This window comes from Nocardiopsis synnemataformans (assembly GCF_965343085.1).
Lineage (GTDB): Bacteria > Actinomycetota > Actinomycetes > Streptosporangiales > Streptosporangiaceae > Nocardiopsis > Nocardiopsis alborubida.
Map to the genome: position 1 here is coordinate 54,007 of NZ_CBDRFA010000024.1, position 45,019 is coordinate 99,025.

35 protein-coding genes and 1 pseudogene (1 of these 36 cut by a window edge) are annotated in these 45,019 nt (G+C 71.8%); 13 read left to right on the forward strand and 23 right to left on the reverse strand.

What is annotated here, in order from left to right:
• Positions 1-460, forward strand: the end of a protein-coding gene (locus ACSIH6_RS15950) for a dihydrolipoamide acetyltransferase family protein (protein ID WP_435109083.1). It extends 971 nt beyond the left edge of the window; only the last 460 of its 1,431 coding nucleotides appear in the window; the start codon falls outside the window, past its left edge; the stop codon is at positions 458-460.
• Between the two features lie 136 nt (positions 461-596).
• On the opposite strand, the gene ACSIH6_RS15955 is transcribed toward ACSIH6_RS15950, so the two are convergent.
• From ACSIH6_RS15955 to ACSIH6_RS15970, 4 genes are all read right to left on the reverse strand, one after another.
• Positions 597-1,109: a hypothetical protein gene (locus tag ACSIH6_RS15955; RefSeq protein WP_435109084.1), complete on the reverse strand. Its 513-nt coding sequence runs from the start codon at positions 1,107-1,109 to the stop codon at positions 597-599.
• A 55-nt stretch (positions 1,110-1,164) separates the two neighbouring features.
• Positions 1,165-3,825 (reverse strand): TPR repeat domain-containing protein, encoded by a 2,661-nt coding sequence (locus tag ACSIH6_RS15960; protein WP_435109085.1) that lies wholly within the window; start codon positions 3,823-3,825, stop codon positions 1,165-1,167.
• Between the two features lie 63 nt (positions 3,826-3,888).
• On the reverse strand, positions 3,889-4,221 hold the full coding sequence (locus ACSIH6_RS15965; RefSeq protein WP_435109086.1) for a hypothetical protein: 333 nt from the start codon (positions 4,219-4,221) through the stop codon (positions 3,889-3,891).
• A gap of 287 nt (positions 4,222-4,508) precedes the next feature.
• Positions 4,509-6,419 carry a serine hydrolase domain-containing protein gene (locus ACSIH6_RS15970; RefSeq protein WP_435109087.1) on the reverse strand — a complete coding sequence of 637 codons (1,911 nt, stop codon included), beginning with the start codon at positions 6,417-6,419 and terminating at the stop codon, positions 4,509-4,511.
• Positions 6,420-6,701: 282 nt separating this feature from the next.
• Between ACSIH6_RS15970 and ACSIH6_RS15975 the strand changes: the two genes are divergently transcribed.
• Positions 6,702-8,369, forward strand: coding sequence for an OmpA family protein (locus ACSIH6_RS15975; protein WP_435109088.1), 1,668 nt, complete (start codon positions 6,702-6,704; stop codon positions 8,367-8,369).
• Positions 8,370-8,528: 159 nt separating this feature from the next.
• Here the strand turns inward: ACSIH6_RS15975 and ACSIH6_RS15980 are convergent, their stop codons facing one another.
• The 7 genes from ACSIH6_RS15980 to eccCa all read right to left on the reverse strand — a co-directional run bounded on the left by ACSIH6_RS15980 (position 8,529) and on the right by eccCa (position 18,954).
• Positions 8,529-9,458 (reverse strand): AEC family transporter, encoded by a 930-nt coding sequence (locus ACSIH6_RS15980; protein WP_435109089.1) that lies wholly within the window; start codon positions 9,456-9,458, stop codon positions 8,529-8,531.
• A 192-nt stretch (positions 9,459-9,650) separates the two neighbouring features.
• Entirely contained in the window at positions 9,651-12,011 is a 2,361-nt protein-coding gene (locus tag ACSIH6_RS15985) for a serine/threonine protein kinase (RefSeq protein ID WP_435109090.1), read from the reverse strand.
• 75 nt (positions 12,012-12,086) lie between these two features.
• The gene (locus ACSIH6_RS15990) at positions 12,087-12,431 is read right to left on the reverse strand and encodes a hypothetical protein (RefSeq protein WP_061079668.1); all 345 of its coding nucleotides are present in this window, start codon (positions 12,429-12,431) and stop codon (positions 12,087-12,089) included.
• Between the two features lie 14 nt (positions 12,432-12,445).
• A complete protein-coding gene (locus tag ACSIH6_RS15995) occupies positions 12,446-12,736 on the reverse strand; it encodes a WXG100 family type VII secretion target (protein WP_017563398.1) in 291 nt (96 codons plus the stop codon).
• Between the two features lie 41 nt (positions 12,737-12,777).
• Positions 12,778-13,113: a hypothetical protein gene (locus ACSIH6_RS16000; RefSeq protein ID WP_150248680.1), complete on the reverse strand. Its 336-nt coding sequence runs from the start codon at positions 13,111-13,113 to the stop codon at positions 12,778-12,780.
• 340 nt (positions 13,114-13,453) lie between these two features.
• Positions 13,454-14,578: a hypothetical protein gene (locus ACSIH6_RS16005; RefSeq protein WP_435109091.1), complete on the reverse strand. Its 1,125-nt coding sequence runs from the start codon at positions 14,576-14,578 to the stop codon at positions 13,454-13,456.
• A 410-nt stretch (positions 14,579-14,988) separates the two neighbouring features.
• Positions 14,989-18,954 carry a type VII secretion protein EccCa gene (eccCa, locus tag ACSIH6_RS16010; protein ID WP_435109115.1) on the reverse strand — a complete coding sequence of 1,322 codons (3,966 nt, stop codon included), beginning with the start codon at positions 18,952-18,954 and terminating at the stop codon, positions 14,989-14,991.
• A gap of 219 nt (positions 18,955-19,173) precedes the next feature.
• Here eccCa and eccD point away from each other — a divergent pair, with 219 nt between their 5' ends.
• On the forward strand, positions 19,174-20,508 hold the full coding sequence (gene eccD, locus ACSIH6_RS16015) for a type VII secretion integral membrane protein EccD (protein WP_435109092.1): 1,335 nt from the start codon (positions 19,174-19,176) through the stop codon (positions 20,506-20,508).
• A 116-nt stretch (positions 20,509-20,624) separates the two neighbouring features.
• Here eccD and ACSIH6_RS16020 read toward each other — a convergent pair whose 3' ends face one another.
• On the reverse strand, positions 20,625-21,098 hold the full coding sequence (locus tag ACSIH6_RS16020; RefSeq protein WP_435109093.1) for a GerW family sporulation protein: 474 nt from the start codon (positions 21,096-21,098) through the stop codon (positions 20,625-20,627).
• A 199-nt stretch (positions 21,099-21,297) separates the two neighbouring features.
• Here ACSIH6_RS16020 and ACSIH6_RS16025 point away from each other — a divergent pair, with 199 nt between their 5' ends.
• On the forward strand, positions 21,298-21,972 hold the full coding sequence (locus ACSIH6_RS16025) for a hypothetical protein (RefSeq protein ID WP_435109094.1): 675 nt from the start codon (positions 21,298-21,300) through the stop codon (positions 21,970-21,972).
• Between the two features lie 12 nt (positions 21,973-21,984).
• On the opposite strand, the gene ACSIH6_RS16030 is transcribed toward ACSIH6_RS16025, so the two are convergent.
• From ACSIH6_RS16030 to ACSIH6_RS16050, 5 genes are all read right to left on the reverse strand, one after another.
• Positions 21,985-24,219 (reverse strand): acyl-ACP thioesterase, encoded by a 2,235-nt coding sequence (locus ACSIH6_RS16030; protein ID WP_435109095.1) that lies wholly within the window; start codon positions 24,217-24,219, stop codon positions 21,985-21,987.
• Positions 24,220-24,345: 126 nt separating this feature from the next.
• On the reverse strand, positions 24,346-26,457 hold the full coding sequence (locus tag ACSIH6_RS16035) for a protein kinase domain-containing protein (RefSeq protein WP_435109096.1): 2,112 nt from the start codon (positions 26,455-26,457) through the stop codon (positions 24,346-24,348).
• A gap of 13 nt (positions 26,458-26,470) precedes the next feature.
• On the reverse strand, positions 26,471-28,627 hold the full coding sequence (locus tag ACSIH6_RS16040) for a protein kinase domain-containing protein (protein ID WP_435109116.1): 2,157 nt from the start codon (positions 28,625-28,627) through the stop codon (positions 26,471-26,473).
• Positions 28,628-28,773: 146 nt separating this feature from the next.
• Positions 28,774-29,913, reverse strand: a complete 1,140-nt coding sequence (locus tag ACSIH6_RS16045; protein ID WP_435109097.1) for a WD40 repeat domain-containing protein — start codon at positions 29,911-29,913, stop codon at positions 28,774-28,776.
• Positions 29,914-30,530: 617 nt separating this feature from the next.
• Positions 30,531-30,908, reverse strand: coding sequence for a hypothetical protein (locus tag ACSIH6_RS16050; protein ID WP_435109098.1), 378 nt, complete (start codon positions 30,906-30,908; stop codon positions 30,531-30,533).
• A gap of 569 nt (positions 30,909-31,477) precedes the next feature.
• Between ACSIH6_RS16050 and ACSIH6_RS16055 the strand changes: the two genes are divergently transcribed.
• The gene (locus ACSIH6_RS16055; protein WP_435109099.1) at positions 31,478-32,764 is read left to right on the forward strand and encodes an MFS transporter; all 1,287 of its coding nucleotides are present in this window, start codon (positions 31,478-31,480) and stop codon (positions 32,762-32,764) included.
• 280 nt (positions 32,765-33,044) lie between these two features.
• The gene (locus ACSIH6_RS16060; protein WP_435109100.1) at positions 33,045-33,509 is read left to right on the forward strand and encodes a TIGR03668 family PPOX class F420-dependent oxidoreductase; all 465 of its coding nucleotides are present in this window, start codon (positions 33,045-33,047) and stop codon (positions 33,507-33,509) included.
• A gap of 219 nt (positions 33,510-33,728) precedes the next feature.
• On the opposite strand, the gene ACSIH6_RS16065 is transcribed toward ACSIH6_RS16060, so the two are convergent.
• Positions 33,729-34,562 (reverse strand): SDR family oxidoreductase, encoded by an 834-nt coding sequence (locus ACSIH6_RS16065; RefSeq protein ID WP_435109101.1) that lies wholly within the window; start codon positions 34,560-34,562, stop codon positions 33,729-33,731.
• 262 nt (positions 34,563-34,824) lie between these two features.
• On the opposite strand from ACSIH6_RS16065, the gene ACSIH6_RS16070 reads away from it, so the two are divergent.
• Positions 34,825-35,619, forward strand: coding sequence for a GNAT family N-acetyltransferase (locus ACSIH6_RS16070; protein WP_435109102.1), 795 nt, complete (start codon positions 34,825-34,827; stop codon positions 35,617-35,619).
• A gap of 71 nt (positions 35,620-35,690) precedes the next feature.
• Here the strand turns inward: ACSIH6_RS16070 and ACSIH6_RS16075 are convergent, their stop codons facing one another.
• The 3 genes from ACSIH6_RS16075 to ACSIH6_RS16085 all read right to left on the reverse strand — a co-directional run bounded on the left by ACSIH6_RS16075 (position 35,691) and on the right by ACSIH6_RS16085 (position 38,959).
• Positions 35,691-37,508: an acyl-CoA dehydrogenase gene (locus ACSIH6_RS16075; protein WP_435109103.1), complete on the reverse strand. Its 1,818-nt coding sequence runs from the start codon at positions 37,506-37,508 to the stop codon at positions 35,691-35,693.
• A gap of 315 nt (positions 37,509-37,823) precedes the next feature.
• Entirely contained in the window at positions 37,824-38,327 is a 504-nt protein-coding gene (locus ACSIH6_RS16080) for an ATP-binding protein (RefSeq protein ID WP_435109104.1), read from the reverse strand.
• The gene (locus ACSIH6_RS16085; protein ID WP_435109105.1) at positions 38,324-38,959 is read right to left on the reverse strand and encodes a hypothetical protein; all 636 of its coding nucleotides are present in this window, start codon (positions 38,957-38,959) and stop codon (positions 38,324-38,326) included. The genes ACSIH6_RS16080 and ACSIH6_RS16085 overlap by 4 nt, the downstream gene beginning before the upstream one ends.
• 372 nt (positions 38,960-39,331) lie before the next feature.
• Here ACSIH6_RS16085 and ACSIH6_RS16090 point away from each other — a divergent pair, with 372 nt between their 5' ends.
• Positions 39,332-40,237: a 1-aminocyclopropane-1-carboxylate deaminase/D-cysteine desulfhydrase gene (locus tag ACSIH6_RS16090; protein ID WP_435109106.1), complete on the forward strand. Its 906-nt coding sequence runs from the start codon at positions 39,332-39,334 to the stop codon at positions 40,235-40,237.
• Between the two features lie 73 nt (positions 40,238-40,310).
• Here ACSIH6_RS16090 and ACSIH6_RS16095 read toward each other — a convergent pair whose 3' ends face one another.
• Both ACSIH6_RS16095 and ACSIH6_RS16100 read right to left on the reverse strand, forming a co-directional pair.
• Entirely contained in the window at positions 40,311-40,556 is a 246-nt protein-coding gene (locus tag ACSIH6_RS16095; protein ID WP_435109107.1) for a DUF397 domain-containing protein, read from the reverse strand.
• Positions 40,553-41,365 carry a helix-turn-helix domain-containing protein gene (locus ACSIH6_RS16100; protein ID WP_435109108.1) on the reverse strand — a complete coding sequence of 271 codons (813 nt, stop codon included), beginning with the start codon at positions 41,363-41,365 and terminating at the stop codon, positions 40,553-40,555. The genes ACSIH6_RS16095 and ACSIH6_RS16100 overlap by 4 nt, the downstream gene beginning before the upstream one ends.
• A gap of 194 nt (positions 41,366-41,559) precedes the next feature.
• Here ACSIH6_RS16100 and ACSIH6_RS16105 point away from each other — a divergent pair, with 194 nt between their 5' ends.
• From ACSIH6_RS16105 to ACSIH6_RS16125, 5 genes and pseudogenes are all read left to right on the forward strand, one after another.
• Complete coding sequence (locus ACSIH6_RS16105; RefSeq protein ID WP_435109109.1) at positions 41,560-42,102, forward strand: ATP-binding protein; 543 nt, start codon at positions 41,560-41,562, stop codon at positions 42,100-42,102.
• A 110-nt stretch (positions 42,103-42,212) separates the two neighbouring features.
• Positions 42,213-42,341, forward strand: coding sequence for a hypothetical protein (locus ACSIH6_RS16110; protein ID WP_435109110.1), 129 nt, complete (start codon positions 42,213-42,215; stop codon positions 42,339-42,341).
• 8 nt (positions 42,342-42,349) lie between these two features.
• Complete coding sequence (locus ACSIH6_RS16115) at positions 42,350-43,531, forward strand: cupin domain-containing protein (RefSeq protein ID WP_435109111.1); 1,182 nt, start codon at positions 42,350-42,352, stop codon at positions 43,529-43,531.
• Positions 43,528-44,442, forward strand: coding sequence for an aldo/keto reductase (locus ACSIH6_RS16120; RefSeq protein ID WP_435109112.1), 915 nt, complete (start codon positions 43,528-43,530; stop codon positions 44,440-44,442). Before ACSIH6_RS16115 ends, ACSIH6_RS16120 begins: the two co-directional genes overlap by 4 nt.
• A 358-nt stretch (positions 44,443-44,800) precedes the next feature.
• Positions 44,801-45,019: pseudogene (locus ACSIH6_RS16125) on the forward strand (phosphotransferase); the annotation flags it as partial.

The window sequence follows — 45,019 nt, forward strand, 5'->3', positions numbered from 1 at the left end:
GGACGAGGAGAACCAGGAGATCGTGGTCAAGAACTACGTGAACCTGGGGATCGCGGCGGCCACCGAGCGCGGCCTGGTGGTGCCCAACGTCAAGGACGCCGACGCCATGACCCTGCCGGAGCTCGCGGCGGGGCTGAAGCGGCTGACCGAGACCGCCCGTGCGGGCAAGACCAGTCCGGCGGACATGTCCGGCGGCACCATCACCATCACCAACGTCGGCGTGTTCGGCGTGGACGCGGGCACCCCGATCCTCAACCCGGGAGAGGCGGCCATCCTCGCCTTCGGGCAGATCCGGGACATGCCCTGGGTACACAAGGGCAAGCTCAGGATCCGCAAGGTGACGACCCTGTCGCTGTCCTTCGACCACCGGCTGGTCGACGGGGAGCTGGGGTCCAGGGTGCTGCGCGACATCGGCACGGCGCTGGAGGACCCGGAGCTGACCGCCCTGGCCTGGGGCTAGGGGCTTTCGGAGGACGAGAGCGGGAGTCGGTCAGGGGCCGGTGCGCGTGTGTCGCACCGGCCCCTTTCCCGTGGGAGGAGCCCGCCTCGGGGCGCGCGGTTTCGGGCTCAGCGCGGTCCCGGAGGGACCGGGGCGGTCACGGGCGGCCGTCCCCGCAGTCGACGTAGTCGGCGATGCTGGCCGTGTACTCCTCGTGGGAGTCGAGGGTGTCCCAGAACTCCTCCATGTAGGCGTCCCTGATCTCCTTGCCACCGACGGGTTCACCGCACCAGGTGACCTCCTCGAAGTTGGTGGCGTCGAACAGGGAGCTGTCCACCGCTGTGAGGCCGCTGACCTCTTCGGTCCGCCATTCGTCCTTGTCGAACTCGACGGAGTACCCGTCCTCGGTCTCCTGGAGGATTCGGGACTCGAAGAGCGCGTTCTGGCTGCCGGTGATGCTCGCGACGTCGTCTGCCGGTTCGTTCTCGGTGATCATGCGGTCGAGGATGTGCAACATGACCTCCCGCTGGACCCAGGATCGGGAGACGTAGCCCGGCGGCAACCCTCCCCCTTCGGGCTCGGGCTCGGGCGTGGAGCACGCGGTCAGGGCCACGCACACGGACAGGGCGGCCGCCAGCAGTGCGGGTGCACGCTCCTCACGATGGGTCAACGTTTCCTCCCGGGAGGGTTCTGATGCGGGACCGGTGCGGTGGCTCACCGGTTCGTCACTCCCCGGACGGTTCGTCCGGGGCCCGGAAACCTTCGACCTCACCGTTGAAGTACTGCCTCGTCTCGTTATACGCACTCGTGTACTCGCCGGTGAAGCCGGACACCCACGAGTCGCCGGAGCCGTCGCGTTCGACGGTCTCTCCGAACTTGTCCACGTACTCGGCGTGGATGTGCGTCGTCTCCATGATGCCGGAGAGGGCGTCGTCGACGGCGTTCTCGTCATCGCCTACGAACTGTGACCAGTCGGTGTCCTTCGCGACGCTGAGAGTGACGTCCTGGTCGAAGGTGAAGTCGTTGGTGATGTCGGAGGCGTCGAGCACCCGGCCGTCGCGTTCGACGGTCACCACGCCGCTGTCGACCAGGACCCTGAAGTCGCCGCGCTGGGTGTCGTCCTGGAACGCCTCGGGGTTGCTCTGTGCCAGGTAGTCGAGGGTCTCCATCTGGAAGTTCCGCTGGATGGAGTCCTCGCTGGTGTAGAGGGGGAACCGGGGCGAGACCTCGTAGTCGCCGTCGACGATCGCGGTCACGATGCTGTCCTGGCCGAGTTCCAGCCCCTTGGACACAGCGGCGCCGATGACCGGGATCTTCTCGGACAGACCCGTCGCCTCGCCCACCACGAACTCGGTGATCTGCGTCTTGCGCTCGACCTGTACGCCGAGATCGTCGCTGCGGTCCTCCGACTCCAGCCACAGGGCCCGCTCCAGCAGGGCCTGGAGCTGTCCGGCTCCGTCCGCGGCGGTCGCCTCGTTCCCGGTCTCCAGGAAGGCGATCGACTCGATCTGCTGGTAGGCGTCCACGGAGTTGACCACGCGCCCGGCGGTCTCGTCGTTGCCCATGAGGAGCTGCATGTACATGGCCCGCTCGTCGGGTCCCATGTTCACGAAGCTCCGATCCGATTCGAACTCCCCGATACCCGAGTTCGGCACGTCGTTGCCGTCCAGCACCTCGCCGTTGGCGAAGCTGTAGATGTGCGCGTCGAAGACGTCGGCGAGGCTGTCGGCCAGCTCCCCGTTGAACTGGGTGAACGAGGCGTCGGAGTACTCGTTGTCCCCCTCGGTGACGTCCACGCCGGTGTTGACGAGGGCCGCGTGCATGTCCGCGTCGGTGATGGTCTCCATGAACCCGGCGAAACCGTCCCCGGCCCGCTGGCGCACGTCGGGGTCCTCGCTGTGGATGTCCTCGGCGAGCCAGTCGGTGAGCTGGCGCGCGGTGTGGCCGTCGTCGTGCCACTCGTGGGTGAGTGTGCCCTCCAGCGCCCGCGTGCGCAGGTCCTCGTCGCCGTGGTCGACGCCCTCCTCCCCGTTGAGGTGCTCGCCGGTGAGCATGTAGTAGTTGGCGTCGGTGTTGCGGCTGGCCACGTCGATGATGTGGGAGACCTGCTCGGAGTCCGGCATCACCCCTTCGGGGTCGGGGTCGTCGCCCCAGGCGTCGAGGAACGCGCCGGTGGTCAGGTGCAGGTTCGTCGACAGCCCGTAGCCGCCCTCCAGGTCCTCGTCCGTGTGCTCCATGAAGGCGGAGAGCGCCTTCATGTCCATCCCGATGCTCACGGGCGTGCCGGGGAGCTTGTTCTCGGCGTCGGGGTTGATCCAGGACCCCTCGACGGCGTACCGGAAGCTCTCGGGCAGGCTGTCGTACCCTCCGCCGAGCGCCGGGTCCGAGAGCGCGAGCAGCCCGTTGCCGAGGACGCCCAGGGCGTCCTCCCGCTCCTCGTCGCTCATGTCGGACTCGGCCATGAGCTCGGGGTAGACCATGATGCCCGCTCCGGCCCCGTCCCTGCGGTAGGGCTCCTCCAGCTGCTCGTAGAACTCCTCCAGGAACGCGATCTCCTCGGGGCTGAGCTCCGTGCCGTTCTGCTGGTTCTGCCGGGCGCCGGTCCCCAGCATCGAGAGCACGAGCATCATCTCGTGGTAGCGGTCGTCCAGCGGCTTGTCACCGGACCAGTAGGCGGCGAGCTCGTCGGCGTACTCCTCGGCGTTCTCGGGCGTGAGCTCGCTGTCCTCGATGAGCGAGGAGTAGCGGGAGGGGTCGATGTTGAGGAACGCCCAGTTGGCGTTGCCCGCGTCCATGAGCTTGCGGACGTTCTCCGGGGTCGGCCCCTGTTCGAGCATCGTCCGGATCTCCTCGGCGCTGTCCTGGAGGCCCTGCCAGTTGGTCTGCTCGCGGGAGATGAGGCCCTCCTGCACGGTGACGAGCTCGTCGTAGAGGGCCCGGCAGCGCGCTTCGTCCCCCGCGCCCCAGTCCGTCCAGAGGAAGCCGTCGGCCTGGGGGTGGGAGGAGGTGATGTGGTCGTCCTGGTACTTGGAGGGGACGGCGTTCTCCTTCTCCGTCCTGCTGCCCTCCCAGCTGGTGATCTGCGCGTCGCGCTCGTCGTGGAACGCCTTGACGGCGTCCGCCCACATCTCGGCGACCGAGGCGGCGTAGGTGATGGAGACGGCGGCGTCCCGCCAGTTCTGGAGGTCCTCCTCGGAGACGCTCCGGACGTCCCAGGCGATGACGTCGGTGAACTCGCCGGCGGCGGAGTCGAAGCTCCCGTTGAGGTCGTCGGCCCGGCCGAGGACGCGTGCGTTGAGGATCTCCAGGTCCGCCGCGCAGTCGTAGACGGGCTTGGAGTCGTAGTAGAAGTCGCGGGGGACGAAGATGACGGAGAAGGTTGCCACGGTCTTCCTCGGAGGGGCGGCGGACGGACGGGGGAGACGGGGAAGGGTCGGCGGGAGGCGCCGTCAGCCCTCGAAGTTGATGTCGCGGTGGGACTCCCAGGGATGGTTGAAGTCCTCCGAGCTGTCCAGGTCGTTCTGCGCGATCTCCGCCGCGCCCGCCTGGACGTTGTCGGCCAGTGTCAGCCCGAGCGCCTGGACGTCGATGAGGGCCTGGGCGGTGTTCTCCTTGAACGTGCCGAACCCGGCTCTGACGTCGTCGTGGCCCGAGGCGCTCTCGGCGTCCTCCATGAGGAGGTCGAACGCGTCGGCGAGCCCGGCCATGGCGGCCGCGAGCGTTTCGGCGTACTCGCCGCCACGCATCCCCTCGATCGGGTTGCCGCCCGCTTCGGTGGTCATGTGGGGGTCTCCTCTCCTCGAACGCGGATCCCGCGGGGAGGGGACACGGCGCCCTCCACGCACGGAAGGCCCGCCCGTGGCCGTCGAAGCCACTGGAGCGGGTCCGGATGACGGGTGGGACGCGCGGACGGGGGCAGGAGTTCCGCCGTTCCCCTGAACTGTGGGGATGGTATCGGGAGAGACGCCGCGTGTGTACCTTTCGCTCCGGGATGTTAGCTCCTTGTTCAGCCCACGCCGGAGTCCGCGGCGGGTCCGGAACCAGGACGGGGCTCCGGACCCGGGTCCGCTCAGGACACCAGCAACACGAAGCCGTACTGGGCCCCCGTCACGATGACGGCCGTCGCGGCCAGGACGACCAGGGAGAGGTGGACCCGCCCGGCCGTGCGCAGCCACCCTTTGGCCCAGGCGGTCACGGCCACGGCCGCGGTGGCCAGGGTGAGCGGGACGGCGACGGCGAGCGGCAGGGTGAGTGCGAGGGACTCGCTGAAGATCCACTGCTCCAGCGTGTGGCTGTCGAGCAGCCCGTACACGATGAACCCGACGGCGACGAAGCAGCTCAGCGCGGTCAGCGAGGCCAGCACGCGGGCGAGGACGGTGAACCGGTCCGGTGCGCGGCGGAACTGCACGAACGTGGTGAACAGGACGAGCAGTCCGGCGGCGGCGACCACGCCGTGCGTGATCGGGCTGGTCAGCGGAGTGGTCCGCTCGTAGACCTGGGTGGCGTTGGTGTCCGTGGCCAGGGCGACGACCTCGCCGTCCTCCTCCAGGAAGGTCAGCCGGTCCTCACCGTTCTCCGCGGCCACCCGTCCCCCGCCGAGGGGGAGCCAGCGGTCGTCCGTCGCCATCGCGCCGTTGACGGAGAGGGAGCCGTCCCCGGCGTCGCGCACGGTCATGTTGTCGAAGAGGGCGACGATCTGGCCGGGCCCGCTGGCGGCGCGGCGGCTGCTGACGTAGGTGCCCGTGTAGGCGCCGAGGTCGGCGCCGGTGTCGGCCTCCCCGGTCGGCGGGACCTGCGGGTCGAACGTGTCCGAGAACTCCTGGGTCACCGTCATCCGCAGGTCCTCAAGGGGGTTTCCCGCGACGGAGTCGTCGCCGTTGACCGCGACGAACATCCCGGCGTCGATCCCGGGGATCAGGGTGTAGGCGGTGTGCATGCCCGTCAGGTCGCCGGCGTGGCCGATGACCGGGGAGTCCCCGCCCCGCCACTGGTAGGTGCCGTAGCCCACGGCGGGGGCCTCCGGGTGGGACTCGTGCTGGCTGGCCAGCATCTGTTCGGCGACGCGGGCGGGCAGTACGCGCTCGCCGTCGACCTCGCCCCCGTCCAGCAGGGCCAGCATGAACCGGGCCATGTCGTCGGTCGAGGCGAGGGAGGCGCCCGCGGGCGCCTGGGAGACGTGCAGGTCCCCGGCCGCGCTGCCGTCGGGCAGGTGGAACGTCGGGACCTCGTAGACCTCGCGGGCGTCGTAGATCTGGAGGAACGCGCTCCTGTCCATGCCCAGCGGCTCGAACAGGTTCTGGGCGACGTACTCCTCGAAGGGCTGGCCGCTCACCTCCTGGACGACGTACCCGGCCAGGCCGTTCCCGTGGTTGGAGTAGGCGGTGAACCGGCCGGGCTCGTAGAGCGCCTCGGGCTTGAGCGTGCTGTACACCTCCTCAAGGGTCAGGTGCCGTTCGGTGTCCTCGGCCGAGGGGAAGTCGAGCACGTCCGCGAATCCGGCGGTGTGCGTGAGCAGGTGGTGCATCGTGACGCCGTCCATGGGCAGCCGGGCGGCTTCGGGCAGGTAGGTGTTGACGTCCTCGTGCAGGTCGATCTCCCCGTCCTCGGCCAGGAGGAGGGCGGCGGCCGCGGTGAAGGACTTGGACACCGAGCCGGTGGGAAGCGTGTGGACCGTGTGGTCCATGGGGGTTTCGGTGGCGAGGTCGGCGTACCCGTGGGAGGCGGAGGCGATCTGCTCGCCCCCGGCCACGACGGTCACGGCGACGCCGGGCGCCCCGTGCTCCTCCAGCAGTTCGGCGACGCGGGTGTCCACGAACTCACGCGCGGTCTCGGAGTTGAGCGGTACGGCCTCGGCCGGGGCGCCCGGCAGGGCCGCGGCGACGCCGGGCGCGGCGGCGGCCGAGGCCGCTCCGGGCGCCAGGACGGCGGCGATCATCAGGGGCGCGGCCAGCATCGGCAGGACGCGGAGGACTCGTGGCATCAGGGGCTCCCAGGGTGTTTTCGCTACCCCTCGAACCTAGGATTCGGCGCTGTTCGGAGCACTGGTACGGACGGGCGTTCCGGTACTACAGCCAGCTCCACCACCGGGAGGGTTCCGGACCCGGAGCGGAGGGGGGAACGGGCACGGTCGCGGTCGCGGGGGCGTGCGTGCGGACGCTTTGCCACACCTGTCCGTCCATCTCGTTTCAGTTATCCCAAAACCAACAACGTGTTGTCGGAGTCTCATGGGATGTTGGTAACGAGAGAGCAGGGAGTATCCCCCATGACCGCACGACAGCACGCCGCCGCGTCGCGGACGCTCGCCGCGTCCGCGGCCGTGATCGCCTCCGTGTTCGCGTTGTCGGGCTGCGGCGTCGTCCGCGACCTCACGGGCGGGCGCGAGGAGCCCTCGCAGGCCGAGGAGAGCCAGGGCGGTGAGGAGCCCGAGGACGCGGGGAGCCCGGAGGCGGCCGACCCCCGGCAGGAGCCCGCGGAGACCGACTTCCCCTACACGCGCGAGGGCCAGATCTTCCAGGACACCGGCCAGGACGCCACGCTGCGCTTCGCCGTCACGGGGCTGGAGCGCACGGACGAGTACACCGTCCTGTACCTCGACAACACCTACGTCGACCACTTCCGGGGCCTGAACCGGAACCTGTCCATGCCCAACACCCTCGTCGACCCGGTGAGCGGCCGGGCCTACAGGGAGCTCACCGACGAGGAGGGCATGCCCTACGGGTCGGCCAGCCCCGACGGCGACGGCATCTACCCCGTCGCGGTGGGCGCCACCAACCAGTACCGGCGCTACTTCCCGCGCCTGCCCGACGAGGTCAGCCAGATCACGTTCGTCGGCAGCGGGCTCGGCGCCATGACCGGCATCCCGGTCGTGGACGTGGAGGAGGAGCGGCCGGATCCCGAGGACCCCAACGGGGACGACCCGAACCCCGACTTCGCGGCGGGCGACACCGTCGAGTTCGAGAACCGCCGACCGGAGCCCGGCGCGCAGGAGCGGGTCGGTGAGATGGAGAGCTTCGTCGACTCCGAGGTGGCCTCCACCACCCGCGACGGCGACACCGAGACCGTCGCGCTCAAGGCGGACGTGATGTTCGGCTTCGACTCCGCGGAGCTCACCGGGGAGGCCGAGGAGATCGTGCGGCAGGCGGCGCGCTCCCTGGAGAACAACATCGACCCGGACGACCCCGAGGTCAACGTGATCGGCCACACCGACGGCCGGGGCACGGACGACTACAACGAGGAGCTGTCGGTGGAGCGCGCCGAGACCGTGCGCGACGTCCTGGAGGACGAGCTGGGCGAGGGCTACGACTTCAGCGTCGAGGGGCGCGGCGCCTCCGAGCCGATCGCCGAGGAGGGCGGCTCCGACGACGAGGAGGCCCGCGCGCGCAACCGGCGCGTGGAGTTCGCCTACCAGGTGGACCGGACCGAGGACGGTTCGGGCAGCGAACGCGAGGAGGGCGTGCTCGGCTCCAGCGAGCGGCACGTGTTCCCGCCCGCGGAGTTCGTCGCGGACGACACGGCGGAGGTCGTGGGGACCGCGACCGACGGGGACGTGCGCCTGGACGTGCACCCGCTGCGCCGCGACGGCGCGTACGTGATCAGCACGGTCACGCTGACCAACACCGGCGACGAGCCCGTGCTGCCCGACATGGGGGGCGAGGACGCGGTCAACCCCGGCGGCCCGACCGGGTTCAGCGAGGGCGCGCTGGGCGGCTTCCAGCTGCTGGAGCCGGACACCGACCTGGTCCGCTACGTGACGCTGATGAACTTCGGCGGCCGGACCTACTCCGGCTTCGCCGACGAGGTGCACGAGATGCAGCCGGGCAACACCTACCAGCTGGTCGCGGTGTTCGCCGCGCCGCCCGCCGAGGTGGAGGAGATGACGCTGCGCGCGGGCCCCTTCGGCGAGGTCGAGGGCGTGACCTTCGCCGGGTAGGCGTTCCGGACCGTACGCGAGCGGGGCCCCTTCCCGGAGACCGGTCCGGGAAGGGGCCCCGCTCCGCGCCGGGTGTTCGGAGACATCCCGGACGTGCCGCTCAGCTGTCCCGGGGCGGGCCGGGAGGGCCCGGCGGCCCGGGGCGGGCTCAGCTCCGGCTCACCCCAGCAGGAAGGTGACGGTGAGCAGCGCGGGGATGGTGAGGAAGGTGGTCACGAGCACCACCTCGCGGACCATCACCTCGCCGGTGCGGTACTGGGTGGCGTAGTTGAAGACGTTCTGGGCCGTGGGCAGGGCCGCCAGCACGACGACGGAGAACAGGCTGGAGGCGTCCAGGTCGAAGACCAGGGCGCCCAGGGCCCACGCCGCCAGCGGCTGGACCACGGACTTGAGCGCCACGGCGACCAGCATCGGCACCCGTTCCGGACCCCGGCCGGGGAACGGGCTGCCGTGCAGGGAGATCCCGAAGGCCAGCAGCATGGCGGGGACGGCCATGCCGCCGATCAGGTGGAAGGGCTCCATCAGGGGTTCGGGCGGAACCCAGCCCGAGGCGGAGACGGCCACGCCCGCCAGGGACGCGATCACCACGGGGTTGCGGATCGGCGTGCCCAGCGCCCGCCGGAAGACGGGGCCCACCCCGCGCACGTCGCCGTCGGCCAGGTCCATGAGGGTGAGCCCGACGGGGGCCAGGACCAGGAGCTGCGTGAGCAGGATGGGTGCGACCAGGGACGCGTCGCCGAGCACGTAGACGGAGATGGGGATGCCCAGGTTGCCCGCGTTGACGTACGAGGACGCGAGCGCGCCGACCGTGGTCAGCCCGACGCCCTGGCGCCGGACGAGCCCGAACACGACGAAGGCGAGCGCCACGACGGCCACGCTGAGGACGCTGACCAGGACCGGCCCGGACACCAGGACGGAGAGGTCGACGTCGGCCAGGATCGTGAACAGCAGCGCGGGGCTGGCCACGTAGAAGGCGAGCTTGGTGAGCACCTCCTTGGCCCCCTGGCCGAGGAGGGGGATGCGCCCGAGCATGTAGCCGATGACGACGATGCTGGTGATGACACCGAAACCGATCAAGACCCCGGACAAGAGGCGCCCCCACTGCGCACGCGCGACACAACCCGAAGACGCTATCCAAGGTCGCGTTCCGGCGATACGTCGCAGATCACACCGGTGTGGGTGCTGTGGCGGTCTACGGCGCGGTTCGTGGTGCGCGGTAGGGGTTTCGGCTTGCCGTGGGTGCGGTGAGTGTCAGGGCGTTACGGGTTCCGGAGCGACGGCTCACTCCGCGGGCTCCTCCGGCTCGGGGGACGGCGAGGGCTCCTCCTCGGCGGCCTCCTCCTCCGCCTCCCGGGCGGCCTCCTCCTCCGCGGCTTCCTCCTCGGCCAGGCGCTCGGCCTCGGCGCGGTCGGCGGCGCGGGTCGTGCAGACCTCCTCGGCGGCGGACGCGGAGCCGTCCACGGCGATCACCGTGAAGCAGTACTCCATGCCGGTGTAGCCGGTGGCGACCTGCGCGGACACCACGCCGGGACCGGTCCGGGCCAGGGTGGCGGCCTCGTGGCCGAAGGGGCCGCCCAACACGAAGAACGAGGCGGTGCCGCCGCTGTTGTCGGTCCAGTTGAGTTCGACGGCGTTGAGGCTGTCCGCCAGGACGACGTTCGTCGGCGCGGAGACCTCGGGCGGAGCCGAGGGATCGACGACCGGCTCGACGGCCTCCTCCTCGGCCGCGGGCTCCGGTTCGGCTTCCTGCTCGGCGGCCGCGACCACCGGGGCCGGTGACTCCAGCGCGGCGAACACCCCGGAGACGCTGGTGACCATGAGGATGCCGCACACGGTCACGGCGATGTGGAGGTGGCGGCGCCACCGCGGCTGGTCCTGCTCGGTCTCGGGTGCCGGGCCCCAGGAGGGGGCGTCGTCCTCGGCCAGCGCGGACCCGTCCACGGGCAGGGAGGAGGACTCGGCGGTGCCGGTCCAGCCCTCCAGGCGCGACCAGGCGCGCAGCGCGGAGATCTCCTCACCGCGCAGCTTCGCCATCATGATCTCGGCGGTGCCGCCCGCGTCGACGGCCGGGAGCCTGCTCCCCTCCAGCCCGGTGTGCCGGGGCCTGAGTTCACGTGGCTGTGGCGGCTGCGGCTGTTGAGGCTGTTGCGGCCCTGTCGCCGGGTGCGGGGCCGCGTCCCCGGGGAAGGGCGGCGTGTGCTGCGGGGCGGCCGGAGCGAGGTGCGGGGCGGCGGGCGCGTGCGAGGCCTGGGGGCCCGAGGGCCGGAACCACGCCGTGCCGGGCGGGGTCTGCGGACCCGGGGGAGGGAGGGCCGGGGAGGGTGGGGCGTCCGTGCCGGGCGGGGTCTGTGGTCGGGAAGGTGCCGGGGGAGGGGCCTGCGGGCCCGTCCAGGGGGTGTAGGCGTCCTGCTGAGGACCGGTGGCGTACGGCGGAGGCGGAAGCTGGGGTCCCGACATGGGCGTCTGCGGCGGCGCCATCGGGTTCTGCGGCCCGGAGTGCGGGGCCTGTGCGTCCGCGGCCGGGGCCTGGAAGCCCGTCACGGGCGCCTGCGGCCCCGACATCGGCGTCTGGGTCCCGCTCATCGGCGCCTGCGCACCCGATACCGGGGCCTGCGGGTTCGGCGTGTGGGGACGCTGCTCCCACACGGGAGCTTCGGTGTCCGGTACCGGCTGCTGCGGCCCGGAGTGCGGGGCCTGCGCGTCCGCGGCCGGGCTCTGGAAGCCCGTCACGGGCGCCTGCGGCCCCGACATCGGTGCTTGGGGCCCGCTCATCGGAGCCTGCGCACCGCTCAGGGGTTCCTGGCCGCCGGTCGCGCCCGGCGCCGTGGCGGACCGGGACACGCGCGCCTGCTCGAAGGCCGAGGCGAACGCCGCCGGGGTCGCGAAGCGCTCCTCGGGCAGCTTGGCCAGCGCCCGGGTGAGCACTCCCCGCAGCTTGCGGGAGATGTCGGAGCGGGGAACCGGCTTGGGGTCCTGCGTCAGGACGCGCTCGGCGTAGCCGCGGGGATCGAACGGCGTTCCGTCCGTCGACGAGAACGGCGTGTGCCCCACCAGCATCGTCCAGACGGTGGACGCCAGCTGGTAGACGTCGGAGGCGGGCGTGCGCGGCTCACCCCGCAGCGCCTCGGGCGCCGCGTGCAGGAACGACTCCGTCGCCGGGTCGGGCGGGGGCAGGGCCTCCCCGGACCGGTGGACGGAACCGAAGCCGGTCAGCACCGGGGTCCGGCCGGCCCGCAGGATGTTGCCGGGGCACACGTCCCCGTGCAGCAGCCCGCGCCCGTGCATCGATCCCAGCGCCGCCGCCACGCTCCGCGAGACGGCCGCCGCCTCCTGGATCGGAGCGGGCCCCCTCCGGGCGAGCATGTCGCCGAAGGAGCCGTCCTCGTAGAACGGCAGCACCACGAACAGGTCACCCTCGGCGGTGGTCCCCGCGTCCAGCAGGGGGACCACACCGGGAACCCCGCTGAGGTCGCGCAGCTGGTTCAGCTCGGCGCGTCCCAGGTGCTCGGGCAGGACCTTGAGCACGACGTCGGCACCGCTCGTGGAGCGCGTGGCCCGCACGATCCGGGCGCGGCGCCCCTGGCGGAGCAGGGCCGGGTTGCCGTAACCGGGCGCCCAAGCGGCGTGCTCGGAGCCGGACATGGGAGAGCGACCCCCTGGTGGTGTTCGTGGTGTGGAGGATCCCCGTCAGGCGACGGGGGAGGCGGCACCGGGTGCCTACGGAGACGAGGGCGCCTCGGTGGCCGGGCTCTGGAACATCTGCTGGCGGGCGCCCCAACCGCGCTCCTCGTTGACCTCCTGCTGCCTGCCGAAGGCCCCGATGAGGGCGATGACCCCGCAGATCAGCGCGACCAGGATGAGCCCGCCGATCACCGCGGGCCACACCTGCTGCCGCCGCCGCCAGTACCGGCTCGAACCGTACATGAGGGCCGACCGCAGCTGCCGGTGCCGCAGGGCGTCCGCCTGGAGGACGTACTTCTCCTCGTTGGGCGTGTAGTGGAACGCCTCGGGAAGCTGCGGATCCGGGTCCGCCGGGGCGGACGCGGGGGATGGGGACGACATCGCCGCTCAGCCTACTAGAACAGTCCGTCGAGGTAGCGGGTCAGCCTCCCGTAGTTGTCCGCGGTGTTGCCGGTCGCGGCGATCACCTTGGCGAAGGCGGCGTTGACCTCGGAGAACTGGGTGTCGAACTCCGTGGCCTTGGACTGGAACTGGGAGCTGCCCGAGCCCTCCCACTGGCTGACGGTGCTCTGGGACTGCTCGTTGATCTGGCTCATGATGGCGGAGAAGCGGCCGAGGTGGGCCTGCTGGTCCTCGGCCAGACCCTGGAGGCCCGCGACGTCGCCGTACACGTCGAACTGACTCATGGGAAACCTTTCTGTGGAGAACGAGGGGGAGGGGGAACGCCTCAGGCGTTGACCGGGCGGGAGAGGCCGCCGAGGTCGCTTCCGGCCTGGGAGAAGTCGGAGCTGGAGTCGGAGTCGGTGATGTTGAACTGCCCCTGGCCCTCGTTCAGCTTGATGCCGTTCTGGTTGCACCAGGACATCAGCTCGTCGAAGCGCTCGGTGAGCTGCTCGCGGGCCTCACGGAAACGGGCGAGGGCCTCGCCCTGGAGGGCGTCGGCGTCGTTGCTCATGTCCTGGATGAGCTGGTTCATCTGGGTGCGGATGCCCTCGGACTCCTGCCCGAGCTGCTCACCGCCGACCGCGAGGCTGTTGACGTTTTCAAGACCGACGTGGGACATCTGGGCCTTTCCCGGGAGTTGGGGGTGGAAGGGGCCGCCTCTTCGCCGTCTCGGGCCGCGTGCGAGTGGGGATTCGTGTGGCCACGGTAAAGAGGGGAGGATACGGACGATAGTAAGGATCGCACCTCTCGGTCAACGGAGGTGCGCTTCTTGTGACATGGGTCGGTGGGCGGTGATCGGCCCGATCGCAGGCAGCGTCCCGCGCGCGGCGGTTGACCGCTTCCGGCCACGGGTCCGGTCGGACGTCGCCGTACACGGACCCGGCCGGGTCCGGGGAGGACCGGTCCGGTTGTCCACCGGGCCCGGTCGGGCGTTCGGCCGACGCGGACCGTCGCCGCTCTCACTGGCCGCCGTCCGCACCGGGGCTCGCGCTCGGGTCCGCGGTCACCGGTTCCGTCACCCAGCGCACCGCCAGCGGCCAGCCGTCCATGGACGAGTCGTGGAAGCGGGGGAAGAGCTCCGCGGCCTCTCCCGCCTCTCCCTCGGCCAGGTCCACCCGGTGCCAGGACCCGCTGGTCTGGAGCAGGACCGCGTCGCGCTCGGGCGAGGGCGCGTACTGCACCACCGGCCCGTCGCTCTCCTCCAGCAGCCGTGTGGCCGCGTGGCCCTGTCCCTCCACCGTCACCAGGTACGCGCCCGCCGGGGGCTCCCCGCCGTCGGCGGGGGCGTCGGGACGCAGCAGGGCGGTGCCCCCGCCCCACACCAGGGAGTTGTCGAAGGTCTGCCACTGGCCGCCGTCGACGTTGAGGGTCGCGTTGACGACGCTGTCCGCCGTCTCCCGCACCACGAGGCTGCCGCCGTCGACGGCGTTGCTCTGCCGGGTCTGCACGCTGTTGCGGATGTGCAGCGACCCGTCCGGGGTCAGCGCCCAGTCGCTGGGCTGCTGGTTCTCGCCGATCAGGAGGCTGCCCTCCTGGTTGGGGGTGCCCGTCGGGGCCTCCAGCGGCACCGACAGCACCTGCGGGGGCACGCCGTCCTGCGGGGTGTCGGCGACGAACCACAGCCGGTCGCCGTTGATGACCGGATGGGACAGGACCTCCCCCTCCGAGGCGGGGACGGACTCGACCGGCTGGTAGGAGACCTCCTCGGCGCCGGACTCCTGCGGGTCGGTGAGCGCGGCCACCTGCACGGCGTTGGGCTCCTCGGTGACGTAGGCGAAGTACGTCCAGTCAGCGGAGAACTGCGCGTGCACGGACAGGTCCCGGGCCATCGGGTCGACCGCGCCGTCGGGCAGCGCGATCCGCTGGAGCGGCTGCCCGGTCCCGGGGTCGTGGAAGACCAGGACCTGGTCGGTCTCCGGATCGCCGCCCTCGAAGCCCCGGTGCAGCAGGGCCAGGCCGGACAGCCCCTCCTCGGCCAGTTCCTCCGCGGTCCCGGGTTCGCCGCCGGAGTCGCCGGACGTGCCGGTGCACGCGGTCAGGGCGAGCAGGCACACTGCCGAGGTCAGGGCGAGGGGGCGCCGCATGGAGCTGCCTTTCGGGGGACGACGGGGTCGGTCGGGAAGTCACGGGGGGTACGGGGGGCACGGGGTGGGACTACCCCGGGGACGCCGAGGTTCGGTCCGGGACGCGGTACCCATTATCCGGTCCGGGACGACACGACGTCCCTGCCGGAGTGTCACCGAGCCGCCGTGCCCCGCCCTGCGGCGGTCCCGGGCGCCGCCGGGGAGGCCCGTCACGCGGGCCTCCCCGGACCGCGAAGGCGGCGAACACTGACCCGGGGCACGCGGACCACACGGGTTCGCGTGGCCACATCCGGCCACGGTGGCGGGCCCGCGCCATGTGCGGGGCTCCTCGCGCCGCGCGAAGACCCGCGCCGCGCGAAGACCCGCACCGCCTGGAGGCCCGCGCCGCGCGCCACGGCGCGGGCCCCAGGTCACGCGGGCGGCTCGCTCCACCCCACCTGGACCAGGTCCGGACGCTGACCGCGGCGGGCCAGCTGGGCGCGGCCGACCGGCAGCTGCTTGGACGCCGTGCCGTTGGCCAGGCGCCCCTCCATCCGGTCGCCGGAGAAGAGCACGCCCGGCGTGGCCATGTCGCTGAGCGCCTGGAGCACCGGCTCGAACATGGCCCGCGCCGAACCGCCCGTGCGGCGCGCCGCGATGATGTGCAGCCCCAGGTCGGAGCCCTGCGCGATGAAGGGCACCAGCGGCGCGAGCGGGTTCGCCCTCGCCCCCAGCATGTCCATGTCGTCCACGACGACGAACAGGTCCAGGCCCTTCCACCAGCTGCGCTCCCGCAGCTGTTTGGGGGTCACGTCCGGTCCCGGCAGGCGCTGCTTCAGCGACCCCGCGAGGTTCGCCGCGACCGCCTGGGTCTGCTCCGCGCTCGTGCAGTAGGCCAGCAGGTGGTCCTCCGGGACCAGCTCCAGGTGGCTGCGGCGGAAGTCCACCATGACCACGCCGATCTCCGTGGGCGGGCGCTGCACGACCTGCTTGACCAGTCCGCGCAGGAGGGCGGTCTTGCCGGTCTGCGGGTCGCCGTACACCACCAGGTGCGGGTCCCGGGACAGGTTCGTGGTGACCGGTGCCAGCGTGCTCTCGGCCAGGCCCACCACCAGCTCGGTGCCGCGGCCCTTCGGCGCCAGGCGGCCCTTGAGCAGGTCGGCCAGGTCCACCTTGGAGGGCAGCGTCTTGACGCCCTGGACGGCCTTCTGCGGCCAGCGCTCCCCGACCCGCTTGACCAGGTCCCGGATCCCGTCGGTGACGTCCTCGTCGCTGGCCACCGCGTCCACCCGCGGCAGGGCCACGTGCGTGTGGTGCTCCTCCGCGGTCAGGCCGCGCCCCGGGGTGTCCTTGGGCAGGGCCTCGGCGACCTTGCGTCCGATCCCCGAGTCCATCGGGTCGCTCAGCCGCAGCTCGAACCGGCCGCCGAACAGCGCCTGCAACCGGGACCGGATCTGCGAGGACGCGGCGCCGGTCAGGATCGTGTGCACGCCCAGGGACGGGCCCCGGGTGGCGATGTCCATCAGGACCTCGTCGGCCTCGTCGAAGGTGTCGCGCACCGAGGACCAGCCGTCGACCAGCAGGAACAGGTCGCCCACCACGTTCGCGGGCACCGTCCCGTCCGCGCGGGCCTGGCGCAGCGCGGCGGGGGAGTCGAGCCGGTACTTGCGGAACACGCGCTGGCGCCGGTCCAGCTGGGCGCGCACGTCCACCAGCACCCGCTGCACCTTCTCCGGGTCGGCCCGCCCTGCCACGCCCGCCACGTGCGGCAGCTCCTCCATCGCCTGGAGCGCGCCGCCGCCGAAGTCGATCGCGTACACGCCCACGCGGCCCGGCGGGTACCGCCACGCCAGGCTCGCGACCACCGTGCGCAGCAGCGTCGACTTGCCGGACTGGGGGCCGCCCAGGACGATGACGTTGCCCTCGGCGCCGGTGAAGTCCATCTCGGCCGGAACGACGCGCTGCTCCCGGGGGATGTCGGTCAGGCCGATGACGGCGCGCACGTCCGACGGGCGCGGTTCGGTTCCGGTGCCCTCCAGGTCCTCGCCCTCGCCCAGGTCCTCCAGCACCCTGTCGAGGGTGAGCAGCTCCGGCAGCGGCTCCAGCCAGATCGGCCGGACCTTCTCCGCGCCGGAGGCCACCAGCCGGTCCACCGTGACCTGGAGCGTGGTGCGCTTGTCCGCCTTGGGCCCGGACTCCTCGCCCCTGCCGCGGACCGACTCCATCAGCGACTCGACCAGCGAGCCCGCCCCGGTCACCTTGTTCAGTCCGTTGAAGGACAGCAGGGGCAGCACCGGTTCGTGCTCCTCCTGCTTCTCCTGGACCGGCGGTTCGTAGGGCTGCGACACCATCGCCGCCTTGAACCGCTCGAAGACCGACGTGTCCACCTTCAGGTAGCCGGAGCCCGGTTCGGGCGGCAGGTGGTAGGCGTCGCCCACGCCGATGGCCTCGCGGCTCTCCGCCTCGGAGAACGTGCGCAGGCCCACCCGGTAGGACAGGTGCGACTCCAGGCCCTTGAGCTTGCCCGACTCCAGGCGCTGGGTGGCCAGCAGCAGGTGCACGCCGATCGACCGGCCGATGCGCCCGATGGCCACGAACAGCTCGGCGAAGTCGGGGTGCGCCGTGAGCAGCTCGGAGAACTCGTCGATGATGATCAGCAGGTGCGGCAGCGGCTCCATCCCGGGGTCGTTCTCCCGGGCCGCCTCGTAGGCGTGCAGGTTGGGCAGGTTGCCCGCGTTCTTGAGGATCTGCTGGCGGCGCACCAGCTCGCCGTAGGTGGCCTCGCGGAACCGCAGGACCAGCGAGTCGTCGTCGGCCAGGTTGGTGATCAGGCCGGTGCTGTGCGGGAGCCGATCGGTGTCGGCGAAGGTCGCGCCGCCCTTGAAGTCCACCAGCAGCAGCGCGAGCGACTCCGGCGAGTGGTTGATGACCAGCGACGCCACCATGGTCCGCAGCATCTCCGACTTGCCCGAACCGGTCGCGCCGACCACCAGGCCGTGCGGGCCCATGCCGCCGAACGCCGACTCCTTCAGGTCCAGCAGGACCGTGTTGCCGCTCGGACCGACGCCGATCGGCACCCGCAGGTAGTCGCCGGTGCTGCGCCTGCGCCAGGTCTGCCGTGTGTCCAGCTGGGCGACGTCGGCCACGCCCAGGATCTCCGGGAGCCCCACGGTGGCGTGCATGGCGTCGTCGCTGTCGGTGACGGCGATGCCGTACGGGGCCAGGACGCGGGCCAGGGAGGTCAGGTGCGCGACGCCGGAGCGGTCCGCGCGGCCCTCCAGCGGGACGCGCGGGGAGTCCCCGGAGGCGTCGGCGTGCTCGGTGACCTCGGTCAGCGTGCCGTCGGCGTCGACGCGCAGCCGCAGGTCCACCCCCTCCGGCTCCTCGCGCCGGTCCGCCACCAGGGCGATCACGTGGATGCCCAGGTCGGCCAGGGAGGACACCGGCGGTTCGGCGTGCAGGCCGGACAGGGTCGACTGGTACTCGCCGTCCAGGACGACCACCAGGCGCTGGGTGCCCGGACCGGGCGGGGCGCCGCGGCGCCGCTGGAGGTCGACGGTGCGCCGTTCGATCTCGTCGGAGAGCAGTTCGGCGATCTGCACGGTGTTGACCGCGACGAACCGGGCGGGCATCGGCCCGTCCTTGGCCTCGTCGAAGGTGTTGTGCGGCAGCCACTTCAGCCATTCCCAGTGGGAGCGCAGCTTGTTGTCGCGCACCACGCCGATCCGCAGGTCGTGCGGGGAGTGGAAGGTGGCCATCTGCGCGACGAGCGAGCGGGCCAGCCCCCGCGCGGCCTCGCGGTCGCCCACGACCGACACCACGCCGTGCTCGCGCAGCGGCAGCACCAGTGGCATCTCGGAAACGTCCGCGTACAGCTCGATGAGCTGGTCGGCCGCCCCCTGGCAGACGGGGTCGTAGACGATCAGCGGCGAGGAGGTGTCGACCTTGAGCCTGAGCCGCCGGGCCAGGGGGCGCGTCCCGGTGCCCGCGCGCAGGTCCAGGAAGTCCGGGTCGGAGGCCCGCCGCTCCCACCGGCGCGCCCGCGACCGCGCCGGATCGATGAGCAGTTGCGGGTCGGGGTGGCGGAACGCGCTGTCGGCGCGCTGGAGGGAGGCCACGTCCCGGACGATCTCGCGGAGCTGGTCGAGGTAGTCGACGTAGCGTTCACGCTGTTCGCGGATCCGCTGGCGCGGGCCGCTGTGCTGGGCCACGAACATGATGATGCCGACGACCACGCTGGCGATCATGATCATCACGCCCGCGACGGCCATCAGCGGCCGGTGGCCCATGGTGATGGACATCAGCAGGGAGCCCGAACCGGTGATGATCGGCATGATGATCATCGCACCGGAACTCGACGAGGGCGGGTTCTCCGGCATCTGCGGAGGGGTCGCGATGACGAGCGGAGTGTTCCCGGGGGCAGTCGGGACGCTGCGAGCTGGGCGGGGTACGGGTCTCGTCGCCACAGGGATCTCTTTCGGTCCGCCTACGGGGGCTGGTGTCTGGGTGGCTACGCTAGGAATGATCTCGCGATCCCCGCGAATCGCCTAATTCGCGTCCGTCCCTCCCCCCGAGGGCGACAACCGCCCACGACGAACGACAAAGGAATTCTTGGTGTGAGTGGATACTGCCGGGTCACGGTGACCGGACCGGAACGCTGGGCCGATCTGGCACTTCCCGGAACGGTTCCCGTGGCCACGCTGATGCCCCGGATCCTCGAGGTCTGCGCACCCGAAGAGGAGGGCACCGAACCCGCCGGGTGGACGCTCACGACCGTGGAGGGCGACCCCGTCCACCCGGACCAGCCGCTGGAGAGCGCTGGCGTCTACGACGGCGACGTGCTGATGCTGGGCCGCCGCACCGCGCAGGGCAGGCCCGCGCACGTGGACGACGTCCGCGGCGCGGTCGAGGACCGCGTCGACGCGACCGCGCACATCTGGAACCCGGCGACGACGCTGGCCTTCGGCCTCCTCGTCGCGGCCATCGGCCCCCTGCTGCTGTTGGGGCTGATGATGCGGCTGAGTCCGTCCGCCTGGCACATGGGGATCGCCTCGGCGGGAACCCTGTTCACGGTCGCGGTGATGCTGCTCGCCGCGCGCAGGCCGCTGCCCGCCGTCGCCCACGTGCTCTTCGCGACGGCCTGCGCGTGGGGCGCGGTCACCGTCGTGCTCGCCGCCAACCTGCTGACCGACGCGAACCCCCTGGTGCTGGCGGCCTTCGCGCTGTCCGGCGCCCTGCTGGTGGCGGTGATCGGCTGGACGATGCACGAGACGGGGCTGGCCTACATCTGCGCGCTCGGCGTGGTCGCGGTGACGGCCGGAGTGCTCGTGGTGGTGGGCGTCTTCGTGGAGCCGGCGCAGGGCGCCCGGTCCATGGGGCTGGTCCTGGCGCTGTGCGTGGGCGCGCTGCCGCGCGTGGCGATGGTGATGGGCGGGCTGTCCGGGCTCGACTACGAGGTGGGGCGCTCGGGGCAGGTCACCACGGACCGGTTCGAGGACACCTTCGGCAACACCGACCGCATCCTGCTGGGCATCGTGCTGGGCGCGGCGGTGAGCGGCGGCGCGACGACCGTGCTGCTGGCCTACCTGGCCACGGGCCTGCCCGACCTGCTGCTGTGCGCACTGCTCTCGCTGCTGCTGGTGCTGCGCTCGCGGCTGTTCGACCGGATCCGGCACGTGCTGCCGCTGCGCCTGGCGGGGGTGCTGGGCCTGGGCGCGGCTGGTGTCGCGACGGTCGGCGAGTACGCGTTCCTGGCGCCGTGGCTGCCGCTGGTCGTGCTCGTGGCGGGGATCGCGCTGGGCGTGCTGAGCTGGGTGCGGCTGACCGACGTGCCGCGGGCCTCGCTGCGCCGCCTCCTCAACTGGACGGAGATCCTGGTGATCATCGCGATGTGCGCGGTGTTCGCCTGGGGGATGGGCCTGTTCGCGCTCGTGGAGCGGATGACCGCGTAGCGCTGACGGTCGGTCCTCCCGGGGAATCCGCGTCCGGCGCGACGCGGTTCCCGGTGAGGGGCCGGGGCCTTGGGGCGGTCCGGCGCCGTCCAGGGGGTGACTTCCGGGGCGGCCGGTCAGGCGGTGTGTTCGGCCCCGCAGGAGGTCCGCGCGGCCTCGCAGGACTTCTGCATCGCGGTCAGGGCGCGGCGGCGGCGCGCCTCGCGCAGCGACACGCCCACGATGCGGGTGGCCGCGGCGGCCGTCACCACGGCCAGCGGGATGACGAGGAGCGAGGCGGGCTGCCGGATGGGGCGGTACCGCGCCCCCTCCCGGTCGATCAGCAGGAAGCCCGCGGGCCGGACCCGGACGAAGCCGGTGCCCCCGGCGCCGTCCCCGCCCGCGGTGAACAGGCGGCTGGAACCCCCACCCATCATGGTCAGCGCGGTGACCCGGGCCACCGGGACGACCGCGGACCCCTCCGCGACCACCGGGTCGCCGAACACCGACGAGGACCGCGCCGAAGCGCCGGTGTTCTCGATCAGCCTGGCCAGCGCGGACAGGGCGGGACTGGTGCGGCGGGCGCGGCGGCCCAGGACGTTGTCCGGCATGGCGGCGGGTCCCTTCGTGGCGGTTGCGTACCCGCCCCATTGTGTAACGCGGCCGCAGTGCCCGGGACGTTCCTGGCCTGTTCCGGACACCGGGTCGCAGCCGGTGGGAGGACGCGTTCTCCGGGACGCTGTGTGACGGAATGTGAGGGGAGGGCGATATGGTGTCCGCCGTCCGCGTTCCCCAGGAAGGAAACCCCCGGTGTCCCCTGCGCCCCACACGACGAAGACCGCGACCGCGCTGGTCCTGGCCCTCCTGCTGACCGCCTGCGGCGGCGGCGAGCCCGAGCAGGCCGCGGACGCTCCCGACGCCGCCGCGGCCGACGCCCAGGACTCCCCGCCCCAGGGGACCCCCGAGGCGGCGGTCGAGCTGGTCGACCCGATGGAGCTCGCCCCCGACGACCTGTGCCAGGTGCTCTCCGAGGAGACCAGCACCGAACTGCTCGGTCCGCCCGAGGACAGGGCCGGCAGCCAGGAGTCCGATGCCGGTATCCCCGACCCCGAGGACGTGGAGAACCTCGGCGGCCTCTCCATGACGTGCATCACCGTGGCCACGAGCATCGGTCCGCCGCCGCGCAGCCACAGCATCACCTACCGCCTGGAGATCCACGAGGGCCTCTACAAGGAAGACACCTCGGCACCCGCGGAGGAGGACGCCGACCCCTCGATCGGGATCGGTGACTACGCGGTCGTGGAGATCGACCCGGAGGGCACCGACGTCGACCTCCAGGTGGTCCAGGGCCAGGTCGGTGTGAGCATCGACTACTCGGCGACGGAGGTCGTCGACTACGAGGGCGTCTCCTACGTCGACGAGGAGGAGATGGTCGCGCGCGCCCTCAGGGCGGCGGAGGAGATCCTCGCCGCCACCGGTGTGTAGCGTCTCCGGAGGTCACCACAGAGGCGGCCCCAGCGCCTCCAGGGTCTCGGGGTCCACCAGGACGACCCGCTCCTCGGGGGTGGTCACCGCCAGCACCTCGCCCTCCGGGTGGACGGACACGCGCCAGAAGGGGACGGCGTCCGGGCTGCCCGCGGCGAGGTCCTCGCCGGTCGCCGCGTCCCACACGTGGCTGGCGTGGTGGACCTCCCCGTCCACGAGGTCACCCTCGACGTGGAACCAGCTGGCGTAGACCCTGGACCGGTCGGGGGAGAGCACGAGGTCCAGGAAGTAGGGCTCCTCCGCCTCGGCGAACCCCGGGATCGGGAAGGACGCCACCTCGGTGCGCTCGGCGTAGTCCCACCACACGACCCGGTCGCCGTCGAGGTGGAGCACCTCGTCGCCGCCCGGCACGACCGCGAACTCGGTGTCGGAGGTCCCGCGCACGGTGTGCAGCTCCTCGCCGGTGCCCGCGTCCCAGACGGTGATCGTGCCGCCGTTGTCGGTGACCACGCGCCCGGGGTCCGCGAACGCCGTCCCGTAGGCGAGGTCGGGGGCGAGGGAACCGCTCCGCTCCCCGGTCCGCGTGTCCACCAGGCCCACGCTGTCCGCGTCCACGTCCGCGTTCCGCTCCAGGGTCACGCCCAGCAGCGAGCCGTCGGGGCTGAACGACACCCGCTGGGCGTCGCGCGGTGTGGCGGGCCAGTTCCCGCCCACCGGTTCCCGCTGCGGCCCCAGGTGCTCGGTGGTGGTTCCCGACGGCAGGTCGAAGGCGGTGGCCACCGCCACCGGGTACTCCTGGTCCTCGTACGCGGTGGGCACGACCGCGGCGACCATGCAGCCGACCGGGGCGAACACCGGGCCCGTTCCGAGGGCCGCCGCGTCCGAGAGCCGCGCGACCTCCTCGCGTGCGCGCCAGTCCCACACCATGAGTCCGGGGCCGGAGGCGGTGACGGCCAGCAGGCTCCCGTCGGGGCTGAACGCCGTCTCCCACGCGTTGACGGCCTCCCCGTCCAGCTCCTCCTCGGGGGGCGGGTACGCCGTGCCGTCCCGGCACGAGGCGTCGGTGATCATGCCGGTCCCCCGCTCGGAGCCCGCGGCCTCCTCCCCGGTGGGCTCGCGGTACCTCCACACGGCGATCCCGGCCGCCACGGCCAGGGCCAGTCCGGCGGCGGACAGCGCCAGGAAGCGCCTGCGCCACTTCTGTCCCGTGGCTGCGTCGGTGTCCCCGGGCGCGTCGGTGTTCCCGGGCGCTCCGGGGTCCTCGGGGTCCTCGGGATCCTCGGGGTCCTCGGGAGCCTCGGGGTCGGTCCCGCTCACGTCGCTGGTCGCGGGCCCGCTTGCGGTCCCCCTCCGGTCCGCGGGCGCACCGGTGATCGGCTGGGTCGCGTCCGCGTCACCGGCCTCGTCCACCGCGCCGTCCAGGGCGCCGTCCACCGTGCCGTCCAGGGCGCCTCGTTGGCGCTCCGCGACCCCCCGCACGGACGCGAGCACCTCCGGCGGCCACGGCACCGCTCCGGCGGACCCCTCGCCGCCGAGCATGCGCACCAGGTCCGCCGAACTCGGCCGCAGCTCCGGCCCCCGCCGCAGGCAGGCCTCGACCAGCCCGCGCAGCTGGAGCGGGACCCGGGGCAGCCCGGACGCGCCCTCCACCCCGCTCGCCGCGAACGACACCGTGCCCGCCCACGCGAACACGTCCGCGGCCGGAGAGGCCCCGCCCTCGGGAGCGGCGAACGACGGGTGGGGCGCGCGCTGCCGGAGTCCGGCCACGGCCCACTCCAGCCCGGGGTCGGCGAGCAGCGCCGACCCGGGGGAGAGCACCACGCCCTCCGGCCACAGCGATCCGTGGACGCGGCCCGCCGCGTGCAGGTCGGCGATGCCCGACGCCAGTGTCAGCGCGAGGCCGTGCAGCGCGCCCGCGGGCAGCGGCCCGCGCTCGCGCACCAGGTCGGCCAGAGCGGGGCCGAGCGGCCGGTCGACCGCGGCCCACGGGACCGCGCCCTCGGTGTCGGCGGCGCGCACCCGGCACACGAACCGGGCCTCCAGGTCGTACGCGTCCTCCACCAGCCGGGCGAACGCCGCGCGGAAGTCCGGGTCGACCGCGTACTTTGAGCGCACGACCCGCACCGCGACGGGGTCCTCCCCGGGCGCCGAAGCCAGGTACACGCGTGCGTACGCGTCCTCCCCGAGGCGTGCGCGCAGGCGGAAGGGGCCGACGGAGGGCGGGTCATGGGGGTGCAGAGGGAGCATGGTGTCTCACGGGCTCGGAGCGGCGGGCGACGGGGTCGGTGAGGCTGAGGACGGCGGGACTGGTGGGGAGCCCGGGGCAAACGGGACATAGGGGGAAGCCCAGGGCCACCACCGCTCCCATGGGGATCACCCGATGCTGTCGCGCAGGCTCAGGTCCTCCGGCTCCATGATCCACAGCGGCGCGTGGTCCAGGGGCAGCCCCGTGACCACCTCGCCCTCCGGGTGCACGGTGATCCAGCTGACGTACTCCGCGTCCTCCCGCGCGGTCAGCTCCCGTCCGGTGGAGAACTCCCACACCTTCGTCCCGTAGTGCTCCTCGCTCTCCTCCGTGATGATCACCTCCCCGGAGGTGTAGTTGGCGTACAGGCGGTCGGCCGCGGGGTTCAGGGCGATCTCGCTCAGCCCGTTCTCCGGTACTTCGGCGGGTTCGAGGACGCGCGGCTCCCCGTCGTCGAGGAAGTTCTCGTGGACGACGCCGGTCCCGGTCATGTACACGACGTCGCCCTCGTCGTTGGGCAGCTCCAGGTTGTCGCCGAAGCCCGCCTTGGCCCCCTCGGCGGCCATGACCCGCTCCCCGCCGTCCGCCTTCCACACCTTCACCCCGCCCGCGTAGTCGACGGCGGCCACGTACGTCCCGCCCGGCGAGACCGTGAGGCTGAGGGCGTCGCCGCCCCCCTCGTAGGTGTCGGTGACCTCGTCGGTTCCCAGGTCCACCCGGAGCAGGTCGGAGTCGGCACCGGCCCCGCCGTCGGTCAGCAGCAGCGAACCCCCGTCCCGGGAGAAGGCCATCGCGCCGATGTCCGTGTCCTGCTGGAAGACCGTGTGCTCGCCCGTCTCCAGGGTGTACACGTGCGCGCCGTCCTGGGCGGCGTACCCGATCCGGCACCCGTCCGGGCTGAGGACGGGCGTGCCGCCCAGCGGGTCGATCTCCGCCTCGATCCGGGCGATCTCGGTCCCCTCGCGCCAGTCCCACAGGGCCAGCCCCTCGGTGCCGCCCGCCGCCACGATCCGGCCGTCGGCGGAGAACGCGGTGCTGACCATCGAGGTCGACGGCAGGCTCGGGGGGTCCTGGGCGGCCCGCGCGTACTCCGGCGCGATGTGCTCGGTGATCTCGCACCGCTCCCGCTCGCCCGGCCGCTCCGGCGCGGGCGGCTCCTCCGCGCCCAGGGTGGCCGCCGCCCACGTGCCCACACCGGCGGTGAGCACCAGCGCGACACCGGCGGCCCCGGCCACCAGCGGGCGCCGCCCGGGACGTCGGCGGCCGTCCCCCGCGGACCCCCCGTCCCCCGCGAACCTTCCGCCTTCCGCGGACCTCCCGTTCCCCGCGGTCTCCGCCTCCGCCTTCCGCAGGGCCGCCCCGACGGCGGACCGGTACTCCCGGCCGATCCCCTCCAACACCTCGACCGCTGACGGCGGCAGCCAGGTGTCGGCGGAAGCGGGTTCGACCGGCCCGCCCAGGGCGCTCAGCACCCGGGCGGCGGAGGGCCGCCGGCCCGGGTCCTTGTCCAGGCACGCCGAGACGATGTCGCGCAGCGGCCCGGGCACCCCCGTGAGCACCGGGTCCTGGTTGGTGATGCGGTACATGACCGCCGAGGGGTGCCCCTCGCCGAACGGCCCGGTCCCGGTCAGCGCGTACACGACCAGCCCGCCGAGCGCGAAGACGTCGGAGGGCGGACCGCCGGGTTGCCTCCGGACGTTCTCGGGCGCCATGTAGCCGGGCGTGCCGATGATCCGGCCGTCCTCCCCCGCCTCGCCCAGCACACGGGCGACCCCGAAGTCGATCACCTGCGGACCGGCCGCGGAGACCATCACGTTGCCGGGCTTGAGGTCGCGGTGCACCAGCCCGCCCGCGTGCACGCGCTCCAGGGCCTGGGCGACGCCCCGGGCGGCGAACCGCACCGTGTGCTCGGGCAGCGGACCGGTGGCCTGCACGAGGTCGTGCAGGGAGGGCCCCGCCACGTACTCCGTGGCCATCCAGGGCGTCTGCCCGGCGGGGTCGGCGTCCAGGACCCGCGGGGTGTAGGGGCCGTGCACCCGGCGCAGGAGTTCGAGCTCGCGGGCGAAGCGCTCCCGGAAGTCGGGGTCGTAGGCGTACTCGGCGCGCACCTCCTTGACCGCGGCGGAGGCGCCCTCCCCGTCCAGTCCGAGGTAGACGCGGCCCATGCCGCCGACGCCCAGCAGGGCTGCGGTCCGGTACGGGCCGACCCGGCGCGGGTCCCGGGGGGAGAGGTCTCGCATGGGGCTCCTCCGGTCAGGTCAGCTCGTTGACGACGGTGTAGTCGGAGTCGAGGACGAGCACGCGCCCGCCGCCGTCGGCCACAGTGGCCAGGTACTCGTCCTCGGGATGGGCGCCCATGGGGGAGTACACCGTCACGTCGGCGTCGCGGAGGAGTTCGCCGCTCCGCGCGTCCCACACGCTGCCCCGGTCGTCGGCCCAGCCGTACTCCCCCGCGTACACCCGGCTGCCGTCGGCGGAGTACCCGATGCCGCTGACGCTCTCCTGGTCGGCGGAGGGCTCGGCGAGGGGCACGAGCACCTCACCGGTGGCGAGGTCGACGACGTCGACCCGGCGCGCCCCGCTCTGGAGCGCCATGGTGCGGCTGTCGGGGGACAGCGCGACCGCGTAGTGGTCCCCGCCCTCGAACAGGCGGAGCCGCTCGCCGGTCGCGGGGTCCCACACGGCGACGCCGACGTACTCCTCGTATCCGTGCTCCATGACGACCCCGACCAGCAGGGAGTCGTCCGGGGTGTAGTGCAGGTCGGTGAGGACCCCGTCCACCGGGAACTCCACGTCGGCGGTGCCCGACTCCACGTCCCAGACCTGGATCACCCGCTCCTCGCGGGGGTCGCCGCCCTCGGCGGCGAGCACGGCGACCCGGGACCCGTCGGAGGTCAGCGCGGGCATGTCGTAGAAGCCGCGGCCGCCGTTGTCCTCGCCGAAGGTGTTGACCTCGTCGTCGCTGCCGCCGTCCCAGACGCGGATCACGTCGTCGTAGGTGGCGGCCACGTGGTCGTCCGCGCCGATCTGGGCGCCCCCCGGAGTGGGCTCGAACACGTCGACGGGCTCGCCCGTGCGCCAGTCCCACGCGGACAGGGACATGCCGAACACGTAGAGGGTCTCGCCGTCGGCGGAGAAGTCCACGTCGTAGATCCACCCCTCCAGGTCGACCTCGGGGGCGTCGTCGGCGGAGGGCGCGGCTGACGGAGCCCCCGGGGCACCGGCCGCCGCGTCGGCCCCGGGCGCGTCCCCGGTGCCCCCGAGGGGCCAGGAGGTGAGGGCGAGGGTGCCGCCGACCCCGATGACCAGCGCGGCCGCCGCGGCGGCGGAGACGGCGGCGGCGCGGCGCCGCCACCACGGCCGGTCGGTCCGTTCGGAGGCGCCGCCCGGCGCGTCGGCGGAACTCCCACTGTTCGGAGCGCCCACGGGGCTCTCCCCGTCCGGAGCGCCCGCGGAACTCCCGCCGCCCGCGTCCGGGCGCGGCCCGCGTCCGGCCATCGGCACGGTCGTGCGCTCGGCCTCCTCCGCCCTGCGGGTCTCGTTCTCCCGCACGTCGATCTGCCGGGTGACCGGTGAGGGCAGCCAGCCGTGCTCGGCCGGGGGCAGTGGCAGCTCGGACAGCCCGCGGTGCACCTCCTCGGCGTCGGGCCGCCACCCGGGGTCCTTGGCGAAGCAGCGGGCGAGCAGGTCGCGCACCGGGCCCTCGGGGACCGCGTCCAGGTGCGGGTGCCCGGTCATGACCCGGCGCAGGGTCTCGACGGAGTCCCCCGAGCCGAAGGGCGGGTCGCCTCCGGCGGCGAAGACCACCACTCCGGCGAGCGAGAACACGTCGCTGCGCGGTGTGACGTCCTCGCCGACGACCTGCTCGGGCGAGGTGTAGGCCGGTGTGCCGAAGGTCTGGCCCGTGCGGGTGAGGACGGTCCCCTCCACGGCGCGGGCGATGCCGAAGTCGATCACCTGCGGCCCGCGGGGCGACAGCAGCACGTTGCTCGGCTTGAGGTCGCGGTGCATGAGACCGGCCGCGTGCACGGTGACCAGGGCACGGGACAGTCCCAGGGCCAGGACCAGCAGCGACGGCGCCGGGAACGGGCCCCCGTCGTTCACGGCCTCCTTGAGGGTGGGGCCGGGCACGTACTCGGTGGCCATCCACGGGGGGTCCCCGTCGGGGTCCGCGTCCACGACGGCGGGGGTGAAGGGGCCGGCGACGCGCTGGGCGGAGCGGATCTCCCGGGCGAACCGCGCCCGGAACTGGGTGTCGTGGGCGAGGTCCTCCTTCACCACCTTGAGGGCGCACAGGTGGCCGCCGGGGGTGCGGGCCAGGTACACCCTGCCCATGCCGCCCTCGCCCAGACGGGCCAGGAGGCGGTGCGGGCCGATGCGCTGCGGTTCGTCGGAGGCGAGGGGGGCCAGCACGGCGGTACGTGTTCCTCACTGCGTCGAGGCACGGGGGAGGGTGCCTGTTCCAGCTGGGCCGGGGGCGGGGGAGCGCCCTCCAAGATAGCGGTTCGGTCCCGGGGCGTCCGGAGGACGGGTTCACGGTGCGCCCGCGGCCCAGCTCAGGGCGTGAGCACGTTGAGCAGGCTCAGTTCGGTGTCGTAGACGGCGATGTCGCCGGTCCCCGTGCGCAGGCCCGCCACCCGGGAACCGTCCGGGGACAGCGCCATGGGGAACACGCGGGGCAGGTCCGGGCCCAGCGCGACCTCGGTCGCCGAGGCGTGCTGCCACGCCACCATGTCGCCGCGGCCGGTGGCGGGGTCCAGCCGGGCGGCGAACACGCGGCCGCTCGCGGCGCTGTACGCGACGTCCACCAGGATGCCCTCGTCCGATTCGGAAACGAACTCGCGGATGATCGCCCCGGTCCCGGGCGCGACGAGGAACACGGAGCCGGAGCGGATGAGCAGCACGGCCGAGCCGTCCGGGAGGAGGTCGAACGAGGCCGCGCCGACACCGGCGCGCTCGCGGATCAGGCCCTGCGGCGAGAGGCTCTCGGTGTCCCACACGGCGATCCCGCCGCCGTCCTCGCCGCCCGCCACCACGCTGCCGTCGAGCGAGTACCTGATCGAGCCCAGCACGCCCGAGCCGGCCAGCCGTGCCTCCAGCTCCCAGGTGCGGGTGTCGTGCAGGTGCAGGAGCCGTCCGTCGGGGTCGCTGCGCACGCCCAGCGCGAGTGAGGAGCCGTCGGGGCTGAAGGCGATCGACCGCACGACCCTCTCCTCACCGACGACCCGCCTCCTGCCGGTCTCCAGGTCGACGACGGAGGCGCCGTCGAGGGTTCCGTAGGCCAGCAGGCACCCGTCGGGGCTGAACGCCGCCGGGGTCGGCGGAACGGCGGAGGAGTCGTGGTCGATGCGGGCGATGGCGCGCGACTCCCGCCAGTCCCACAGGGTCACCGTGTCGATCTGGGAGACGGCCAGGACGGAGCCGTCGGGGGAGAAGGACAGCGCGAGCGGCACGTCCCGGGGAAAGGCGGTCATCGGGTCCCCGGTCGGCGCGAGGCGGTCGGAGACGGCCGATCCGGTCGCGGAGCAGCCGTCGGCGTCGACGGCCGCCTCGGGGTCCCAGGAGGGAGCGGTGAAGGCGTACAGGCCCACGCTCACCAGGAGCACCACCACACCGGCCAGCGCGGCCGCGCGCAGCAGGGAGCGGCGGCGTCGTTCCCCGAGGCGTGAGGGTTCTTCGGGGTGGAGGGGGCGCATGGGTCCTCTGGGGGTGTTACAGGGGTGATCGAGGACGGCCCGCCGGTTCCGGGCCGGTGCGTGTGTGGTTGTCAGCAGCCACCGTAACCCCAGAAGACCGCTGGTGGGGAATGGTTCTGGAAGGTTCGGACAGGTTATGTGCCCGTCTGTCAGTTTTTGGTGCCTTGGGTCCGAAGATCTCTCGGCTGGAGGGGCTGGAGGGGCACGTGGCGGGCGAAAGGTCCGCCGGGGCCCGCGGAACCGGGACGCGGGACGTCCCGCGTGCCAGGGGATCCCGGGCTCCTGCCGGATCGGGGCGTGTCGAGCCCTTCTGCGCGGGTAGGGCGAGGAAGGAAGGAAAATCGTCCGCACGCGCGCCGGACAGGTGGCCGAGGGGCGTGTGCGGGGAGAGAGAGGGCCGTTCCCACGGGACGACGGTGCCGCGCGGGGCGACGGGTCCGCGCGCGGGACCTGGAGCCGCTGACAGGCGTCCAGGGCGCGTCCGGCGCTCGTACGAGGGCCGTACACCGGACAGGGGAGTGCGCTGGCGGGTTCGCGTGCGGGGAGAGGGTCGCGTGCGGGAGCCGGTCCCTCAGCGGCTCCGCTGGCCGCGGGGTCTCAGGGCTGGACGCGGAGCCTCAGGCGGCGACCGTGTGGTTGATGACGCTGCCGTGGCCGTAGACCGGCTCGGGCCCCTGCGCGAAGGGGTTGAGGAGTTCGGCGGCGCCGACGGGGTCGCTCGCGGGATGCGAGACGGGGCCGCCGTGGAACAGGTCGTTCCAGAAGAAGCGGCCGTCGCGACACCAGACGTTGACGTCGCGCTGGACCGAGACGACGGCCAGCTCGGAGCTGCCCGACCAGTAGAACTGGCGGGAGGTCACGGAGGCGAGCTCACCCAGGAGTGCCGTGATCGCGCGCTGGGCGCAGAAGGCGTGGCGGGGCCTGTGCTTGATTCGCCTGGCGAGGGCCGATTTCGCCCGGGAGGCCCGGGGGTTGTTCAGGCGCCAGTGACTCAAGGTCGTCTCCAGTGGTCTAGGTTGCCGCGGTGCCGTGTTCGCTTGTGCGGCCACGTCGCCGCGGTTCGAGGTGCTCCGCCTCAGGTGGCCTTGGCGGGTTCCCTCCACAAAGTTGGTGAGGCGTGAACGATGTCGTTACCTCGTAGTTATTCTTTGCGCTCCGGATGCTAGCAGCAACTGACCCCCGGTAGTCGAGGCTTCTACAAGTGACCAATATCACATTTAACGAATGGGTCTCGACTTCACCAAACCAAGAACCCGCAGTTCAGGGCATGTATTCCGAACGAGCGATCGCTTTTTTGGCGCCGCGAGAAGCTCGTCCGATTGCGGGGGAGATGTCGCCAGTGTCACCCGTTGTGGCGACTCTTGGCGTGTTTGTCGTGACTCTCCGCGACTTCGTGCAGGTTACGGGCCCTTGACCCGGTCAAACCCCGGCTTTGCCGTCTGCGGGCCCTTCCGGCATGCCGGTGTTCCTGTCGGTTTTGCCCACGCTTTCACCCCGGTGTAAGGGCTGGTCCCGTATGTGGAGGACACTGGAACGGTCGTACGAAACGGAGAGAAGTCGCCCAGTGACACAGACCGAGACATCCGGTGACCGGACTACTGCACGGGAGGGCGTCGTGGCCTCCGAACCCGCGGGCGGTGCCAGGGCCTGGCTCGTGTGGGGCGTCGCCGTGGGCGGGTACTTCCTGGCGATGCTCCAGCGCAACGGCCTCGGCGTGGCCGCCCTGGAGGCCCAGGCCCGCTTCGACGTCGGACCGGCTCTGCTTTCCCTGCTGCCGATGCTGCAACTCCTGGTGTACGTGGTCCTCCAGGTTCCCGCCGGGCTGCTGGCCGACCGGCTCGGGCCCCGCTACACGCTCGTGATGGGCATGGCGGCGATGGCGGTCGGGTCGTGCCTGTTCGCGCTCGCCCCCGGCATCGAGGTGGCGGTGGCCGGACGGTTCCTCATCGGCCTCGGCGACGCCCTGGTCTTCCTCAACGTCATCCGGCTGGCGGCCCTGTGGTTCCCGCGTGCGCGCTACGCCCTCGTCAGCGGGCTCACCGGCGTGGTCGGCGGCACGGGGCAGGTGGCCAGCGCCGCGCCGCTGGCGTGGGCCCTGGAGGGGTTCGGCTGGGTGGCGGCCTTCCTGTCCACCACGGCCCTGACCGCGCTGATGGCCCTGCTGATGCTGGTGGTCGTGCGCGACCGCCCGGCCGGGGCGGCGGGTCGCTCCACGGTCGCCGACCCGATCCCGGTGTGGGCCGCGCTCAAGGAGGCGCTGCGCTCGCGCGGACCGCAGATCGGCATGGCCCACCACGCGGCCGTCATGGCCCCGTTCACGATGATGATGGTGCTGTGGGGCTACCCGTTCCTCGTGAGCGGCCTGGGGCTGCCCGAGGACACCGCCGCCCTCACCCTCACCGCCCTGGCCGCGGGCGGGCTGTGGATAGCGCCGCTCGCGGGCGTCGTGATCGGACGCAACCCCGGCGTGCGCCGGTGGCTGGGGCTCACTCTGAGCACGGCGCTGAGCCTGGGCTGGCTGCTGCTGGTGGCGTGGCCCGGGGGAGTTCCGGTGGCCGTGGGACTGACAGTGCTGGCGGTGAGCGCGGTGGGGCAGACCCTGGCGCCGACGGTCTCCTTCGACTTCGCGCGCGACGGGATCCCCGCGAGCCGGACCGGCGTCGCCTCCGGCCTGGTGAACATGAGCGGGTTCACGACCGCCGTGGTGTGCACGGTGGCGGCGGGCGCGCTGCTCCAGGCGCTGCCGGAGGGGCCCGAGGCCTACCAGCTGGCGTTCGTGCCGATGGCCGTCGCCACGGTGTGCGCGACCGCGGCGCTGTACTTCTTCGTCCTCCGCCGCTCCCGGGGTTAGGTCTCGCGGCCGCGCGCGTGCGCGTGGGTGAGAAGGAGAGCGTGCGTCCCTGTCCTCGGAGACGGAGACGGAGACGGCCGCACGCGTGGAGGCCGGTCCCGCGGGACCGGCCTTCGTCGTGGGGGGGAGCCCGCGCGCGTGCGCGTGTGAGACCTGAGTGAACAGAGTCAGCGTGTCGGGGGACGGGGAGCCCGCGCGCGTGCGCGCGTGAGGACAAGGGGAGAAAAAGGGGCGTGTGTGCCCCTTGTGCCGCTCCGAGCCGCGTGGGACTTTCTCTGTCATGAGGTGGAGTCCGGAGCGGTCCAGGGAGATGTTCGCGCGGAGCCGTGTCGCCAGGCTGGCCACGGTGGGCGACCACGGGCAGCCCCATCTGGTGCCCGTGGTGTTCGCGGCCTACGGCGACACGATCGCGATCCCCGTGGACCACAAGCCCAAGACCACGTACCGGCTCAGGCGGATGCGCAACATCGAGGGCGACCCCCGGGTGTCGCTGCTCACGGACGAGTACTCCGACGACTGGGACCGGCTGTGGTGGGTCCGCGCGGACGGGGAGGCGCTGGTCCAGCACGACGGCCCGGCCTGGACCGAGGCACGCGAGCGGCTGGTGGAGCGCTATCCCCGGTACCGCGAGACGCCGCCCGAGGAGGCGATCATCCTGGTGGAGGTCCACCACTGGTCCGGGTGGTCGGCCGCGGAGGAGGCCGGTGCGGAACCCGCCGTGGAGCCCGACGCGCCGAAACACTGACGGTGCGGTGCGCTGACGGCGCGGTGCGCGTGCGTTCGACGGCGATCCCGCCTCCAGCGCCACCCTCGGCCGCCGACGGTGACGATGGAGGCGGGGTCTCATCCCGAACAGGTCGGGGGGTGGGGGCGGGGCCCGCCGCGCACGGCCCGCGAGGTGGCGCCGGGGCGGGCCGGAGCCACCTCGCCGTCCGCGGCGGCGGATCCCGGGTGCGGCCGAAGGTCAGCCCGCGCGCCAGGTGGCGTCCTGGAGCGCGCCTCCGGCCTGCGGGCCCATCAGGGAGAGCCCGCCGTCCACGAACAGCGAGGCGCCGGTGACGTAGGACGCCTCCGGCTTGGCGAGGAAGGCCACGGCCTCCGCCACCTCGTAGGCGTGGCCCGGCCGGGGCAGCGGGTACCCGGCGCGCGAGTCCAGCGCGGGCTCCTCCTCGTGCTGTCCGGTCATGGGCGTGGCGATCTCGCCCGGCGCCACCGCGTTCACGGTGATGCCGTACAGGCCCAGCTCCAGGGCCAGGACGCGGGTGAGCAGCTTCAGCCCGCCCTTGGCCGCGCAGTAGGCGCCCGCGGTCACCCGCGGGAACTCCTCGTGCACGCTGGTGATGTTGACGATGCGGCCGCCGCGACCGGCGTCGCGCATGTGCGTGGCCGCGATCCTCGAACAGAGGAAGGGCGCGTCCAGGTCCACGGACAGGACCTCGCGCCAGCGCTCGTAGTCGGTGTCCAGCAGTTGTTCCCCGGAGCCGGTGCCCGCGTTGTTGACCAGGACGCCCACGCCGCCGAGGTCCTCGATCAGCTCGGCGACGGCCTCCGAGCCCCGCACGGGGTCGGCCAGGTCGTGCTGGCGCACGGACACCCGGCGGCCGATCTCGCGGATCTCCGCCTCCGTGCGGTGCACGCCCTCCTCGTCGTGGTGGAAGGTGACGCCGACGTCGAAGCCCTGCTGCGCGAGGCGGATCGCCGTCGCCCGGCCGATCCCGCTGTCCGCGCCCGTCACCACCGCCACGCGGTCGTAGTCGTCGAACTCCGTTGCTCCCTCGACGCGGTCGTCGCGTGCCATGCTCTGCCCCCTTCCGTGCGCCTCCCGGCGGCGCACGCGCTCGGGTGAGCGGCTACCCAGCGCCACCCCCCGTACACGTGGGACCGGTGGCGCGGACGCGCGCCGGAGGTGCCCGAACGGGCGCGTTCCGTGCGCGTGGGTCCGGAGCCGGGGAGCCGCGACCGGTGCGTCCCGGACGCGCGGGGGCCGTGGGGCGGGGCGCCCTGCCCGGCCGCCCGCGAAAACCGGTTGACCTGCGCGGGGAAGTCCGTAGGGTCGGCCCGTGACGACGAAGCGGGGCCTGCTCACGGCCTATGACGAACAGACGCGGGGCGTACCCCGTACCCTCCCGGCCGGGGTCCGGGCCGAACCGGACGGCCCGGTGACGCGGCTGGTCGGCCAGCGCAGGGGCCTGGTCTGCGCACCGCCCGACACCGGCGTGCGGGGGGCCGAGCTGGACCGGCTGATCGCCCGCCAGCGCGACCGCTTCGCGGAGCGCGGGGAGTCCGTGGAGTGGAAGACCCACGGGCACGACCTGCCCGCGGACCTGCCCGACCGTCTCCGCGCGGCGGGGTTCGTGCCCGAGGAGCGTGAGACCGTCCTGGTCGGCCGGACCGACGCCGTCGCCACCGCGCCCGCGCCACCCGCCGGGGTCGTGCTGCGCAGGGTGGCCGAGACGGTGGACCTGCGCCGGATCGCCGACATGGAGTCCCGGGTGTGGGGCGCGGACTGGGGCTGGCTGGCCGATGACCTGGCCGACCGGATCGCCGCCGACCCGGAGGGGACCGTCGTCCTGACCGCCGAGGCCGGAGGCGAGGTCGTGTCCGCCGCGTGGCTGGTGTTCCGCGAGGGGACGGACTTCGCCGGGCTCTGGGGCGGTTCCACGCTGCCCGACTGGCGGGGCCGGGGGATCTACCGGGCCCTGGTGTCCGCCCGCGCCCGGATCGCCGCCGCGCGCGGGGTTCGCCACCTCCAGGTGGACGCCTCCGACGACAGCGCGCCGATCCTGCGCCGCCTGGGCTTCGAGGAGGTGACCACCACGACCCCCTACGTGTGGTCCCCACCGGAAGCGGGATGACCGAAGGGCGGGGCGGCCCGGGAGCCGCCCCGCCCTCTTGGCGGGGTCCGTTGTGCGGGGCCCGAGGCTGCCTAGAAGGCGGACTCGGGGACGTCCATCAGGTCCACCGTCACGCCCTCGGCGATGCGGCGCTCGGCGGCGATGCGCGGCAGGAACTGCTCGGCGAAGAAGCGCGCGGCGGCGATCTTGCCGGTGTAGAAGTCCTTGTCCTCGTCGCTGGCGCCGTCGATGCTGTTGAGGGCCACCTCCGCCTGGCGCAGCAGCAGCCAGGACAGGACGACGTCACCGAAGGCCATGAGCAGGCGGGTGGAGTTCAGGCCCACCTTGTACAGCTCGCGCGCGTCCTCGGCGGAGCCCATCGCGTGGCCGACCATGAGCTCGACGATCTTCTCGACGTTCTCGGCCGCCTCCAGGAGCAGCGCGCGCTCCTGCTTGAGCTGGCCGTTGCCCGCGTCGCTCTGCGCGAAGGCCTTGATCTCCCCGGCCAGCGTGCCCAGGGCCTGGCCGCCGTTCCTCACGATCTTGCGGAAGAAGAAGTCCTGGGCCTGGATCGCGGTGGTGCCCTCGTAGAGGGTGTCGATCTTGGCGTCCCGGATGTACTGCTCGATCGGGTACTCCTGGAGGAACCCGGAGCCGCCCAGGGTCTGGAGGGACTCGGCGAGCAGCGCGTAGGAGCGCTCGGAGCCCACGCCCTTGACGATCGGCAGCAGGAGGTCGTTCATCGCCTCCAGCTCCGTGGCGTCCTGGCCCGTGCGGTGCGCGATCTGGATCGCGTCCTGCTGGGTGGCGGTGTACAGCACCAGGGCGCGCATGGCCTCCACGTAGGACTTCTGCGTCATGAGGCTGCGGCGCACGTCCGGGTGGTGGGTGATGGTCACCTTGGGAGAGTCCTTGCCCGCGGCCAGGTCGTTGCCCTGCACGCGCTCCTTGGCGTACTCCAGGGCGTTGAGGTAGCCGGTGGACAGGGTGGCGATCGCCTTCGTCCCGACCATCATGCGCGCGTACTCGATGACGAGGAACATCTGGCGGATGCCGTCGTGCTTGTCGCCCACGAGGTAGCCGACGGCGGGGTGCTTGTCGCCGAAGGTCAGCTCACAGGTGGTGGAGGCCTTGAGGCCCATCTTGTGCTCGACGTTGGTCACGTAGGCGCCGTTGCGCTCGCCGGGCGAGCCGTCCTCGTTGACCAGGTACTTGGGGACCAGGAAGAGCGAGAGGCCCTTGGTGCCGGGGCCCGCGCCCTCGGGGCGCGCGAGCACCAGGTGGAAGATGTTCTCGCTCATGTCGTGCTCGGCCGAGGTGATGAAGCGCTTCACGCCCTCGATGTGCCAGGTGCCGTCGCCCTGGTCGACGGCCTTGGTGCGGCCCGCGCCGACGTCCGACCCGGCGTCCGGCTCGGTCAGGACCATGGTGGCGCCCCAGCCGCGCTCGATGGCGAGCTCGGCGAACCTCTTCTGCTCCTCATTGCCCTCCGCGTGGAGGATGCTCGCGAAGCCCGGACCGGCCGAGTACATGTGCACGGCGGGGTTGGAGCCGAGGACCAGCTCGGCGGCGGACCAGACCAGGGAGCGGGGGGCGCCGAGGCCGCCCAGCTCCTGGGGGAGGTCGAGGTTGTACCAGCCGGCGTCCATGTAGGCCTTGTAGGACTTCTTCAGGCTCTCGGGGATGGCGACGGTGTTCGTCTTCGGGTCGAAGACCGGGGGGTTGCGGTCCGCGTCCTCGAAGGACTCCGCGATGACGCCCGTGGCGAGGCGGTTGACCTCGTCCAGGATCGTGCGGGCGGTCTCCTCGTCGAGCTCCTCGAAGGGGGCCTGGCCCAGTACGTCCTGGCGCCTGAAGACCTCGAAGAGGTTGAACTCGATGTCGCGCAGGTTGCTCTTGTAATGCGTCATGGACAGCTCCGCTGTGTCCCTGGCCGCGGTGTCTGTACACGCGGATCTACCGACTAGTAACAAGTCAATGTTACTACCCAGTAGCCCCGGGCGCCAGTAGGGGGAGGGAGTTGTGTCCCAGGGGATACCAAAAGGAGGGGCTAAGTTCTCGTGAGCCGCGCGGGGCGGACTGTCCGAGGCGGGGTTGCGCGGGACGGGGCTGCGCTGGGCGGGGTTGTGCGGGGGAGACGCGGGTCATGTCGTGCGAACGCCTCCGGGAACGTGGCACGGGGCGGGGAGCCGCTGAGCCGCGGTCTCCCCGCCCTTTCGGAGGTTTCAGCCGGTGAGGACGTAGGGGCGCGTGGCGGGCGGTGCGCCGCCCGGGGGGACGGCGAACGTGGCCCACACGTGGGTGCCCAGGTCGGCCCAGGGTGTGAGGCGGAAGTGTCCCCAGGCTGTGGACAGGTTCTCCACGAGCAGCAGCCCGCGCTGGCCCTCGGCCCAGTTCCACTCGTCCTCCGTCCGCGCCTCCGGGACGGCCGGGACCCCGCCGCCTCCGCCGCAGTCGCTCACCGAGAAGCGGAGTGTTCGCGCGTTGGGCATCGACAGCGCGCGGACGACCTCGCCGTTCCTCTTTCCCGAATCCGTGTACTTGACGGAATTCGCGAACAGCTCACTGGCGCACAGCCGCATGGTCTCGACGAGGTCCTCGTCGAAACCGGCCAGGTCGGCGGTGAGGTCCTTGCGGACCTGGGACAGCTGGGCGAGGCTGCCCGGGTAGACGCGGTGCTCCCAGCGGACGAGGGGGCGCGGAACCTTGGGTGTGGTCAGGAAGATCATGCCGGGACCGCCTGTCGGTGGTGGTCCGGGCGGGGCTGCTGTGCCTGCTGCATCCGCTGCGTGCGCTGTTGCTGCTGGTCGAGCCAGACGCGGGCGAGGCGGGTGAACGTACGCCAGTCCTCGGGGTCCTCGCAGGCGGGGGACGGAGGACGAGGGGCGGGTACCGGAACCGGTCCGGGCTCGGAGGCCTGCGCGGGGACCGGGGCGGGGCCGGAGGCCAGGAGGTCGCCGGAGAACGGGGTGTTCCTGCTGGGCCGCTGGTCGAGACGGATGGTCGCCTCGCTTCGGACTCGCGCGTCTCCGGGTTCGCGGGCCTCTTCGCGGGCCGCGTAGTAGGGGCGGACCAAGGCGATGTCGTCGGCGGGGAAGCGCTCACTCGGCGGGGCCAGGCGGGCCGCGGGGACGGGAGCAGCGGAGAGCTTGGGGCGCTCGGGGTCCAGGTTGGTTCGTGCGGGAGGCGCTGTGGCCTCGACCGGAGCGGGAACCTGGGCGGGAACCGGGACGTAGCGGCGGACCCGGGTGGAGCGGCGGCGACGGCCACCGGCGCGGGAATGGCGTCCGCACGGGGGCGCGAAGAGGGCCTTGACCATGCCGAGGGCACGGATCAGGGCCGCAGCGCTAAACTGGCGCATGCTGGCAATCCTTGCTCTAAAAGGTTGGAAGTTGCTGGCCACGGCCCCGGACGGTGACTAACCGTCGCGGGGTCATTGTGTGGATGGAGTTGTGTGTTCGGTGCCAGATTAGGGCAGGGGCGGAGTGGAAGCGAACTTTTCTGCGAACTACTCCGGGGTAATTTCGGGTTGACGGCATCGCCGCAGCTCAGAGGTACGTTGTGGGTTCCTGTCTGACTCCTGGTTGCCTTTTGTGTGGCCCTAATGTCGGAATTCGTTGCTTTTGCTTATAATTCCGATACTTGTGCGGTGAAGTGAAAGGCGAGTGGGGTGTCTTATCGGCTCTGGCAGAACCCCGGTCTCGGTCCGGACGTCGGGACTAACCTTGCCCGTATGGAGCGCAAGGGCTGTGGCCATGCGGACGTACGGCTGCCTTCGCCGTTGGAGGAGGTCAACGACGAATTCCTGCACGGGTACGGCATCCGTCTGCTGCTCAAGCGCGATGACCTCATCAGCGCCGAGGTGCCGGGAAACAAGTGGCGCAAGCTCCACCTCAACCTCCAGGCGGCGCACGAGCAGGGCCGTTCCACGCTGCTGACCTTCGGCGGCGCCTACTCCAACCACATTCGCGCGGTGGCCGCGGCCGGAAGGGCGTGCGGGTTCTCGACCATCGGCGTTATCCGAGGCGAGGAGTACCGGCCGCTCAACTGGTCGCTCGCGTATGCCACGGAACAGGGGATGCGGCTGGAGTACCTGGACCGGAGCACCTACCGGGCCAAGCACACGCCCGAGGTCATCGACGGGTTGCGCGAGCGGTTCGGTGACTTCTACCTGTTGCCCGAGGGCGGGAGCAATGCCCTGGCCGTGTGCGGCTGTGCCACGATCGCTGACGAGATCGACGAGGACTTCGACGCCGTCTGCTGCGCGTGCGGTACCGGCGGAACCCTCGCTGGCCTGGCGGCAGGGCTGCCCCCGGGGCGGGAGGCCATCGGCTTCTCGGTGCTGAAAGGCGGCGGTTTCCTCAACGAGGAGGTACGCCGCTTCCAGGAGAACGCGGGTGCGGTGACCGGCAACTGGTCGGTCGAGACCGGGTACCACTTCGGAGGGTTCGCCAAGTACCCGCCCGAGCTGGCTGTCTTCATCCAGGAGTTCCACGCGCGTCACGGGGTGCTTCTGGAGCGGATCTACGTGGCCAAGATGCTCGCCGGGGTCTACGACCTGGTGGCGCGAGGAAGGTTCCGCCGGGGCGGCACCGTGGTCGCGCTCATCACCGGCCCGCCTGAGGGCTCGGATGGTTAGAACACCGGAGACTGTGCGGCGGCCTGCAAAGGGCGGTACCCCTGGCGGAGTACCGCCCCGTAGCTCTCGGTAGCTAGCCGAGGCTCTTGAGCGAGTCCACGAGCGCGGTCCACTCGGTGGCCGCGAACGACAGGTGTCCCAGCTCGCGGTTCTGCGTGTCCCGCACCGCCGTGGTGACGCCCTCGGCGACCTCAACACAGTTGGTTTCGCCTGCACTGTAGGTGGACTTGTGCCATGAGGGGGCGGTCAGGCGAGCCTCCACGCAGTTGGTGTCGCCAGCGCTGTAAGTGGACTTGTGCCACGTTCCTTCGTTGATCACTCGACTTCTCCTAGTGCTTTCTTGATCAGCGACCGTGACTGATCGGGAGGGAGGGCCAACCCCCGCAGGTCCCCCAGCCGGGAGATGTGTTCATCGACCGTGCCAGCGTCGGCGATCACTCCTCCACTTGACTTGGTCTCCAAGTACAGGAGCATCCCAACGTCCGGAAGCCTCAGTAGCTTGAACCCGTTGTCCAGCCCTGGGTGGTCCCAGGTGCCAGCCGGGATGATCAGAATCTCCACTCGGCTCCAGGCAGAGACCTCCAGCAGGTACTCAAGCTGTTTCCTCATGATCTCAGGGTTGCCGAGGCGCCGGTACAGCGCGGTCTCGTCCAGGACGACCGAGAAGAAGGGGGGATCGTCTCGGCGAAGGATTGTCTGGCGCTCGGTGCGTTCCGCCACCTTGGCATCTACGGCGGCCTGTGGAACAGATCGGTTGCTCGCTCTGATCGAAGCGCCTGCGTAGCCCCGTGTCTGTAGAAGCCCGGGAACGAGAAGGGGCTGATACTCATGGACCTGAGTGGCCCGCTGCTCCACGATCGGTAGCTTCCTGTACCAATCCGGCGGCTTGTAGACCTCGTGCTGTTCCTCCCACACGGCGACCAGTCGACCTTCACTGTTAAGCACCTGGTCAATTCGTTCCGCTGTGTCCTTTTTGGCGGGCGTCTTTCCCAGCTCGATATCACTGACCGTCGCCTGGGACGCTGGTAGCAGGCCTGCGAGCCTGCTCTGCGAAAGTCCCGCCTGTTCGCGAAACCGGCGCACCTCGGCACCGAACCTCTGAGCCCTCGGGTCGACCTCGTTCGCCATGCACAGATTCTTACCAGTCCGCTATCAGGCGCCAACAGGGTTTACCAGAGAATTTCGCATTCCCCAGCGATCGGTAGATCAGGCAAGCCCTCTGATGAGACTGTGACGACGGACGAAGAAAAGTCCCGGCGGCTGTACTGACAACCCCGGGACCTGGTCCGGAACCCGTGCTTCTCACGACAACAGGTACGAACATGAACCAGGCTATCCCTCGTCAGTCCACCCCGGAAGGCGTTCCCGGCCGCCGAACGCCGACGCTCCAACCGCCCCGGCGGATGCGGTTCGACGACTCCGACCGCTGCGGCATCGTCCTGGGCAGCGATCCCCGCCACGTCGGGATCGCCCGGAACTGGGCCTACCGCAACGCCCGCTCCCCGCGCCGTGCGGCCTTTCCGCTGGTGTTGGCCGTGAGTCTGCTGGTCACCAACGCGCAGCAGCACAGTCGATCCGGCGACCCCGGCGGCACCGTCCGGGTCACGCTGCACCGCAAGCCCCACACCTACACCCTGACGGTCACCGACGACGGCCCCAGGCCGGACCAGCCCATCCGCTTTCCGCATCCGCGAAAGCCCACGGAACCGCTGGCGGCCACCGGCAACGGGCTGCTGATGCTGGATGAGCTGTCGGTGTCCTGGGACTGGACGGGGAACGCGGGCGGACCCCTGACGGTGCGCGCCCTCATCGACCGCACCGGGCACCAGTGGACCGGGACCGGGGCCCTCACCGCTTCCGCTTGAGACTTCTCAGCCCCCACACGACCGATCGACCCCCGGTCATGTGGTTCCGTGCGAGCGATCTCCGGACCGTTCGCACACATCTGAAGGAACACACGAAAGGAAGAACGCAAATGCAGGAGCAGCAGTTCGACGGTGACCTGTTGGTCGCCGTCGAGGAGATCACGACCGAGCGCAGCCGTGGCGACCAGCCCTCCGACGGTGGCACTGGCCGCTCCGACCACAACGACAGCATCCGCTAGGAGAATCCGTGTCCGCTGATCTGATCAGCGGCCGTCTGGGCGGGGACCAGTTCCCCGCCCAGGTGCTCGGCCGCACCCACCATCGCTACGTCGCCACCGCCGACCAGGCCGCCGACTTCGCCGACCTGCTCACCTGGGCCGACTTCAACCAGTTGATCGCCACCCGACGCCTGGACGTGCCGCGCATGCGACTCTCGGCCGGACAGGCCGTGGAAGCGGGCGCTTACACCCACCTCCAGTCCTATCGGCGTATGCCCAACTGGAACGCGGCTGTCCCGCACTTGCTCCACGAGCAGCTTCGCCAGGGGGCCACCCTGGTCGTGGACGCGATCGAGGAGATGCATCCTCCGATCGCTGACGCGGTCAAGCACCTGGAAACGTGGCTGAGTGCCTACGTCCAGGTCAACGCCTACGCCTCTTGGACCGCGCAGGAGGGATTCGGAATCCACTGGGACGACCACGACGTCATCGTCCTCCAAGTCTCGGGGCGCAAGCGGTGGCGAATCTACGGCATCACCCGTGAGGCCCCGCTGTACTCGGACGTGGAGGTGGACAACGACGCGCCTACCGAGCCCATCGACGAGTTCACCATGGAGCCTGGCGACGTGCTCCATGTCCCCCGGGGATGCTGGCACGCGGCGTCGGCGTCGGAGGGTGAGCCCAGCCTGCACCTGACCTGTGGACTGAGCACGAGCACGGGCGCGGACTTTCTCGACTGGGTCACCGGCTTGATGCGGGAGCACGTCGAAGTCCGCCGTGATGTTCCCCGGAACGGAGACGAACAGGCGGAGTGGACCTATCGCCTGGCGGAACTGGTCGCGCAGCGCCTTCAGTCGCCCCGGGTGGTGCAGGAGTACTGGGACCACCTGGACCAGACCGCTCCGGCCCGGATGGTGTTCAGCCTGCCGGTCGCCGTGACGGGGGCGTTGTCGATGTCCTCGCGGGTGCGGCTGGCCTCCCACCGTGGCACCGTGCGCGAGGGGACCACCACCGTGGTCCTTGCCGCGCAGGGACGCCGCTGGCATCTGGCACTTCCGGCCGCTCCGGTGCTGCACCGGCTCGCCGAGCACGAACCGGTCACCGTCAAGGAGCTGTGCCAGCTCGCACCGAAGGTCTCGGAGGAGGCGTTGCTGTCCCTGCTGCGCCGACTCATGGACGACGGAGCGCTGGTGTGGGAGGGCGAGGAGTGAGCGTGTGGCTCGGACTCGGCACCTACCGCACCGACGACGCCGCTGCTTCAGCGCGCATTGCCGTCGCGGCGGGCGGAGTCCTCATCGACACCGCGCCTGTCTACGGTCACGGCACTCACCACCGCGCGCTCGCTCCGGTGCTCGCGGACCACCCGAACACGCGCGTGTCCTCCAAGCTGGGACACATGACCGCCGACCAGGCCCAGACTGCCCAGGCCGCAGGCGTACTGACCGACGAGGAAGCTCACCAGCGGCACAGCATCGCCCCGGCCTACGTGCGCCACCAGGCCCAGCTCACCATGTCCGAACTCGGCCGTGCTCCAGATGTGCTCTACCTGCACAATCCCGACCACCACGCCCACGGTGACCGCGCCCGCCTGCACGCGCACGTCCGTGACGCCTTCACGGAACTGGAACGGGCACGCGACCGCGGATTCCTGCTTGGGTACGGGGTGGCGACGTGGTCGGGGTTCGCCGGAGCGTTCACCGTGGCGGACCTTGTCCGTCTGTCCCGTGAGGCGTCCGGCGGAGCCCAGAGCGGCCTGGCGGCGATCCAACTGCCGGTGTCGCTGGTCAATATCGCACCGATCAAGGACGCCCTGAATGGAACAGGCGCGCTCATCGAGGCGCGCGAGGCAGGATTGCAGGTATGGGCTTCGGCCCCGCTGCATGGCGGCAAGCTCGTCCAGTTGGTGAACGTGCGCCTGGCGCACTACATCAGTGAGGGAATCTCGCCCGCCGAGGCCGCCCTGTTGGTGACCACCTCAGCTCCCGGTCTGACGGGGATGCTGATCAGCACGTCGAGTACGGAGCACTGGGAGAGCGCCGCAGCGACGGCGAGTGGCCCCCTTCTGCCCGAGACCCGACTCAAGGACATCAGTGACCTCCTTCTATCCCGAAAAAATGCCTGACCTGGAACAGGCGTGGCGTCACGCGGTCGCGGCCTTGGACCTGGCCGCACCGCCTGACGCCGCACTGCACCACGGGGTGGGCGGCCGAACCCTGAGCGGACCGGTCACGCGCAGCGGCGGAGTCCCGGCATGGCTGCGCGTGGAATCCGCGCCGAAGCCGGGTGGTCGAATGTGGGAGGGCAACCGTCTCGCTGAAAAAGCCCTTCCCCCAGACGTCCGCCGACCTCGTCTGCTCGCCGACCACACATGGGGGCAAGGACCGGTGTTCCAGGCCCTGTTGTTCTCCCGCGTCGACACACCCTCCGTGTCTGCGTCACCGGACCTTCGGGGACCGCTCACCGTCGACTCCGGTTGGTGGATGGACCTGCGCACGACACTTCACCAGCTTCAGCAGGTGTCTGTGCCTGAGAGCCGACGAAGCCACACACCGGGCTTCATCGAACGCATCCCCACTCACCTTCCCGAGGTGACCGAAACCGGAGTGGATCTGACCGTCCGGAGCTGGGCGACCTCTCACGCAGATCTGCACTGGGCCAACCTGACCCGCGATCCGCTGATGATCCTGGACTGGGAGGGC

What these genes read in the sequence shown, in the direction of transcription:
- ACSIH6_RS16080 (WP_435109104.1), bottom strand. Translation starts at nt 38,327, where the DNA reads ATGATCTTCCTGACCACACCCAAGGTTCCGCGCCCCCTCGTCCGCTGG.
- ACSIH6_RS16100 (WP_435109108.1), bottom strand. Translation starts at nt 41,365, where the DNA reads ATGGCGAACGAGGTCGACCCGAGGGCTCAGAGGTTCGGTGCCGAGGTG.
- ACSIH6_RS16020 (WP_435109093.1), bottom strand. Translation starts at nt 21,098, where the DNA reads ATGCCGGACAACGTCCTGGGCCGCCGCGCCCGCCGCACCAGTCCCGCC.
- ACSIH6_RS16075 (WP_435109103.1), bottom strand. Translation starts at nt 37,508, where the DNA reads ATGACGCATTACAAGAGCAACCTGCGCGACATCGAGTTCAACCTCTTC.
- ACSIH6_RS15995 (WP_017563398.1), bottom strand. Translation starts at nt 12,736, where the DNA reads ATGAGTCAGTTCGACGTGTACGGCGACGTCGCGGGCCTCCAGGGTCTG.
- ACSIH6_RS15970 (WP_435109087.1), bottom strand. Translation starts at nt 6,419, where the DNA reads ATGCCACGAGTCCTCCGCGTCCTGCCGATGCTGGCCGCGCCCCTGATG.
- ACSIH6_RS15965 (WP_435109086.1), bottom strand. Translation starts at nt 4,221, where the DNA reads ATGACCACCGAAGCGGGCGGCAACCCGATCGAGGGGATGCGTGGCGGC.
- ACSIH6_RS16045 (WP_435109097.1), bottom strand. Translation starts at nt 29,913, where the DNA reads ATGCGCCCCCTCCACCCCGAAGAACCCTCACGCCTCGGGGAACGACGC.
- ACSIH6_RS16085 (WP_435109105.1), bottom strand. Translation starts at nt 38,959, where the DNA reads ATGCGCCAGTTTAGCGCTGCGGCCCTGATCCGTGCCCTCGGCATGGTC.
- ACSIH6_RS16110 (WP_435109110.1), top strand. Translation starts at nt 42,213, where the DNA reads ATGCAGGAGCAGCAGTTCGACGGTGACCTGTTGGTCGCCGTCGAGGAG.
- ACSIH6_RS15990 (WP_061079668.1), bottom strand. Translation starts at nt 12,431, where the DNA reads ATGTCGTCCCCATCCCCCGCGTCCGCCCCGGCGGACCCGGATCCGCAG.
- ACSIH6_RS16030 (WP_435109095.1), bottom strand. Translation starts at nt 24,219, where the DNA reads ATGCTCCCTCTGCACCCCCATGACCCGCCCTCCGTCGGCCCCTTCCGC.
- ACSIH6_RS16065 (WP_435109101.1), bottom strand. Translation starts at nt 34,562, where the DNA reads ATGGCACGCGACGACCGCGTCGAGGGAGCAACGGAGTTCGACGACTAC.
- ACSIH6_RS16005 (WP_435109091.1), bottom strand. Translation starts at nt 14,578, where the DNA reads ATGCGGCGCCCCCTCGCCCTGACCTCGGCAGTGTGCCTGCTCGCCCTG.
- ACSIH6_RS15975 (WP_435109088.1), top strand. Translation starts at nt 6,702, where the DNA reads ATGACCGCACGACAGCACGCCGCCGCGTCGCGGACGCTCGCCGCGTCC.
- ACSIH6_RS16105 (WP_435109109.1), top strand. Translation starts at nt 41,560, where the DNA reads ATGAACCAGGCTATCCCTCGTCAGTCCACCCCGGAAGGCGTTCCCGGC.
- ACSIH6_RS16000 (WP_150248680.1), bottom strand. Translation starts at nt 13,113, where the DNA reads ATGTCCCACGTCGGTCTTGAAAACGTCAACAGCCTCGCGGTCGGCGGT.
- ACSIH6_RS16060 (WP_435109100.1), top strand. Translation starts at nt 33,045, where the DNA reads ATGAGGTGGAGTCCGGAGCGGTCCAGGGAGATGTTCGCGCGGAGCCGT.
- ACSIH6_RS16090 (WP_435109106.1), top strand. Translation starts at nt 39,332, where the DNA reads ATGGAGCGCAAGGGCTGTGGCCATGCGGACGTACGGCTGCCTTCGCCG.
- ACSIH6_RS15985 (WP_435109090.1), bottom strand. Translation starts at nt 12,011, where the DNA reads ATGTCCGGCTCCGAGCACGCCGCTTGGGCGCCCGGTTACGGCAACCCG.
- ACSIH6_RS16035 (WP_435109096.1), bottom strand. Translation starts at nt 26,457, where the DNA reads ATGCGAGACCTCTCCCCCCGGGACCCGCGCCGGGTCGGCCCGTACCGG.